Here is a 57,671-nt window from a genome sequence, read left to right as displayed (position 1 = left end):
CCACCTGGCCCGCGTTTAGGCGACCAAGTGCTTGAAGTAACTAATCTTCGTAAGAGTTTTGGCGATCGCGTTTTAATTGACGATTTAAGCTTTAGCATGCCAAAAGGTGCCATTGTAGGCATCATTGGTGCGAATGGCGCGGGTAAATCAACGCTGTTTAAAATGATCAGTGGTGAGCAAAAGCAAGACAGCGGTAGCATTACCGTTGGCGAAAGCGTACACCTTGCTACTGTTGATCAGTTCCGCGACGGTATGGATGAAAGCAAAACTGTTTTCCAAGAAATATCAGACGGTCAAGACGTACTAAAAATTGGTAACTTTGAGTTCCAAAGCCGTGCATATGTAAGTCGCTTTAACTTTAAAGGTAACGATCAGCAAAAGTTTGTTAAAGACCTATCAGGTGGTGAGCGTAACCGTTTACACCTTGCTAAGTTATTAAAAGCTGGCGGCAATGTGTTACTACTCGATGAGCCAACCAATGACTTGGACGTTGAAACACTACGCGCACTAGAGAACGCTATTTTAGAGTTCCCTGGTTGTGTAATGTGTATCTCGCATGACCGTTGGTTCCTTGACCGTATTGCTACGCACATTTTAGATTACCGCGACGAAGGTCAAATTAACTTCTTTGATGGTAACTATACTGAATACGAAGAGTGGCTTAAAAAGACACTAGGTGCAGCAGCAACTGAACCTAAACGTATTAAGTACAAAAAAATTGGTTAATATTTACTGTAACTAATTTATTACAGTAAAACTAAGCCCTGCATTTATGCGGGGCTTTTTTATGCCACCAGCATTACAGGAGCATATCCTGCTAGCATGTAGAGAATTACCCGCTATGCTTAATTTATTATAAAAACAGTAAGGCTAAATTAGGTTATGCAAAATCGTCGTCAGTTTTCTCGTGTTTTATTTTCAACCGATGCACAAGTGATTTTTAATGATCACCAATACCCATGTAAATTACTTGATGTATCTTTGCATGGCGCATTAATCACTAAATGTGATGCTTTTATTGGCAACCAAAATAGCCAAGCTATTCTGCGTTTTTCGCTGCCTCAAAGCGAAATAGAAATAAAAATGGAGGTTGTGGTGTGCCATATAGAAGCGGATCATATTGGTTTAAAATGCCACCATATTGATATAGACAGCATTACTTATTTAAAGCGTTTAATAGAGCTAAACTTAGCTGATGACGAACTATTACATCGCGAACTCGCTATGTTGATTCACGACACGCAAGAATAGACTCATTTGGATTAGTTGATTACCATAGTGCAAACTTTTTAACTTGTGCAAACATGACTTTAAATCCACATTTACCTTTGGTGTATCACCCTAACTACTCGTTTAATTTCGATCCAAAGCATCGTTTTGCAATGAGTAAGTTTGCACATTTATATCAGCATGTAGCAAAGCTGGGCTTGATTGGCGATAACCTGGTTGAGCCAATATTAGGCACGCCAGAGCCACTTGAGCTAATACACTGCGAAAATTACATACACGATTTGTGGAATAACCGCTTAGATGAAAAAGCAATGCGTCGCATTGGCCTACCTTGGTCAAAAGAGCTTATGGCACGAACATTCACAGCCCCTCAAGGGACGTTACAAACAGCCCGCTTAGCACTCAAACACGGTATAGCGTGCCACTTAGCCGGTGGTACACACCATGCGCATACCGATTTTGGCTCAGGATACTGCATGGTTAACGATTTAGCCTTTACCACGCAAACTTTAATTGAATCGGGTGAAGTAACTAACGTACTTATTTTTGATTTAGACGTGCACCAAGGTGATGGCACAGCCGCAATGTTAGAGCATCAAGCATACGCTTATACTTGTTCTATCCATTGTGAAAAAAACTTCCCCTTTAGAAAATCCGCTAGCGATTTAGATATTGGCTTAGCTGATAATATGAAAGACGACGAATACCTTGCCGTAGTTGACGACACCTTGAGTTATTTACTTAAAGAGCTAAACCCAAGCTTGGTACTTTACGATGCTGGCGTTGATATTTGGCAAGGCGATGGCTTGGGTAAATTAGATATCAGCTGGGATGGCATAGTTAAGCGCGACCATTTAGTGCTAAAACGCTGCCTTGAACACAACACACCCGTTGCTACAGTAATAGGTGGTGGCTACGATAAAGACCATCTTCGCCTCGCTAAACGCCACGCTATTGTTGTTGAGCAAGCTGCTCGCTTTTAGTTTGAAATAAAAATGTTAAATTCTCGTTCTTATTTAATATGTAAAATAAAAACGAACATATTATGAAACAACTATTTATTGCCATCGCACTAATTTTTATAAGCTTTACAAGCTATTCTCAAGAAGAAAGTACGCAAGAAACATACCCTAAGCTGCCTACATTAAATTTACAAATGGCTGATGGGTCGCCGCTCAATACTCAAGATTTATTAGGTCAACCTTACGTTTTACACTTTTGGGCAACGTGGTGTCCGTACTGTAAAAAGCTGCAGCCAGCACTTCAAAAAATTGATGATATGGGCTTAAAAGTTATTGCCGTGAGCTTTAAAGAAGATGACGATGCTACTCCCGCTAAAGCGCTTAGCGATAGAGGTTATACTTTTAAAACAGCCGTAAAAGCCGATGCAATAGCACAGCAGTTAGGTATACGAGGCACACCTACTACATTGTTTGTAAATAAAGAAGGCAATGTAATTTGGCTGACTAATACGTCAAACCCAGAGGACGCAAATCTACATTTAAAGGCACGAACATTGTTGCACTCCATCGACATGGCAACTGAGTAACTTATTGCGCTTTTAACTGATTAGGTGTTAAGCCTGTCCAGCGTTTAAAGGCGCGCCGAAAGTTAGGTATATCGTAAAAAGCTAAATGTTCAGCGACTTGTTCGTTATGTTTAGCGCACAGAGTAAGTAGGTAAATAGCTTTGTGCTTATTTTGCTCATCTATTAACGCTGAAAAGCGTACCCCATTGAGTTTAAGTCTGCGCTTAAATGTAGCTGAGCTCATAGCAAAGTGCTTTGCGGTACACTCTAAATTAGCACTTGGGTGGGAGTATAAGTATCTGCAGACGGCTTCAATAAAAGTCATGCTAACTACGCTTTTATTATGTAGCTGCGACTGCGCTTGCATAAATCGTAATTGATTCGCATGCGGGTTTTTAGCCCTTAACATGGCTTTATTTAATACCCAGCGAGTACATGGCTTATCAAAACTTACCTTTAGCCCTAAATTTTGTTCGTATTCTTGAATATGCCGAGGGCGTTTAAAAGCAAAGTCGAACTGACAATGCGGGTAACTTTCGCTCACTCGTTTAAGTAAACTATAAAATGCAGTGCTGTATATCTCTAGCACATAGTGGTAAAAGCTTTCATCAAGCCCATGTGCTGGCTGAATATAAATATAAACATTATCGTTTTTAATATACGTTTGGCTAAACAGCAAAGGCGCTAATTGCATTCTTAAAAGTGATAATTGCTTTAATACTTGAGCTAAATTATCGCTATATTTTAATGCCTGAGCTTCGGCTCGAGTGTCGTTAATAAGTTGGCTACCGAGTAAAAAACCACTGTCAGTACTTTTCATCAACAACTTAAATTGAGCTAATAAACGCACCTGCTGAGACACACTAAATGTATGCTGAAAATTAAGTAAGTCTTGTTCAAAAATACCGGTTCCGCGTAGCAGCTTATGTAAATTTATGTTTCGGCTTTGAGCAAGCTCTACAGCTGACGTAATAAGCCCTTGAGCGCTTAAATATTTATCGTCTTGGCTAACAAACATGTGCACGGTGCGCTACTTTTTGTTGATGCTTTTTTTGTTGTAATTGACTATGAAGTTGGCTTGTTAGTTTATCTGTACTGCTATGCTTATTACCTTGTATTAAGGCGGTAGTGATATATTGAAACTTTGCTTTTTTAGATGCTTCAACTTTAAATGCACAATGCTTTAGAGCTCCTTTAATTTGTGCCATCAGCTCTTTAGCTTGCTGCTCTGTGGTGGCTGGCATTAGTATCATAAAGCAATCTCCTGCGTAGCGGCACACTACATCACTTAGTCGGCAATTCATTAACAATAGCTCGCTAATTTCACGCAGTAACCGGTCGCCCTCACTAAAGCCAAACTCACTATTAAAATGCGAAAAATCACGAATATCAATAGCCCCAAGCCAGAGTGGTTGTTTGCTCGTAAGTTGCTCTTTAATTGCTGAATCTAGGTACTGCGCCTTATAGAGACCTGTAACTGAGCACACCTTATCGTGCTCACGTAAATGTGCTTCACGGCGGCGTAGCTGACGATTTAATACGTACTGCTCTTGATGCCAATAATACAAACCCACACTCGTTAACAACATGCCTAAAGGTGCTGGCAGAGATTCAATCCAACTGAGCCATTGATGCGCTGGATGCATTAGCCATTCATCAAGTAAATCTAGGGTTGCCGAGAACATAAATAGCCCAACACCTATCACTAAGTAATTGGTTACTTTACTCGGTGGTCTTGAAATTAATAACGCGGCAATCCATACAAGGGTCATTAATACAATACCGCCCTCCCCCATAATATCGAGCCACTGAATACTGGCGTAAGTTTTTAATACACCTAAGTAACTACTTAAAAACACAGCGCTAAAAAACATCGCAATAATAGCGTTTATTAATAATCGGTGGCTGATAAAGGGATTAAATCGCATGTGCAGTATCTCGTTTATAAATGAGTTTTAAAGTTAGTTCATACAAGTTTTTGTTAGCAGGGTCATATTAGCTCAGCTATATGACAACGAGATGATACCTACTTTAAAAACAGCCCTGCACGGTACATAACACCTGACTTTACGAGGAGTGATAAAAGCTCAATACGCTCTACATATTGCTCAAACACCTCTAAATACATGTATTTAAACTAAACACTGTCACATTTACGTAACCAAATATCTTTAGCTTGCTCGCCATACCAAGAAACAACCCAGTAATAACCAAGAGCAAATACAATGAAACATTTTAAAATAAAAGTACTGGTAGCCGCATTAACCTTATGTAATTTAACGGCTTATGCAGAAGATGATGCAAAAGAAACTACAAAAAAAGATATCGAAGTTTCTGACAAAATTGTTGTATATGGTGAAATTGGTTACAGAAACCGTTCTGACGAACTCGCACCAACCTTAGAATATTCACAAGAATACTTTCAACGTTTTGAACCTTTAACAGCAGGCGATGCATTAAAACGAGTACCCAGTGTTACATTTTTATCGGATGTACTTGAATCGGATGGTGCACGTATGCGGGGGTTAAGCCCTGCTTATACAAAGGTGCTTATAAACGGTGAAGAAGTACCTGGCGCTGGTGCCGATCGTTCATTTTTTGTTGACCGAATTCCGGCTGAGTTAATTGAACGCGTTGAAATAATTCGCTCATCAAGTGCTAACCGCTCAGCCGATGCTATTGCGGGCACATTAAATATTGTATTGCGCGATGGTTACAGTTTAGATGGCGGTTACTTGCGTGCTGGTGGCTTGTTTTATGATGATGGTGAATTTAAAGAAAGCTTAGCTGCAGTGTACGGTACTGAATTTGCTGGTGGGCGCTTATTACTTGGTGCAAATTTACAAGGCAGATATAACCCAAAACAAAAAACTAGTTTGCGCTACGGCGATAGCCCTGAAAACAATATAAATTTTCAAACAGAAGAATTTGATAACCGCGAAGACCAATCTGACACTCGCGATGGCGACGACACGTCACTTAACTCCAGCTACGAAATTGTTTTTGATGACGATAGTCAGTTTAATATTAGCGCTATGTGGGTTGATACAGAGCGTACTGAGGATGAACGTTCATTTGAATACAACGACCCAACTGCAACCAATAACGATATTGTAAATGGCGGTAACTTAGAAACAGATAATGCGAATGTTAAATATATTGACCAAACTAATTACAACATCAATACCGCTTATGAATTTTCACTACTAAGTGGCACAAGTAAGTTTAAATTTGGCTTTGCTAGGTTTGAAGAGTCTGTTTATGAGGAAGAAGTCGAATTAGATACCTCAGAGCTGCCTATGATATTTGAAGAAGAGCAAACGAAAAGTGAAATAGATGATAAAGAATGGACTCTACAGTGGCAACACAGCCAACCTTGGGGTGACAGCAAAGAAATTCAGTTTGGTGCATTTTTACAAAATAAAAAACGCGACAGTGAAATTTTAGAATCGCAAAACGAATTAGAACTTGCACTTACCAGTTGGGATCAATACGCAGCAACACCTTTAACGCTTGCTGCATTTAATAGCGAGTACGAAGCGGTTACTGGTGGTGTAAATACTTTAGAAGAAGATCGCTTTGACTTATTTGCCCTTGTTAAGCACAAAGATGATTTATTTGCTTGGGAGCTGGGCGTTCGCTGGGAGTCTACCGATTCTAAAATTAATGATAAAACAATTGGCGTGACCGAAAATAATAGTTACGACTTTATCCTCCCCTCGGCACACTTTCGTTATAACGTTAGCGAAAATGGGCGTATAAGTGCATCGATTGCGCGTAGTTTACGCCGCCCTGAGTTTGATCTTTTAACGCCGGCACTTATCGAAAAAGAACTTGGCGATAACGACCAACTAGGGAACCCTGAATTAAAACCAGAATCAGCTTGGGGTATGGACTTAGGCTACGAGTATCGCTTAGGAAAAAGTGGCGTTGTAGGTATTAATTTATTTTATCGCAAAGTAAATGACCTAATAGAAATAGCAAATACAGGACAAGAAGGCTCTGAGGGCGAAGGTACATTTGTACTGCAACCACGCAACACAGGCGATGGTAATGTTAAAGGCGTTGAGCTTGATTTATCTACTCCACTTGGCGCATTTAGCATGCCTAATACGGGTGTATTTTTAAACTACTCATGGCTTGATAGTGAAGTAACCGATTTTTTTGGAACTCGCAAATTTAACGACCAATCAGACTACGTTTATAACGTAGGGTTTATTCAAGACTTACCCAAACTCAAAGCTGCATTTGGCGTAACTTACCGCAAGCAAGGTGATGCCTATGGACGTATTGTAGGTGAAGAAATAACTACATCTTACAGTGCCGACTTTGAAGTGTTTTTAGAAAAACGTTGGGAAGATGTAACGCTACGCTTGGTAGGTTCAAACCTACTGGATGCAAGTAAAGACGAAACCTTTAATAAATTTGATACCGTTGAAGATCAGTTTAGTAGAAGCTTTGATGAGTACGAAATTGAATCTGAAGAAGCGGGACCAGTTTATCAACTTATGCTGCGTTACGCGTTTTAAATAAGTTTATGAGGTAGTGCTAATCACTTTATTTAGCGCTACCAAACATGGGAGAACAATAATGATAAAAAAAACATTACTGCTAATAACACTTGGCTTATGCAGTATACAAAGCGTATTGGCAAACGTAACGTACACCGATGTATTATACGAGCAACAAAAAATTGCCAACTTGACGGTGCTGCCTAAGAGCTTAAATTTTACGGTTATTGGTGATTGGGGTCATAACGGGCACTTTTATCAAAAAGACGTAGCACACCAGTTAGAAATAGCGATGTTTCAAACGGATGGTGATTTTACTATTTCAACTGGCGATAACTTTTATCCCAATGGCGTGGCAAGTGTTAACGACCCGCTTTGGCAAAGTGCCTATGAAGATATTTACCATGGCCCACATACATTCGAGCCTTGGTATATAGTACTGGGTAACCATGATTATTTAGGTAATGCGCAAGCACAACTTGATTACAGTAAAAAAAGTCAGCGCTGGAATTTACCTGCACGCTATTACAGCAAAACCTTTACTTTAAAAGGTGGCGAGCAGATATTAATGGTGTTTTTAGACACTAATACTTTAAATCCTGAATACAAAACACGCGAAAAATACAAAGCAACTCAAGGGCAAAACAGCCAAGCGCAATTAACATGGTTAAATAGCCAGCTCGAAAATAGCCAAGCACGATGGAAAATAGTGGTTGGTCATCACCCACTTTATAGCAGTGGAAAACGTTACGGACTTACTGAAGGTTTACGTAATTTACTCGAGCCCATATTTGAGCAAAATGGTGTGCAAGCATACATAGCAGGACACGAACATGACCTGCAACATAACCAAATAGATGGCAGTAAACTCGACCACTTTGTATCTGGTGGTGGTAGCGAAGCGCGTTACGTAAAACAACGTGAATTTACGCGTTTTGCAGAAGCTACTCCAGGATTTTTGATCTTTTCGATTAACAATGAAGCACTAAAAGCAACGGCTATTAACTATAAAGGCGAAGTGCGTTACAGCACTCAAAAGCGCTTTGACCAATAAAGGGTTACAACATGAACTTTAAATTAAAAACATCTATTAGCTTAATTGTAAGTAGCTTAGTGCTTAGTACATTAAGTGCGTGTAGCAATAGTAACGTGACTACAAATACGGCAGTAAAAAACACACCCGATAAAGTAGTCATTAATAGTACTAAATTTGGTCCAACAGATAACATGCAAGGCTCACAAGCGGCATGGTTAAATAATAACAATTGGTTGCTAGCAAGCGAAAGCAAAGGCTTAGTGTTAGTTGAAAGTGAAACGCAACAAAGCAGCATTATAAAAAAAGGTAACTTTGAAGCGCTTGCTGTCACTAAGCTAACAGCGCACTCATTTTTGGTTGCAACTATTGATAACAATCAAGATAACGTAGTTATATTTAAGCTTGAACACACTCAAAGTGGCTGGAATACAACTGAACTAACGCGTATTAATCCACCACAAGCACAACCCGATACAGTGTGTTTATTTGCTAATAAAGCGAGTGAATCAATATCAGCATTTGTACCTGATGTACGCGGGCTAATTACTGAAACTATTATTTTTGATACAGCGAATAATAAAGCGGTTAACGTAAATGTACGTGAATTTTCTGGCGTTAGTGAGGCGTCGGGTTGTGCTGTAAGTACAACAACAAATACCTTATATGTAAGTGAAAGCGAAGTAGGCATTTGGGCAATAAACGCGAACGCTGAATCGCAAGCAGATAAAAAACCGATTGCTTTAGTCGCCCCCTTTGGAGAGTTACACAGTGAACTAGGAGCTATTTCGGCTTCGCAAGATGGTATGGTTTGGTTTACTAGTACCAAAAACAATACTGTGTATGCTTATGATCCAATTGGCAAAGCGTTTAATAACTGGATGTTAAATGGTGACTTGAGCTTGGAATCGGTAGCGGTAAATTACACAAGTAACAACACGGCAACGGCAGTGCTGTATAACGACGAAACAGGCGCTTATATTAAAAGTACATTACCTGTAACACCTATCAAAAAATCATTAAAAACCAGCACCCAATCAATTACTCAAATAAAGGCAAGTGCACAAACTGCCCCCGTTCAAGCATTTGGTGATGCAGCAGACGATCCGGCAATTTGGGTTAACCCTAAAAATGCAGCAAACAGCTTAATTTTAGGCACCGATAAACGCCGTGGACTAATGGTATATAGCCTAAATGGCAAGCTTGAACAGTCACTTGAAGTTGGTCGTTTAAATAACGTGGACCTGCGACAAAATAGCACCATTAAAAACAGTACCAATACATTAATAACCGCCAGTAACCGAACACTTAACGGTATTAGTGTATTTACAGTACAAGCTAATAATAATGTGAAGTACATTACTGATATTCCTACCAATCTTGATGAAATTTATGGCTTATGTATGTACTCGTCAAATACGGGGAACTATGTATTTGTAAATGATAAATCGGGGCTGTATCAGCAATATAAAATCAGTGAGGATAACGAAAAAACAACAGGCAAACTTGTTCGCGAGTTTAACCTACCAAGCCAACCAGAAGGCTGTAGTGCAGATGATGAACTAGGACAATTATTTGTAGGCGAAGAAGATGCCGGTATTTGGTTTATAGGTGCAGAGCCAACGGCAGGAAGTACACCGGTTATGCTACAAGACATAAATGAGCAACTTGTTGATGATGTTGAAGGTATGGAAATTTACCACAGCGACAAAACACGTTATTTAGTTGTTTCGAGCCAAGGTGATAACAGCTACGTACTGTATAAAATAAAGAATGGTACTGCGGGCATTAAAACACCTAGCTTAGAGTTTGCAGGTAAGTTTAGTGTAATAAGTGATTTGGTTAATGGTATTGATGGCTCATCAGAAACCGACGGGTTAACAGTAACATCTAAGTCTCTTCCGGGTTATCCTGAAGGTATTTTAGTTGTACAAGATGGTTATAACCGTATGCCACAGCAGCCTCAAAACTTTAAAATAATAGATTGGCGAGAAGTAAAAAAAGCAATTAAGTAGTGCTTATTTAGTCGCTATTATTTTAATGTCGCTTTGAGATTACCTTGAAACCATCTTGAAATTGTATAAAAGGCTCACTTGAGCCTTTTATACAATCCTTTGCAGTTAAGTATTAAGTGTAATTAACTCAATGTAATATATATTTTTATACTACAATTTAAGCTCATAAATTAATTGAGATTATAATGCGCTTACTACTTACTTTATTACTAATTACTTTAAGTGGCTTTGCCGCAGCTGAAGAAGAAAAAGCAGATCTTCCACCGGTAGACCCCGCTTACAATGCTGAGCATCCTATGGCTTTGGTTAATCAAGGCTCATCTATTATTGCAATGAATTTACCCACCTATAATTTACCCAATGATGTGCAAGTTGTTTATAAAATAGGAAACCCCGATGTTCCATTTTTAGGCTTTGTTAGAAATGCCGAGTTAATCACCGTAAAGCCACAAGCGTTTAATATTCAGCATTTAATGCGTGGTGAAGAAATTACGATTATTGCCGATATTTACGAGGGTGATTATCAACAAGGTGGTAGTTTAATTTATTCAAAAAAAGAGTTGGTCTTGAGTAAGCAGCTGTATGCCAGAGAACTAAAAGATTTGAGTGAATCATCGCAATGGCAAGACTACGACATGATTACACTAAGCGGTACTGAGCGTATTTATATTCATAAAATTCAAAAAGCACCGAGCTATAACCATCTTATTTTTGTAGATTTAGTTAATGCGTGTATGCAAAAACTTCGTACCTCAAAACGTGTCCCAGCTGAAAATGAGCTTACCTATAAGTTTATTAATTGCGGCACGCTTAAACCACTTTATTACAATGCTGATGATTTTAAGAAATAAGTTACTTATATTCAGTGATTAGTTTGAGCCCTTGCTTCATTGCCTCAACTGATTGTCCTGCAAAGCCTAAGCGAACATAACTATATTGCTTAGGCATTAAACTTCTCACTGAATCAGCAAAGTAAAACTCAGATTCTGCTTGTAAATATACGCTTTTACTTTGCATTGCTTGTTTTATATTGCTCGTATTTTTATTTAAGTTAACCCACATTGCCATGCCGCCATCTGGCTTTTTATACTCTATTGGTAAACCCTGTGATTGCAGCAGCGCCAACGTGTTGTCCATTGCTTCATAACGTTGTTTATAGTGTTTAGTCATGCGTTTTAAGTGGCGCTCAAATCCACCTTCTTGCATAAAGTGCGCAGCGGCTAGCTGCATAACCACATCATTTTTATGATTCATTAACTGCTTCCATGCGGTTAACTGTGCTAATACTTCAGGAGCTGCACAAATGTAGCCAATTCTAGCGCCTGAGAACATGATTTTAGAAAATGTAGATAAGTAAATAATAATCCCAGCGGGATCGTCCCCAGCCATAGGCTGTAATGGCTGACAGCGATAATGAAACTCGTGATCGTAATCATCCTCTACAATCATTACGCCATACTCATAACATAATTGATAAATTTGCATGCGCCTTGTAGGTGAAAGCGTAACGGTAGTTGGGTATTGATGTAGCGGGGTTAAGTACAGCATTTTTATTGGATATCGTTTAAGTTGCGCTTTTAAATCATCAACACATAAACCATATTCATCTTGTTTTATATCTATTAATTGCGCGCCACAAGCAGCAAACGCTTTACGTGCTGGTGGGTAGCCTAAAGTTTCAACGGCTACGAAGTCATCTTTACTTATAAATGCCTTTGAAATCAAAAATAAAGCTTCTTGTGAGCCATTACATACAAGTAAGTCTAATACTTTTAAATTTCTAGTTTTATGTAAGTAATCACTTATCTGAGCTTTTAGCTCACTCACTCCACCTATATCACCATAATGAAGTTTACTGGTATCTAAATGATTAAATACATGGCTCATAGAGCATTTAAATTCTTTATAGGGAAAGCTATTTAAATCAGGAAGTCCACCTGCGAAATTATATACGTAGTCTTTTAAATTCATTGCTGGAACAGGCACGGCTAACTCTGTAGCAAATTTATAAGGTTTTGGTGTTAAAACTGGCGTGTGCTCACAGTTAGCACTGCTCTGAATTGGTAGCGTTTGAGTGACGCTATACCCAGAGCGTTCATGGGATTCTAGCCATCCTTCGGCTACTAATAACTGCAATGCGTTCATTATTGTATGGCGATTTAACTGATACGTTTGCGCCATAACTCGAGCAGAACTTAGTTTTGTACCAGGTGCAATATCTCCCTTTACGATAGAACCGCGCAAAGCATCTGCAACTTGTAAGTACTTAGCTTTGTTTGAGTTATTAAATTCAATATTAAGCGGTTGCATGTTATTCCTTTAAAACTGGTATAGCTAAAAAGCCAATTCTGGTTGTTTTTACCAAACCAAATAAGCGTACATTTGTTGCTCGTAAATAGCAAAGCTTAGAGGCAACATGTTTCTCAACAGATACATAAAACAAATAAGGTCATTTTAGAGCCATTAAATTATGAGCATTTAAACGGCTTATATAAAGCTGGGCAACATCCAAAAATATGGGAATGGGTATTAAGCAACTATACAAAAACACCCGAACAGTTAAAGAAATGGTTTACTACAAGTGCACAATTTAATAAAAAAGAACAAATTGTATTTGCCATAATAGACATAGCCAGCAAAGAGGTTGTAGGCACTACACGACTATTTAGATTAGATACACATAACTTAAGTGCTGAAATTGGTCATACATTTATAAGCCATCACTGGCAGCAAACTTATATTAATACTCACACTAAATATTTACAGCTTAGCTATGCTTTTGACGCGTTGAATTTAGTGCGAATAACATTTAATACTCACGAACAAAATCAAAAATCTCGAAATGCAATTACTCGACTAGGCGCCCGATTTGAAGGTATAGCCCATAAAGATAGATTGCTAAGTGATGGAAGTTACAGAAGCACTGCAAAATTTAGCATTATTGACGAGCATTGGCAGAGTATTAAGTTGCAGTTAGAGGAGAAGCTTTAATGTACCCACCAATATATTTTCAAGAACATAATATTGAACGTTTGCAGGCATTAGTTGAGCAATTCCCTCTAGCGAGTATTTTAATGCCCTGCTCGCAAAGTGACTTAAATAATATATGCCAAGTCCCTGTATTATATGAGCCCTCACGTAATGTATTTATTGCACACGTAGCAAGACATAACCCGCTAACGCAATGTGATAAACAGTCAGTGAAATTACTATTTAGTGGCGATAACTGTTATCTATCTCCCTCGTATAGTAATAATAAAACACTGCCGAGCTGGCTTTATTCATCAGTACAAGTAACTGCAAATGTGAATATTATTGAAAGCGATAATGAGAAAGACAAAATAATGCGGCAACTAACAACCTATTTTGAGCAACCCTTTAATCCAATGTGGGATATTACTGACGTGCCCAAAAGCAGTCGCCAAGTAATGTATCAACTATTAAGCTTTATAGAATTTACTCCCACTCATTGGAGTGGAAACTTTAAGCTAAGCCAAAATAAATCACCTGAGGTAAGAGCACGTATAAAACAAAGCCTAGAACTTGCCAATAAGCGCTCTATTGCACAGCTATTTTAGGCATAAAAAAAGGCTCTTTCGAGCCTTTGGATTAACTTTGGAATAGTTAAAAATTTTAAATTAGGTAAGCGTTAATAGCTGTGGAGCAACGCTATGATAATCAACAGCCATAGCAATACTTAACGCTGTAATATTAATAATTGAAAATGCGAACACTTTACGTGCCCAACTGCTCATATCAATATTACGACGATAACCACGTAGCGCCATTAGCAACCACCAAAAGCTGGTAATACAAGCAACAGCCATAAAAGCAGCACCTGTGTAGCCAGTAATTGGCAGTAACATCACAACTAATGCGTATACAGCGATGTAAAGTACGATATGGCGCTTTGCTTTATCAATACCTTGCGCCACGGGTAATACAGGAATACCTGCAGCTTGGTAATCTTTAAAGCGAAAAATAGCGATAGCATAAGAGTGCGGCATTTGCCACAAGCTAAACATAACTAGCAGTATTAATGCGCCCATATCGAACTGCCCTGTTACGGCGCAGTAACCTACTACTGGCGGTACAGCGCCAGAAAGGCTGCCTACAAAAGTGCCATATACTGAGTTACGTTTCATGTAGAGGCTATAAACCCCTACATAAATTACGTAGCCAAAGGCTGCAAAAAATACCGCGGCTTGAGTGGTATAGGCGATAAGTAAACCAAAGCCAATAACGCCCAATAAAATACCGTGGCTAAGTGCAGCAAAGGCCGACATTTCGCCAGTTACTGTTACCCGCGTACGAGTACGTGCCATGGCTACATCTATGTCTCTATCAATTACATTATTGATAGCACAGCCCGATGCAACCACTAGCGACAAGCCAATTAATGTGGCAATCATTAACCATGGATCTATATCACCGCGCGAGGCAAGTAAAAACCCGCCCGCTACGCTGATCAAATTGCCCATAATAATACCCGGCTTTGTCACTGATAAATAACGACGAAACATCTTCAACTCCTAGTACATCATCATTGCGTTAGATTCATAAATGATCCAAACAGATAACCCAACAACCATTACGATGATCAGAGCACTGAATAGGAATGAGAAAGTACTTGCACGGCCATTTTCGGTGGTAAAATTAAGGTGTAAAAAGTACTTTAAATGCACCCAAATTTGTACGATTGCAAAAGTAACAATGCTCCAAAGCGTTGTTGCTTTTGAGAAGTCACCTTCCATAACCATATAAAACGGTATAGCAGTTAAAATTACCGATAGCACAAAGCCAATTAAGTAAGTTTTAACACTGCCATGAGATTCATCATGATGATCACTTTGCGTTTGTTTTAACGCATGCGTTTCGCTGTGGCTCATTACATTGCTCCCATCAAATAAACAACGGTAAATACACAAATCCAAACAATGTCTAAGAAGTGCCAAAATAGGCTTAAGCAGCTTAAACGCGTTACGGTAGCTTTGCCTAGACCACGTTTAGCAACTTCAATCATCATTATGGTCATCCAAATTAGTCCAGCCGTTACATGTAATCCATGTAAGCCGACTAATGAGAAAAACGATGTTAAAAAGGCACTTTGTTGTGGGCCATTACCATGCACAATTAGGTGATGAAATTCGTATACTTCCATACCAATAAACACAGCACCTAAACAAAACGTAACAAATAACCAAGTCAGTGTTAGTGCCTTTTTTTGCCCTTGAGCGGCAATCATGGCAAAGCCAAAGGTAATACTACTAATAAGTAGTGCAGCAGTTTCTACTGCTACAAAGTCGAGTTCAAAAATATCTTTACCCGATACACCACCCGCTGTGTTCATAAATAACACAGCGTAAGTGGCAAAAAACGAGGCAAACAATAGGCAATCGGTCATTAGGTATAACCAAAAACCGAATATGGTGTCACCCGATGTATCGTGATGATCATGCGCGTGGGCATGGTCATCGTGCGATACTGATTCTAAATTTGCAGAAAGTGTACTCACGCTTTTAGCTCCTTAATGCCACTTGAATTATACGCAGCTTCAGTGCGTGCAATTTCATCAGGTTGAATATAGTAATCAACATCGCTGGTGTAACAACGTTTGATAAAGATGGCAATTGCGCCTACTAGCCCAACAACAGCTAACCACCAAATATGCCAAATCATTGCAAAACAGAATACTGTTAAGCTTGCTGCCATTAACACGCCAGCTGATGTGTTTTTAGGCATATGAATAGGGCTATAGTTTGCTTTATCTTGGTATGCTTGGCCTTTTTCTTTCATGTCGGTCCATGCATCAATATCATCGATGTGTGGAATTGTTGCAAAGTTATAAATTTGCGGAGGTGAACTTGTAGCCCACTCAAGTGTGTGGCCGTTCCATGGATCGCCTGTTGTATCGTCAAGCGCTTCACGGTCTCTAAAGCTCACATATAATTGAATTACTTGGCTAACAATACCAAACATAATAATTACAGCACCGCCTGCGGCAATGTATAACCAAATGTTCCAATCTGGGTTGTTAGTGTGGTTTAAACGACGTGTCATACCTAAGAAACCAAGTACGTACAACGGCATAAATGCAACGAAGAAACCGATAATCCAACACCAGAATGATGCTTTGCCCCATTTTTCGTTAAGTTTAAAGCCCATTGCTTTAGGGAACCAAAATACAAAACCAGCAAGGTAGCCAAATACAGCACCACCAATAATGGTGTTATGAAAATGTGCAATTAAGAATAAGCTGTTATGCAGTACGTAATCGGCACCAGGAATAGCAAGTAATACACCGGTCATACCGCCTACGGTAAAGGTAACCATAAAGCCAAGTGTCCAAAGTACCGGTACGCTAATACGTAAGCGACCTCGGTAAATGGTAAATAACCAGTTAAACAACTTAACCCCAGTTGGTACAGCAATAACCATGGTCATTACCCCAAAGAACGCGTTAACGTTAGCACTCGACCCCATCGTAAAGAAGTGATGTAACCAAACAATAAAGCCTAAAATTGAGATTGCACCGCTGGCGTAAACCATCGATTTGTAACCAAATAAACGTTTACCGGCAAAGGTCGAAATAATTTCAGAGAAAATACCAAACGCTGGTAATACTAATATGTATACCTCAGGATGACCCCATGCCCAAAACAGGTTGATGTACATCATGGCGTTACCGCCCAATTCATTGGTAAAGAAGTGGAAATCGAGATAACGGTCAAGCGTTAGCATTGCAAGTACAGCAGTTAAAATTGGGAATGATGCTGCAATTAAGATGTTTGCCCACGTACATGTCCATGTGAAAATTGGCATTTTCATTAGGGTCATACCTGGTGCACGCATTTTAAACACGGTTGCTAAAAAGTTTACTGCTGTTAGAAGTGTACCGAGCCCGGATATTTGCAAGGCCCAAATATAATAATCCACCCCCACCCCAGGGCTAAAGGTCAACTCCGAAAGCGGTGGATAGGCCACCCAACCTGTTTTAGCAAACTCACCAAACACTAGCGACATATTAATTAAAATGGCACCGCTGGCTGTAAACCAAAAGCTTAAGTTATTTAAAAATGGGAATGCAACATCGCGAGCACCAATTTGCAGTGGTAAAACAATGTTCATTAAACCAATCATAAATGGCATAGCCATAAATATGATCATAATTACGCCGTGGGCAGTAAATATTTGGTCGTAGTGTTCAGGTGGTAAATAACCGGGCGCACCACTGGTAGCAAGCGCTAACTGAGCACGCATCATAATGGCATCAGAAAAACCACGGAACAGCATTATTAGTGCTAAAAGAATATACATTACGCCTAAGCGTTTATGATCAACAGACGTGATCCAGTCGCGCCAAAGCACGCCCCATTTTTTATACTTTGTAATAAGCCCGGCAATAATAAGCCCAGCTATAGCAATAACCGACATCGTGAACACAAGAATTGGCTCATGAAACGGAATTGCGTCTATTGTTAGTTTACCTAATAACGACATTATTATTCCTCGCCCTGGCTGTGAGATGATGGCATTGAGTGTTCATCCATTGCTTGATGCTTCTTACTCATTTGCCCATGTTCGCCCATTGCATGTTGCTTTTTGTTCATATCGCCATGTGCCTGCATGTATTTCATAACGATGGTATGAAATAAGCCGTCATCAACTTTACCGTAATAAGCAACTGGGTTATTTTCGCTTGCTTTTGCAAGTTCAACATAATTTGCATGAGTAAGATTATTAGCGCTTGAATTCGCTTTTACATCACTCACCCACTTATCAAAACCAGCTTGAGTAGGTGTAGCAATGGCATTAAACTTCATACCAGTAAAGCCTGCACCACTGTAATTTGCCGAAAAGCCTTTAAATGTACCTGGCTCATTGGCAATTAAGTGAAGCTTGGTTTCCATACCGGCCATTGAGTATATTTGACTACCCAATTGCGGAATAAAAAATGAATTCATTGTGCTCTCTGAAGTGATTTTATATTCAACAGGTACATTAGCCGGAAACACTAATTCATTAACCGTAGCAATACCTTGCTCAGGATAAATAAATAGCCACTTCCAGTTTAATGAAACCACTTCAACAGTAAGATGCTTACCTTTACCTTCAATTGGTTTGTAAGGGTCTAGCTCTTGGGTAGACACCCAGGTAATAACACCTAAAATAATCACAATAACAATAGGGACAGCCCAAACTGCGGCTTCAATTTTATTTGAATGAGCCCATTTTGGAGCGTAAATTTCATGAGTTTGCGTGTCTCTATATTTCCATGCGAAATACAAAGTCATCACAATAACGGGAACGACTACAAGCAACATAAGCACGGTTGCGATGATGATTAAATTTTTCTCATCTATGCCTATCTGCCCTTTTGGATCGAGTATCCCGCCTTTACAGCCTGACAACGCCAGCACTGTACTAGCTAAAGCAATATTACAAAGGTTACGAATTAACAAGGGAGTATCCTACAAACCTAAAAGTTCTAATTTGCTGCTTTAAATAAAAAACAAAGCAACGATTTTTCGGTAAAAACCCAAGTTAACTGGAATTAAATTATAAAAAATAAGGGGGCTATTCAAAACCTAAAGCTCATGCCAATAATGACCTAGCAACAAACCCAGCTTTCTAAACGCATTTATATAACGTAATAAAAGTTAACTTGGGTGAGTGGTGGTTGGCTGAAATGTGTTTAAAAAACACTGAGCTACTTTGTTTTAGCTAACCTTAATTATTTACAGCAAGAACAAATAATTAAAACCAGCAACAAAATGCAGCCTTACAGACAACCTGTAAAGCTAGGTGGAGCACGACAACCGTGTGCAACTTGCACTGGCTGAAGAACTTTAGCCTCGCTAAAAGCAAAGGCTGCTTTACGGAGGATAATTCCAGCACGACGCGCTGGAAAAATATGGAACAATAGCCAGCAAAGGCCAATAAGTAACTGACTTGATATGATCGGATGAGCTAAAAATTGCACAATAGTAAGTAACAGCGGCTCTACAATAAACCCATCACTTAATAGCGCTTCAAGCTTGAAGGCATCCTCTAGTGCACCGCTTAGCAACATTACAGTATTAAACACTAATAAAGTTATAGCTACACACACGCCCTTGCCTGCTTTATTCAAGCGCTCACACGTCTGCGGCTCGCCAGAGGCAAGATCCGTATTTGTATGATGCAAAGAAAGTGTGTTCAAAAACATTAACCTACTAAAATGACTATAACAAAATTAGAGGAATACAGTTTGCAATGGAAAAATTTAAAAAACATTGCTGTTGTAAGCCCTAAAACCAGGTGCTAAATACAATCAAATCCAGCTAGCACATATTTACCTAGCGAAAATTGATCCGTATCAATCAAACTTTCAAAACTTACTGAAAGTTCGAACGTGAGTATAACAAAGAGAATTTTCTGTTCAACTAAAAATCAATTAATTTGAGTTAAGCTTTCGAAGCTATTTTGTTAATAAAAAATAACAACATAAAAAACAGCAAGTTATCTTGAATTTAAAATGATTTAAAGCAGAATATTTAATAAAACTATAGGTTTTTTTGGAAGGAATAATAATTGTGTGGCACAAATAAAAACAGCTCAAATTCAGTCACCACCGAAATTGAGCCGCCTTTCACACTGACAACATCTTCACACACAATATAAAGATTTTTGGTTTACATTACGTGGCATTGAAAGGAAATAAAAACAACTCAAACTCGTTCTTTATGGAAGTGAATCCACCGGATTTGAGTTGCCTTTCACACTGACAACATCTTCACACACAATATAAAGATTCTTGGTTTACACTGCGTGGCAATTGCAAGGAAATAAAAACAGCTCAAATTCAGTCACCACCGAAATTGAGCCGCCTTTCACACTGACAACATCTTCACACACAATATAAAGATTCTTGGTTTACATTACGTGGTATTGAAAGGAAATAAAAACAACTCAAACTCTTTTCTGTAGAAGTGAATCCACCGAATTTGAGTTGCCTTTTACACTGACAACATCTTCACACACAATATAAAGATTCTTTTAAGCGAGGCTAACTTGCCTCAAGCTTATGACGAGAGCCTTGCTCTGTGTCTATGGTTAAACTTTAGAGTGTTAGCTCCAATTTGACAAACGAGAAAAATAAACCTAATAGGTGAAAAAAACTAAACTATAGACGTTTGTCTAATACATTAAGATTGGATTACTTTAGCAGCTATCGAGTTAAGCAGTTTTACAGACACAAAAAAAGCGCTATAAAGCGCTTTTTAATATTTAAGGCGGGCTTAAATAATTTGGTTTTCTTTCCAGGCTTGCTCTTTTGCTAAACGGTTTTTGCGTTTATCACATGGATCATCGCAATCACAGGCTTTATCAATACCAACCGAACCTAAACCACCACAGCTGCTTGCCATAGATTTTTTTTGCACGATCATACCAACGGCCATAGCCGAAACTATCAAAATTAGTAAGCCAAAAGTAAGAAGAAAAAGTGACATTGCTTAGCCCCTATTGATCAGCAATTAATTAAGCTCAAACATTTTTGAGCGACTGCTATTATATACCCAAATAACGCGAAAATAAACAAGCCAGCACCATACTACAAATAAGGTTTAAATGCAGGGCTTGAATAAGTAACTAAACCCTTATTTGATTTACCTATTAAGTATACCGGTAAATCGTGCTGCTGAGCGTATGCTTGCGCTTTTTCCATACCCATCACAGTAAGTGCAGTCGCTAAACCATCTGCCGTCATAGCGCTTGGATGAAGCACAGTTACCGACACTAAGTCGTGCTTAATAGGCATGCCGGTCACGGGATCAATTAAATGAGTATAGATCTCGCCATCCATTTTATAAAAAATACGGTAATCACCTGACGTAGCAATACCGTTTGTACCTGGCGATAAAACACGGTGTACCTTTCGCTCTCCAGGTTGCGCATCTGGTTGCTCAATCGCAATTTTCCAATCCTGATTATTTGGCTTTTCACCTGCTATACGAAGCTCTCCACCAATCTCAACCATGTAATTGGTAATACTGTGGCTTTCTAATAACTGCGCTACTTTATCAATACCATAGCCTTTAGCCGTTGCCGAAAACGAAAGCTCTAACCCATTAATTGTTTTAGCCAGTCCTTGCTCATCTAAAATAAGTTTATCAATACCTATTTTTTCAACCATACTTGCAAGCTCTTCATCACTTGGGCGATTGGTTGGTTTTTTATCAGGACCAAAGCCCCATAAATCAATTAAAGGCCCCATAGTGACATCGAGTGTTTTAGTTGATTCGCCTAAGCGAATAGACTCGCTGATAACAGCCCTAAAATCTTCGCTAATTGGCATAACTTGATTTGCTGGTAATCTGTTAAATGTATTTATTTCAGAGTCTTCTATGTAAGTAGACATAGACTGATTCACATCTTTTAAAACAGCGTCTATTTGCAGCTGTAATTGTGAAGCTGATAGCTGGCCCTGCTCATCGTAATATTTAATATGATAAGTGGTGCCCATAGTCTTACCTTCTAAAAAGGTTTCCCTCGACTCTGGTTTTTCATCACACCCAGACAGTAATAAGGTCAGTGTGATTAGTAAAAAGGCCATTATGCCTTGTGAAGTACTTACTCGATTCATAACAGCTCTACTTAATAGATTGATAAAATTAAAGAATAAAAAAAGCCTCGTAACACAAGTGCTACGAGGCTGGTATTTTAACCAAAACTAAACTGTTTTGGTATTAGTGTTAACCACCGAAGTCATCTAGTAAGATATTTTCGTCTTCAACACCTAAATCTTTAAGCATAGTAATAACTGCCGCGTTCATCATTGGAGGACCACACATGTAGTACTCACAATCTTCTGGCGCTTCGTGGTCTTTAAGATAGTTCTCAAATAACACGTTATGGATAAAGCCAGTATAGCCTTCCCAGTTATCTTCAGGTTGTGGATCTGAAAGTGCTGTATGCCATACGAAATTAGGATTTTCAGCGGCTAGGCCGTCAAAATCTTCTACGTAGAACATTTCACGTTCAGAACGTGCACCATACCAAAAGCTCATCTTACGTTTAGAGTTCAAACGTTTAAGTTGGTCAAAGATATGTGAACGCATTGGCGCCATACCAGCACCACCACCAACAAAGATCATTTCTGCATCTGTGTCTTTAGCAAAGAACTCACCAAATGGACCTGAAATAGTTACCTTGTCGCCTTTTGTAAGTGACCAAATGTACGAAGACATTTTACCACATGGCAAGCTTAGGTTTCTTGGAGGCGGAGCAGCAATACGCACGTTAAGCATAATGATGCCTTCTTCTTCTGGGTAGTTAGCCATTGAGTATGCACGAATTGTTTCTTCGTCTACTTTTGACTCCAGGTCGAAGAAACCAAAATGGTTCCAATCGCCACGATATTCTTCAGGAACATCGAAATCTGCATATTTAACATGATGAGGTGGCGCTTCGATTTGGATGTAACCACCCGCACGGAAAGGCACTGACTCATCACCAGGGATTTGCAGTTTAAGTTCTTTAATGAACGTTGCTTTGTTATCGTTAGAGATAACTTCACAGTCCCACTTCTTAACACCGAAAATTGACTCTTCAAGTTCAATTTCCATGTCGTTTTTAACATTTACCTGACACGCTAAACGACAGCCTTCACGGGCTTCACCTTTAGAAATGTGATCAAGCTCAGTTGGCAGGATATCACCACCACCTTCTTTAATGTGTACACGACATTGACCACAAGAGCCACCGCCACCACAAGCAGATGATACAAATATACCTGACTCAGATAATGCACTTAAAAGCTTATTACCTGCTGATGTAGTAATGGCTTTGTCTTTATCGCCATTAATACCGATGATGATGTCACCGCTTGCAACTAACTGAGATTTAGCACCAATAATCACTAAAACTAGTAGTACAACGATAGCGATAAAAACACCAACGCCTAAGAAAATCTGATAATCCATGATTTATCCTCGCTACCCTTTACAGTGAAATACCAGAGAATGACATAAAGCCAAGTCCCATTAAACCAACAGTGATGAAGGTAATACCTAAACCACGTAAGCCATCTGGTACGTCTGAATATTTCAGTTTCTCACGGATACCTGCAAGTAATGTAATTGCAAGCGCCCAACCAACACCAGCGCCTATACCATAGACAACAGACTCGCCGAAGTCATAGTTACGCTCAACCATGAAAGATACCGCACCAAATATTGCACAGTTAACTGTGATAAGTGGCAAGAAGATACCTAATGCGTTGTATAGTGCAGGGAAAAACTTATCCAATGCCATTTCAAGAATTTGCACAAGTGCTGCAATAACACCAATGAAAGTTAAGAAACGTAAAAAGCTAAGATCCGCATCTGGATAACCTAACCAAGTAAGTGAACCTGGTGCAAGTACCGCATGGTAAACCAAGTTGTTAACAGGTACAGAAATACCCAATACAACTATAACCGCTATACCTAGGCCAATTGATGTAGTTACTTTTTTAGATACTGCTAAAAAAGTACACATGCCTAAGAAGAATGACAACGCTAAGTTCTCAATAAAAACGGCTTTTACAAATAAACTAATATAATGTTCCACTATTTGCCCCTTACGCTTTAGCTTCTACTTGGTCTTTCTTATAAGTACGAAGTACCCATATGAATAAACCAATGATGAAGAATGCACTCGGTGGTAAGATCAATAGACCCATAGGCTGATACCAACCGCCATCTTGTACTAATGGGATAATATCAACACCGAATAGTGAACCCTTACCGAATAGCTCACGAATGAAACCAACAGTAAGTAGTACTACAGAGTAACCTAAGCCATTACCAATACCGTCAAGGAAAGACATAATTGGTGGCGACTTCATCGCATATGCTTCAGCACGACCCATTACAATACAGTTAGTAATAATTAGACCAACGAATACAGAAAGCTCTTTTGCCGTAGCGTAAGAGAATGCCTGTAATACTTGGTCAACAACGATTACCAACGATGCAATAATTGTCATTTGTACGATGATACGAACAGATGATGGGATCTGGTTACGAATAAGCGAGATAAAGAAGCTCGAAAATGCAGTTACTAATGTCAATGCGATTGACATGATTAACGCATTTTTTAAGCTAGACGTTACCGCTAGCGCAGAACAAATACCAAGTACTTGTAGTGCGATTGGGTTGTTAGCTAAAACCGGACCAAATAGGACCGCCTTCATTTCTTTAGTATCAGCCATTATTTCAATGCTCCTTTACGTACTTTCGCAAGGAAAGGGCCAAAGCCATTTTCGCCAGTCCAAAAGTCAACTGCATGATCAACACCGTTAGACGTTAATGTAGCACCTGAAAGACCATCGATCTTATGCTCATCATTGCCCGCAGTACCTTTAACAATTTGAATTGGAAGTTCTTTACCTTCCCATGTAGCAGTCCACTGTGGATTTTGGATTTCGCCACCTAGACCTGGGGTTTCATTATGCTTATAAAAGATAATGCTCTTAACTGTTTCAGCGTCGCTTTCAAGCGAGATAAAACCGTACATTAAGCCCCATAAGCCGTAGCCTTGGATAGGAAGAATAATTGCATCAACTGAGCCATCTTCTTTTTTAGAGATATACACCGGCGACTCTTTAGTCACACGTTGAATACCAGCAATATCTTTAACGCCTTTCTCTTGAAGAGAAACACTTAGCGCTGCATCATATTTGCTTTTTTCAAAATCAAAAATTGTTGGGTCTGTATCTACAAACTCACCTGTAGTCATGTTTACAACGCGCGCTTCGATTTTTGCATCAAATGTTTCTAAAACATTTTCAACTTTATCGATACCCGCAGCAGCCAAGATATTGCTTTGAATATCTTTGTTTTTATTAGCTTGCTGTAAAGGACGAAGCTGTACAGAAGCAAACGATACAATGATTGCACACACTAAACATAGTGCTACAACAACTGATAACGTTTTACCGATTGATTCGTTATTACTAGACATTACGTGCCAACCTCCGCTTAATATTAGCCTGCACTACAAAGTGATCGAACAGTGGAGCGAATAAGTTAGCAAATAAGATTGCTAGCATCATACCTTCTGGGAAAGCAGGATTCACAACACGTATCATAACCACCATAAAGCCAATTAATAGACCATATGCCAATTTACCTTTGTCAGTAAATGCAGCTGATACAGGGTCAGTAGCCATAAAGAACATACCAAACGCAAAGCCACCTAGTACTAAATGCCAATACCAAGGCATTGCAAATACAGGGTTAGTTTCTGAGCCAACAGCATTTAGTAAAAATGCAGTTGCTACCATACCTAGGAATACACCTAGTACGATGCGCCAAGAAGCGATACGAACGTAAATTAAGAACAAACCACCTACTAACAATGCAAGTGTAGATGTTTCACCTACAGAACCTTGAATGAAACCGTAAAACGCATTCCACCATAATTCCATGTTTGCAAAGTCTAGTTGCCCAATGAAAGCTTGGCCTAGCATAGTTGCACCAGAGAAAGAATCTACTGCTGTCCATACTGTGTCACCCGAGATTTGAGCTGGGTATGCGAAGAATAAGAACGCACGACCGGCTAAAGCAGGGTTTAAGAAGTTACGGCCAGTACCACCAAAGATTTCTTTAGCGATTACTACACCAAACGTAATACCTAATGCAACTTGCCATAAAGGAATCGTTGCAGGCAAAATAAGTGCGAATAATACTGAAGTTACGAAGAAACCTTCGTTAATTTCGTGTTTACGAACAGAAGCAAATATTACTTCCCAAAAACCACCTACTGCAAATGTTACCGCGTAGATAGGTAGGAAGAAACATGCTCCGTAGAACATCTTAGCGCCCCAGCCTGCATCAGCGGTTAATTCACCACCGAATAACTGGAACAAACCAACTTGCCACGTGTTTGCTAGTTCAAAACCTTGTGCTAAAGCACCTGCGGCCTGATGACCGATATTGAACATACCAAAAAACATAGCTGGGAACGTCGCCATCCACACTAAAATCATCATGCGTTTTAGGTCGATGTTATCGCGTACGTGTGTCGCGCCTTTATTTACGTAGCCTGGTGTATAAAAAATAGTTGCAGCTGCTTCATACAGTGCATAAAACTTCTCATATTTACCACCGGCTTCAAAATTCGGCTCGATATCTTCTAGATATTTTTTTAAACCCATCTCTCTAGCCTTCCTTCTCGATCGTAGTTAAGCAATCGCGTAGGATAGAACCATACTCGTATTTGCCTGGACAAACGAAGGTACATAACGCTAAATCTTCTTCATCAAGTTCAAGCGCGCCCAATGAAATTGCACTGTCTAAATCGCGTGCAATTAAGTCACGTAATAATAGAGTAGGCAAAATATCTAGCGGCATTACGCGCTCGTAGCTACCAATTGGTACCATGGCACGTTTTGAACCACCTGTTGACGTTGTCATTTTAAATAAACGACTCGGCGCAAGGTGAGAAAGGAATGTACGCGTTACAGAGAATTTATCACTACCTGGTGCAATCCAGCCAAACAATTCTTTTTCGCGACCTTCAAGTAAAACAGATACTTGAACGTGGTAACGGCCTAAGAATGCATGAACACCGTTTGAAATAGAACCTGATAGAACAGAACCAGAAATAACGCGGTTATCTCCGTCTTCTAGCTCACCAGCCACTAAATCATCCAATGAAGCACCTAATTGTGTTTTCACTAAACGTGGGTTTTTAACGCGAGGACCTGCAAGCGAAATAACACGATTTGTGTAAATTTCACCAGTAAGGAATAGGTGACCATACGCAATAACGTCTTGGTAACCAATATGCCAAACTTGTTTGCTAACAGAAACTGCATCAAGATGATGGATATGAGTGCCAACGAGGCCAGCCGGATGCACACCACCAAACTCATGTACTTCTACTTGAGCTATAGATGAGCTAGGAACTTGGCTACCTGCTTTTTTACACACAAATACTTTGCCATCGGTCAAACGCGAAATAACAGCAAGACCCGCTTCAAATGCTTGCGCATTTTCGGCAATTATCACTGCAGGATCTGCAGCTAATGGGTTTGTGTCAGTTGCGGTCACGAAAATAGAACTAGGATTTGCATCCACAGCCGCTACTTTACTGAATGGGCGAACACGAAGTGCTGTCCATTGACCAGACTGGATAAGTACTTCTTTGGCTTTTTCACGCTCTAAGCTCGCAAGCTCGTCTGCTTTGAAAGAGTCAAAGGTGATTTGCTCACTGCCTGTTACTTCAATAACAACAGATTGCAGCACACGTTTAGCACCACGATTTATTTCTTTTACTGTGCCAGAAGCTGGAGCAGTAAATAGGACGCCTGGGTTCTTTTTATCTTCAAAAAGTACCTGGCCTTTTTTGACTTGGTCATCCACACGAACATGCATGGTTGGACGCATACCGATAAACTCTTCGCCAAGCACAGCTACACGTTTGACAGCAGAACCGTCATGTATAACTTGCTGTGGCGCGCCCTCTAAGGGTAAATCCAGACCTTTTTTTATATTGATCATACGCACTTGCATTACATTAAAGGAAAGAAACTGAAAAATCGTATCAACCACGTCGCCATTTGAGTTATTCCAAGTTATATCAAGGTACAAAAGAGCAGCTTGCTAGAAATATCAAACAAGCAACGTAGTAAAACTCATCACATATTGTCGAGATTTTAACATCATTTTAGATGACTATGCGAGTGTATTTATGAAAATTATACGACAGAAACACTTATTTAGTTTTGTTAAGTGATTTAAATAAAAATCAAGGTAGACCAAAGTGGTAGCCTAAGCAATTATCGTTCCTGATTTCATCGTAAATTAAACAAATCGCATAATACAAAAAAAGCCGCTATTGCGGCTTTTAATAACTAGGGCCTGTTGACCTTTCAGGATTAAAATTTGTTCAATCTAGGGGCTATTTAATCGCGGCGTGAGGTTTGTAACCTAGTGGGCTAAGTAAAAACCGAGCAACAAAGAGTAAATAGCCCCTAGGCAGAACCCTTTGGGCAGCGCCTGTTTGGCATTAATGCTACGTTATCGCCCATTTATGGGGAATAACCACACTACATAGGCTCTGCCTTGCCTAAATACCAAACAGACTGCTGCAAATTTAAACTCGAAAGATAAACAGGCCCTAAGTTCTGTTAGTCAATCATATTAGCAATTGGCTTAACTGAATCTATGTCTTGATCGTAGTCAACACCGTCTATACCAAAACCAAATAAGCGTAAAAACTCATTATGGTAACCAACATAGTCTGTTAGCTCATCAATGCTGCTTGTATCAACACTATCCCATACAGCTTGAACGCGTGCTTGCACATCGTCTTCTAGCTCTTTATAGTTTTGGAATAAATGCCCACCGTCGTCAAAGCGAGGCGATTCACCATATAGGTTTTCACTAAATAATGCGTGAATTTGCTCAATGGTGCCTTCATATGTGCCATCTGCTTTCATAACTTTAAATAAAGCAGAAATATATAACGGCATAATAGGAATAGCAGAACTTGCTTGTGTCACTACTGCATTAAGTGATGAAACATACGCCTCACCATTTAAATCTTTTGTTGATTCTTTAATAGCAGCCGTTGCACGGTCTAAATCTTCTTTAGCTTTACCAATAGTAGCGTGTCCGTATATTGGCCATGTTAGCTCTTTACCAATATAAGTATACGCTGTAGTTTTAAAGTTATCGGCTAATACATCCGCTTCTTTTAATGCGTCAATCCACATTTCCCAATCTTCACCACCCATTACTTTAATAGTGTTGTCGATATCGTCTTGATTTGCAGCTTCAACCGTAATTTCATCAATTTCACGCTTTGATGTATTTAAATTTTTAGTGGTTACTGCATTACCTATTGGCTTAAGTGTAGATGAGAACACTTCGCCTGTATTTGGATCAGTACGACGAGGAGACGCTAGGCTGTAAATAATACAATCTACTTTACCCAAATCTGCTTTAATAGTGTCGATTGCTTTTTGCTTGATTTCGTTAGAAAACGCATCGCCATTAATATTTTTAGACCAAAGACCTGCTTCGTCTGCAGCTTCTTGAAAAGCAGCGGTATTGTACCAACCAGCAGAACCTGTTTTACGATCTGTACCTTCTTTTTCAAAGAAAATACCTAATGTTTTAGCACCACCACCAAACGCAGCAGTAATGCGCGATGCCAAGCCGTAGCCTGTTGATGCGCCAATAACTAATACATTTTTTGGTGCACTTTTTAATGCGCCTTGTTGTTTTACATAGTTAATTTGTTCTTGAACATGCTCTGCACAACCAGCTGGGTGTGCATTTGTGCAGATAAATCCACGAATTTTAGGCTTAATGACCATTGATCATCCTATATCTTTTACAATAAAAATTAGCGCTAGTTTAAAGGCTAATACTAAAAACACTGATCTGATCAGTTAAACACTCATCAAATACTCTAAAACATTACTTAGCTAATTTTAGAGCCACCCATACAATTAGGTGAATCAGGCGCTTCGCCGCCCTGCTCTGCATACTCATCGGGTGTATATGTATGAATAGCGAGTGCATGAATATGATTTGCTAACTCATCTTTTAAAATTTCATTAATTTCGCGATGACGTTGTAATAAACGTTTACCCGCAAAACCTTCGCTAACCACTACTACTTTAAAGTGTGATTCAGTGCCAGCACTGTGCATATGGCTTTCGTTAATCACGTTTAAATGTTTACACGCAATGGCGTTGCTTATTTTTTCTTGGATCTGTTGCTGCATTGACATAAAAAGACCGTTTTAATTAGCTAATTTATACACTTACTATAACAATTTAACGCAGCGATTGGCTAACTAAATTGCTTTTGCTTAATGTGCTTTATAAATCGGTAAGTTAAACTTATTCGCGGATGCGCAAGCGTGGTTTGCTTAGGTATTGCATGTTGATAATCTCGTTGGCTATGTCCATTCATTATTAAACAGCTGCCACTTTGTAATTTTAAGTCGGTTACTTTATTGCTCGCCTTGTGCTTTAACTTTAAAACCCGTTCAGCTCCTAGAGAGACACACACAATTGTTGGTTTATCACCAAGCTCTATTTCATCATCACTGTGCCATCCCATCGTATCATTACCATCTCGGTAATAATTAACGAGCAATGAGTTTAGAGGCTGGTTTAAATGTGCTTCTAAACGCTTTCGCATATTAAGTAACAATTCATCCCATGGTTCTACTATTTGCTTACTACTTGAATAGCCGTATTCAATATTTAAATCACTCATGAAACATTGCAGTCGTGGAATAGGCCCCGTTTTGCCATAAACGGTTACATCGGGTTGCTGCCAACGTAGGTTTTTTTGCAAATAATAAAATAGATCGAGGCTTTTTTGTGCACTAAGTGCCCTACTTTGATAAGAAAAGCCATTTGGTAACTGTTGGGGGTTGGCGTTTTGCCGTTGCATGTTAGAATTTACCTACATTAGATTACTGATCAACGAACCATTATGACGACGCAAGCCCAGCTAGGCGATAAAACCTTTATTCTTGAACGCTTTCCATTGGATCAAAAAAACCGCAGCTTACAAGCGTGGGATTCGGCAGATGAGTACCTTATCAATTATGTTAACGAACATCACCCAGATTGTCGCTCATTGCTTATTTTAAACGATAGCTTTGGTGCACTTGCTTGTTATTTTAATAAGTTAACGGTTTGTTCAGTTAATGATTCTTATATTAGCCACCAAGCTGCGGCTTATAACTTACAAGAAAACAAGCTACCTACAGCAGAGTTTACGCAAGTAGATAGTTTATCGGCATTACCAGAGGATGTTGATTTAGTACTTATTAAAATCCCTCGTAATGTGGGTTTTTTACAGTTCCAATTAAGTGAACTTAGTGAAGTACTTGCACCTGGTACGCCAGTAATTGCCGCAGGTAAAACAAAAGAAATTCATAATTCAACAATAAAATCATTTGAGCAATTTATTGGTGAAACAACAACAAGCCTAGCAGTTAAAAAGTCTCGCCTTATATTAAGCACAGCTAAAGGCGGATATAAAGCAGCAGACTTCCCTATAACATGGGAGCTTGAAGGTACTGAGTTTAATATAACAAATCATGCAAATGTGTTTTCGCGTGATTCGTTAGATATTGGTGCGCGCTTCTTTTTTAACTACTTACCAGAAACACCTAAAGCTAAAAGCATTATTGATTTAGGCTGTGGTAACGGCGTTGTTGGATTAATGACGCTTGCTCGCTGCCCTAATGCATCAATTACCTTTGTTGATGAGTCTTACATGGCAGTAGAGTCAGCCCGGTTAAATGTAGAAATTAACCTAGGCGATAAGTTTGATAACTGTGAGTTCATCGAAAACGATTGTTTAACAGGCTTTGAAAGAGACAGTGTGGATATGGTGCTTTGTAATCCTCCATTTCACCAAGCTCAAGCTGTTACCGATCACATTGCTTGGCAAATGTTTAAACAAGCAAAAGATACTTTAAAAGAAGGCGGCGAGCTGCGTATTATTGGTAATCGTCATTTAGATTATCACGATAAATTAAACCGTATGTTCGGAAACTGTAAGTTGTTAGGCTCAAACAAAAAGTTTGTCGTTCTAAGTGCAACTAAAAATAGTGGAATGCTATAAATGAAATTAACAAACATTATAATTGGGTGTTGTGTATTACTAATACTTGGTGGCTGTGCGAATCAGCCTAGCCAAGTAATACTCAATCCTGTTTATAAAAGTGGTCAAATAAGTACTATAAATAGTAGCTTAAGCACCAGTGTAATTGATTTACGTGGCGACTCATCAACACTTAAACTTATTGAATCAGACAAAACTAAAACCTTTGCAAGCCAAGGTCTTACTGAATCTGTTAAAAGTGTTTTAGACAGCGCCCTTAGCCGCAATGGTGCCAGCATTTCTAACTTGGCAACTGTTCGCTTTGAAGTAGATATTCATGCACTGCAGGCTGTTGTGACCGAAAAACTTGTGAGCCATACCAGCGAAGCCCATATAGAGCTTGGCGTGCGCGTTATTCGCGCCTCAAGTAATTTTAGTAAAGTGTATAGAGGCAGTGCTAATTTAGAAGGTCCGTTTAGTCACGAGCGAGTAAAAATAGAAGGTCAGCTCAATAAGTTGACTGAGCAAATTATTACCCGCATTGTATCTGACCCTGAATTAATAGAATTTTTAGAAGGTTAACTATGAAACGACTTTTTTTAATCTGCTTAGGCCTATTTTTTAGTGTAAGTAGCTTGGCAGCCCAAGAAGGCCGCTTTGTTCAAAAAGACAATATTTTTCCACGCGTCGAAATCGTAACAACGATGGGCAGTATTGTTGTTGAACTGGACCGTTCAAAAGCCCCCATTACGGTCAATAACTTTTTAACTTACGTGTCAGATAAGAGCTATCAAGGCAGTGTTTTTCATCGTATTGAGCGCGATGTGGAAAATGACCGCGACTTTGTTATTCAAGGTGGTGGTTACGATAAAGATTACGACGGCTTACACGAAAACGATCCTATTTTTAATGAAAGTGGCAATGGTTTAAAAAATGATATGTACAGCATTGCTATGGCGTATCAAGACCGTGAACCTCACTCGGGAACACGCCAATTCTTTTTTAATATGGATAACAACGATCACTTAAATCCAGGGAAAGATTGGGGTTTTGCAGTATTTGGTAATGTAATGGATGGCTACGATACCCTTGATAAGATCATGGCTGTTGAAACAGGGTTTAATGAAAAGATTGGTTACGATTTTGTTCCTAAAAAACCGGTGATCATCTTAAATATTAAAATGCTTGAACAAGTTCCACTGTAATTTATTTAAGAGCAGCTTAGCTGCTCTGCATCAAAGCCAATGAAGGCCCTATGAGCAAATCTCTCTCTATTAGCGAATATTTTTCTTACTTTAAAGACAAACGCTTAATCCATATTTTTATATTTGGTATGAGTAGCGGCTTTCCGTGGGTATTAATTGGCTCTGTTATGTCGGCTTGGCTAAAGGATGAAGGGCTAAGCCGCAGCATGATTGGCCTATTCGGCATTGTATTTGGCGCTTACAGTATCAATTTTTTATGGTCACCGCTCATTGACCGTACAAAACTCCCTATTTTATATAAATGGCTAGGCCAACGTCGTAGTTGGATACTATTTTGCCAGAGCTTTATTTTTATTGGCACCTTATTATTAGCTGGGCTTGATTTAAAAGCTAATTTAGCAATTGTTGCTGCAATTTGTTTGTTAATCGCCATTGCTTCTGCAACGCAAGACATTGCTATTGATGCATTCAGAATAGACACACTTAAAGCAAACGAATCTCACAAAGCAACAGCGGCAGCCGCTATGGCAACATCTGGTTGGTGGACAGGTTATGCGCTTTTAGGTGCAATTCCATTTTATATGGCTGATATCCCCTCGCTCGACTGGCCACAAATTTATTACTTTTTAGCTGCTGTAATGCTGCTGCTAATGAGTGGAGCATTGTTTGCAAAAGAACCTGAATCAAATAGAGAAGCGGTACATGCCGAGCTTGAACGTGTGTACCTTGAAAAACTGTCCTCTACAAAACAAACCCCTCTTACAAAAACTGTTGCGTGGCTCGCGGTAACCGTTATTGATCCCTTTAGAGCTTTTTTTACTAAAAATGGCGTTAAAACGGCACTGGCATTACTTGCGTTTATTTTCTTATTTAAAATAGGCGAAGCGTTTTTAGGGCGAATGTCGATTGTTTTTTATAAAGAAATTGGTTTTAGCAATAGCGATATAGCTACATTTTCAAAGGTAGGTACTGCCGTACTTACAATCATATTTACCTTTGTTGGCAGTTTATTTAATCAAAAATATGGCATTGTTAAGGGTTTGTTTGTTAGTGGCATTGCGATGGCGGCCTCAAACTTAGCCTTTTCGTGGATTGCTTTAGTTGGCCCTGATTTAAGACTGTATGCCTTTGCTATTGTTATTGATGGGTTTACGCAAGCATGGTCGCTGGTCGCTATGGTGGCCTTTATATCGATGTTATGCGATAGAGCATTTAGTGCAACACACTATGCATTACTGGCGTCATTAGGGAATTTAGGACGAACGTTACTTTCGAGCTACAGTGGTGTAGTAATTGATGATTGGTTAATGGGAAATTGGTCGCTGTTCTTTGTTTTAACAGCCTTGATGGTTATACCTTCGCTGATATTTTTATACCTGATTAGGCATAAACTATATGAGCTTGAGAAAAATTATCATAAAAATATTTAATGCATCCCTGCATTAACATATTGCTTAGCACTATCAAGTGCCCCTTAAAGTGTACTAAGCAATGTTTGAGTTAATCTACTTTTAGCAAGCTAAGTGCTTCATGTGGATCAACTTCTAGAGCTGTACAATAACGAACAAACTCAATCACATCTAAACGGCGTTCTTGATTTTCAATCTTGCCGATAAACGAATGAGGCGTTCCCAGCACTTGTGCTAGGCTTCGCATTGTATGACCCTTTTCGTGGCGCTTACTTTTAAGCCACTTTGTTAGCTTTGCATTTTCTTCAGAAGAAACAGTTTTGCCCATCATTTTACATCTCCTACTAGATGATTTGACGTACCTATTAAAGCAGTAGTCTCTATCAATAGCTGTAGGCAAGTAAGCAGTCATACCATATTTTCAATAGCAAGCTATTGCTTAACAAAGCATGTGTTGCTACTCACTCCACCAATATAGCTAAAAAACTACGCTAATAATGTGGTAAAGATTTGTTTTTATTGAGAATGAAATTTTGCCCGTCTCATTCTTGGATACATTATATACTATTAACACTTTGGTTAAATAACTAATTACATACTCGGTACAAATATGAACACGAGTGAATATTTATAAACGCTGAATATTGACCTAAGTACTCAAAAAGTATTAATAAATTAATTTCTAGTTATAAAATATTTAAATGAATTTTTATAACAATTTTGTTCCAATTTATCGTCACATGTTTATGATTAAGCAATAATTAGCACCAAAAAGGCCGAATAATGTTCAGACTTCTTTTTTTATTACCGATTGTGTTGTGCTTGGGTTGGTACTTTTTTTTGCGCCACAACGGCGTACCAATTAAACAAGGCAAAAAAGGCTTCATATACATTTTAGCGTTTTCTGCTTTTGTACTTGGCTTTTTTGTATTGATAATGCAAATAACCGAATACGCCCCAACCGATTTGTAGGCATTAAAAAAGCCGCAAAAGCGGCTTCATTCTATTTAGCGTTTGGCTGTTAAACGCTAAAGCTTGCACCACAACCACAGGTTGTTGTTGCATTAGGATTAGATACAAAAAAGCGTGCGCCTTCTAATCCTTCAGTGTAATCAACTTCACCGTCAACCAAATATTGAATGCTCATTGGATCGATAACGAGTGTTACACCATTTTTTACAATTTCTAAATCGCCAGGATTCGCTTTTTCATCAAAAGTAAAACCATATTGAAAACCAGAACAACCACCACCTGTTACATAAACACGCAGTTTTAAATCTGGATTTTCTTCTTCGTCGATTAACTGTTTAACGCGAACAGCAGCTGCATCGCTGAACTTAATTGGTAATTCTTCAGACATTTTAAAACCCTCAATATCGCAATGGCGTGATTATCTAATACCCGAGTGTTTTAATCAAGTATAGTAAAACAACTCTTTACTCTAAGTTATACCTATAAATTAGTAAAAAAGTGGTTAAACATTAGCTCACTAAAATAATACTTAAGCAAACTAAAAGCGACCCTTGTAAACTATAAATTCATTAAAAATTTTAGTTATAAAAAATAGGTCTTAATCTTTACTGCAAATTGTTAATATAAGTTACGAAAAATTCAAAATCACAAGGACTTAACTAAACTCTTTTGCTAAAATGCTGCTGAAAAATGCGGCGAGGAAATAATGCATGTGGCTTGAGCAACTCAGGCGTCGACTGGCAAAACCTAAAACATCTGTACAATTATGCTTATTAGGCGTAGTTGCCGGATTAATTGCTGCATTTTTTATTATTTTATTTCGCTTAACTATTTTGTTTTTTCAAAGCTTATTTTTGGAAACACCTGACGACTTTACTACCCTACCGACTCTTGAACGCGTTTTAATGCCATTAATAGCCGCATTTTTAATTGCGTGCTTTGCTGCATTTACTGGCTTTAAACATTACCGTTTAGGCATTCCTTTTGTTATTCATCGTATTAAACGCCATTACGGGCAAATGCCTTTATACAATACGGTTAATCAATTTGTTGGTGGCGCACTTGCACTCATTAGCGGTTTTTCGGTTGGCCGAGAAGGGCCTTCCGTACATATGGGCGCAACAGGTGCGAGTATTTTAGCGGATAAACTACATTTACCGCATAACGCCATGCGTACTTTAAGTGGTTGCGGCGTTGCAGCAGGTATAGCCGCTTCGTTTAATACCCCACTTGCAGCCGTTATTTTTGTAATGGAAGTGGTACTTCGAGAATATAAAGTACACATATTTGTGCCAATCATGCTTGCTGCTGTTACTGGTGCACTCGCTACGCAGTTTGTTTTTGGTGAAGGCTCTGAACTTGCACTCATTACAATAGCGCCATTAAGTGGTTGGCATTACCCTTATTTAATATTATGCGGTATGGCGCTGGGCGCTATAGCATTTAGCTTTAATCAAAACTTAATGCTAATCATTAAAACATTTAAACCTTTAAGTATGTTTCCTCGTTTACTAATTGCAGGGTGTATTGCCAGCTTGATAGCTTACGCGGTGCCTCATGCTATGGGTTCTGGTATGAGTGCGATTACTATCGCGGTTGAATCGCCTGATAACGTAAAGCTGCTTACTACCATTTTAATAGCTAAACTACTTGCCACATTGTTTGCTATTGGTTTGGGTATTCCTGGTGGTTTAATTGGTCCGGTAATTGGGCTTGGTGTATTAATTGGGACATTAATGGCCTTTTTTGCTCAATATATTAGCCCGGGTACTGATATTGCGGGTACGTATGGGGTTTTAGGTATGGCTGGATTATTAGCGGCTACACTGCATGCACCGCTTGCTGCATTAACAACAGTAATGGAGCTTACATCATCACCTGAAATAATCGTTCCTGCGATGATAGTTATAACCACTGCATATGTAACTGCATTACAATTTTTTGGAAATCGCTCCATATTTTTGCAGCAATTAGATTTTCAGGGATTGCCGTACCATGTATCTCCCGCTACCGAAGCATTACAAAAAGTGGGAATAATGGATGATATGGATGAAGACTTTAAATTGCTTTACTCAGACGATAAAGAGCAAATAAAAAATACGCTTGATGCCATGGATAGCCAAACACCCTTGATTGTTTTTGACGAAGAAAATGGCTATCGTCTCGCTGAATACGATTTAACGCTAATGTCTGATGAAGCAATAAATATAAATTACATTAGCTTGCAGGGCATCAGCAGCCAAGCCACCCTAGCCGATGCATTCGATATACTAAAAGATAAAAGAAGTGGCGCGCTTTACGTTTATAACCTTTTAGATAATCAACAAATTATGGGGCTATTACGCTGGGATCAAATTCATCATATTTTAACCATTCGTAACAGCTTACTTTAAGCAATAAGGACTATTATGAGCGCATTATTGATTTATAAAACACTCCACATATTTTTTATGATTGCGTGGTTTGCTGGTATTTTTTACTTGCCTCGATTATTTGTATATCACGCAATGAGCGAAGAAAGATCATGTAACTCTATGCTTAAAGTTATGGAGCGCAGGTTACTTTATTTCGTAACCCCATTTGCTGTTTTAACGGCTGTATTTGGTGTGTTAACCATTGTTGAATATGGTCTTGATTGGTTTAAATACAGTATGTGGCTACATTACAAACTTGTACTGGTAATTATTTTATACCTATACCACGGCTACTGTTTTAAGTTATTAAGTGACTTTAAACATGACCGAAACACTAAAACAGACCGCTTTTACCGTATTTTTAATGAGCTCCCTGTTATTGCGCTGCTCATCATAGTGGCACTTGCGGTAATAAAACCTAATTTATAAGCGTTTCGGTGCATGTTAAACTGCGCTGCAATTTACAATACTTGCTATAACACGCGCGATTGCGTGCTCCATTTATGGATTATCGCGCCCATTTGATTGATTAGGAATTACCCCATGTTAAGTTTCCAAGGCGAACATATACTGTCTGTAAATCAGCTAGACAGAGACTGCATTGAACGTATTTTTGCAGTAGCTAAAAAAATGGAGCCTTATGCTAAAAAACAAAAGCAAACAACGGTGCTTAAAGGCGCTATTTTAGCTAATTTGTTTTTTGAACCAAGTACTCGCACGCGAGTTAGCTTTGGTACAGCCTTTAACTTACTAGGCGGTGGTGTACGTGAAACTACAGGTATGCAAAGCTCAGCGCTTGCAAAAGGTGAATCACTTTACGATACCGCGCGCGTTATTTCAGCTTACGCCGATGCTGTTGCTATGCGCCACCCCGATGCAGGCTCAGTAAGTGAATTTGCTGATGGCTGTACTGTGCCAGTTATTAATGGCGGCGACGGCCCAAATGAGCACCCGACTCAAGCATTACTTGATTTATTAACCATTGAGCGTGAATTACACCGTTTTGATCAAAATATTGATGGCATGCATATAGCGCTTGTGGGTGATTTAAAATATGGTCGCACAGTGCATTCTCTATCAAAGCTATTGTGCCATTATAAAAACGTAAAGTTTTCGATGGTCGCGCCTGATGGCCTACAAATGCCAACGAGCATTTTAGATGCCGTAGAAAATGCAGGACACAAAATTGAGCTAGTGAACAAGATGGAAGGTAATTTAGCCGCCGATATTGTCTACCAAACACGTATTCAAGAAGAGCGTTTTCCTTCACAAGAAGAAGCAAATAAATACCGTGGCGGTTTTAGAATTAGCCAATCTATTTACAGCGCTCATTGCAAACCTAACTCTGTATTAATGCATCCGTTACCACGTGATAGTCGCTTAGAAGCCAACGAGCTTGATAACGACTTAAACAGTAACGACAATTTAGCAATATTCCGCCAGGTACAAAATGGCGTATTAATTCGTATGGCACTGTTTGCTTTAACACTCGGCGTAGAAAATAAAGTCGATAAGTATGAAGTGGACGTACCTTGGTTTAGCCGCAAACGCGACAGCTAAACCCTCTTTAAGTGACAATTTATAGGATTTTTCATGACAATTAGCCAAGACTTATTTGAACGCGCTCAAGCCTCTATTCCAGGTGGCGTAAACTCGCCAGTTCGTGCTTTTAACGGTGTAGGCGGTACGCCGCTATTTATTACAAAAGCAGAAGGCGCGTTTACATTTGATGCCGACGGTAATCGTTACATTGATTATGTTGGCTCTTGGGGGCCTATGATCATGGGCCATAACCACCCTGCAATTAAACAAGCCGTGCACGAAGCAGTAGAAAATGGCCTTAGCTATGGCGCGCCAACTGAAGCCGAAATACTAATGGCTGAAAAAGTAAAAGAGCTGGTTCCATCAATCGAAAAAGTACGCATGGTTAGCTCAGGCACTGAAGCAACAATGAGTGCAATTCGTTTAGCACGTGGCTTTACCGGCCGCGATAAAATATTAAAATTTGAAGGTTGTTACCACGGCCATGCTGACTCGTTATTAGTTAAGGCAGGCTCTGGTGCACTAACAATGGGCGTACCTAATTCTCCTGGTATTCCTGAGGACTTTGCTAAGCATACACTTACTGTATCGTTTAATAACCTAGATGAAGTAAAAGCTATTTTTGCAAAATATGCTGACGAAATTGCCTGTATTATTGTAGAGCCAGTAGCCGGTAACATGAACTGCATTCCACCAGTGCAAGGCTTTTTAGAAGGTTTGCGTGATGTGTGTGACGAATATAAATCAGTACTTATTTTTGATGAAGTAATGACGGGTTTTCGTGTTGCACTTGGCGGCGCACAAGCGTATTACAACATTAAACCAGACCTTACGTGTTTAGGTAAAGTCATTGGCGGCGGCATGCCCGTTGGCGCGTTTGGTGGTAAAACCGAAATAATGGATTACATTGCGCCTGTGGGCCCTGTTTACCAAGCGGGTACTCTTTCTGGTAACCCTATTGCGATGGCTGCAGGTTTAAAATCACTTGAGCTATTATGTGAGCCAGGTCTACACGATAAGTTAGAAGCAACGTCTAAAGCAATTTGTGAAGGCTTTGAAGCTGGCGCTAAAAAAGCAGGCATTGCATTAACAACTAATTATGCTGGCGGCATGTATGGATTCTTTTTTACTGATGCTGAAAAAGTAACGACATACAAACAAGCTACTGAATGCGACCTAGAGCGCTTCAAACGTTTTTTCCACCTTATGCTTGAAGAGGGTGTGTACCTTGCTCCATCAGCATTTGAAGCTGGTTTTGTATGTGCTGCGCATACTGAGCAAGAAGTAAAAGAAACAATAGCGGCAGCAGAACGCTCGTTTGCTAAACTTTAAGTTAAAATTACTTTTTATATTTTATAAGCGCTTGTTTTTACAGTGTGTAATTAAGACTAAAGATTGAAAAAAGCCCGAAAGGGCTTTTTTTATTTGTAAAGTACTATAAATGAATGATAATTAAGCATAACAAGGTCTATTCACCTTTACCCTAATTACAAAAATACAAGAGAGCCTTATGTCAGGATTACGCCAATTTTCTTTTCCCGCTATCCAGCTAATGGCAAATTTAAAATACAAAACAAAAATAAGCTTAATGTTTGGAATTTTACTCGTTCCTCTTGCACTTAGTTTGTTTTTTTTAGTCTCATTATTAAGTGAAAGTATCGCTGTTTCAAAAATGCAGCAACAAGGTTTAAAAGGCTACAGGTCAATACTCTCAAATCAAATGCAGGGGGAAGCAAATCAAAATATAAAAATAGCTCGCTCACTCGGTTTTGATATAAAAGACACACAAGCAAATGATGTACTTGAACTTGTTTCTATTCAGTCTAACTTAGCATTAGATAGCCAGTTAGCTAGTGCTTATGTAAACCGCTCTTTAGTCACGCCAATTCCTGCACTTATAATGCAAATAAACTCGACAGCGCAAAGCGCAAACACTGTTTTGGCAAGTAATCGTTTTACGCCAGATACGTTTATAGCACTTTCAAATTTTAGTAAGTCACTTCCTTTATACGAAAAACAACTCGATAAAATACTCAATGTAGCCACCAATGCAGACAAGTCAGTAAATAAAGCGCTCATGCCCTCGTTAGATAATTTACACAGTGCTGTTGGCGCATTTAAAAAAGCGATAGATGAAAAACTACTTGAGCCAGACGATATTTTATTAACTCAATCAGAATTTACTAAACTAACAAACAATGTTCACAGCAGTATTAATCAACTTGTTAGTAAGAGTATTCCAACGCTTGAGAGCCTTATTGAAGCAAAACTGCAAACTCAACAGTGGACTCGAAATCTTGTTTTAGCCGCTTCATTGATTAGTTTGTTATTTGCATTTTATTTAATGATTGGTTTTTATTTTGCAGTTGTTGATACTATTAATCGCTTTGCTGATGCCGCTAACAGAGCCGCGAATGGCGACTTAAATGCCACTATCGATTCGAGTACTAATGATGAAATGGGAATTATTGCATCGCGCTACAATGCATTACTTAATGCATTTTCACATTTATTATTTGATGTTAAAGCAAGTACAGAAGAGCTATGCGGCGCAACTAAATCGCTATCACACGCGAGTAGCCAAACAAGCAATGATGTTTCAAAACAGCAAATTCGAGTAAATGCCATTTATAATGCACTCAGCGAAATGGCTCAAAACGCACTTGCTGTTGAAGAGTCAGCGCATCAAGCAACGCTTACTGCGCAAGATGCTGCTGCGCATGTAAAGCAAGGTTCAGACAATACAATGGAGCTTGCTAAATATATGCAAGATCTACAAATTGAATTTGCAGAGAGCCAACAAGCGCTCGATAAGCTAGCACAAGATAGCCAAGAAATTAGCAAAGTTAGTAAAGGTATTAGTGAGATAGCCGATCAGACAAACTTGCTTGCACTAAATGCCGCTATTGAAGCTGCACGAGCTGGCGAGCATGGTCGAGGCTTTGCCGTTGTAGCTGATGAAGTAAGAACTCTTGCTCAGCGTACACAAACACAAACCCAAGAAATTCACCAAATTATTAGCTCCTTACAACAAGCATCTGACGACACTCAGCAAAAAATGCGTTCAAGTGTTGAAAAAATGGAGCAATCGGTAAAAGCAGCCAATCAAACCAATGAAGTATTGCAAAGCGCAGAGCAAAGTATGGGCGACATTAAACATCAAGGTGAAGTTATTGCAGAGCGTGTTAAACAGCAGTCAAATGCGACAACACAAGCATTGAATGATTCGCAAGAGGTGAGTAATTTAGCAGATCAAACGCTAACATCAGCTCAATCAACGCTGCAAGATGCACAACAGCTAAGTCGCTTATCTAATGATTTAACCAAATCAATGCAGTTTTTTAAATCTTAAGCGTTAACTACAACTTACAACAAAGCCGCTAAATAAGCGGCTTTGTTGTTTAAAGTAATCTTAAATTAACGAATACATTGTGGTCTTGGCTCAAACTCACTCGCTCTAAGCGGTAGCTGAATCACCTTGCCACATCCTGGTGGTGCCTGCTTACCCGTTTGCTCATTTACAAATGCCCAGCGTATTGATGGAGGACGCGTATCAGCTATTGCTTGTGGGTTAAGTGGCTTTAAGTAACGAATATACGCTTCTAATGCGCCCACGCTGCCTGTTAAACCCGTGCTTTTGTTGTCGTCTCGACCAAGCCACGCTACCGTCACTGTATTTTGATCAAAGCCTGCAAACCAACTATCACGTAAATCGTTACTAGTGCCTGTTTTACCTGCTAGTTGGATTGATGGGAAGTGTAAATTTAAGCGTTTAGCAGTGCCGTCTTTCGTTACGCGTTTCATCGCGTATTTAGTCATATACATTGCAGATTTATCAAAACGAGGCTCTGCATTTACTTTATGCTTATAAAGTACTTTACCAACCGAGTCAGTTAATGCCGAAATTGCAGTAAGCTTTTTATATTCGCCATCTGCAGCAATTGTCGTATAAAGCTGAGCAACTTCAAAACTCGACATTTCAACAGCCCCTAAAAGCAACGATGGGTATTCGTTTATCGCCCCTTTAGCGCCTAATCCTTTTAGTGTTTTCGCGACTTTATCAACACCTACATCGAGGCCTAAATTAACCGCTGGAATATTAATACTGTTACTAAATGCTTTATAAAGAGGTATTGCACCACGGTATTGATGATCAAAATTTTCTGGTTGCCACACTTTTCCCTGCTCATTTGTAACCTGTACTGGCGAGTCATCAAGCAAAGTAGCTAAATTATAATGTGGTAATTGCAATGCGGTTAAATACACAGCAGGTTTTACCAGCGAGCCAATATTACGTTTTGTATCTAAAACACGGTTAAACCCTGAATAACGAACATCGCGCCCTGCAACAAGTGCAGATACACCGCCCTTTTCTACATTAACAGAGATCATGGCTGCTTCTAGTTTTTCGGTTCTAGGACGACTCTCCAAGTACGGTAAGCTCTTTTCAATAGACTCTTCCATTGCTGTTTGCTTTTGCAAGTCAAAATAAGTAAATACTCTTACGCCTGCATCAAGTGTTTGCTGATCTGGCAATAATTCATTTAATTCTCTGTTCACTAACTCTAAATAGCCTGGATATGATTTTTGTAAACTCGCTTTCATTGGCGCAATATCAATTGGGCGATTAAGCGATGCACGGTACTCTTTTGTGCTAAGTAGCTTGTTTTCAACCATAAGGCGAAGCACTAAGTCTCGGCGCTCCATTGTGCGCTCTTTATAGCGACGTGGGTTGTAATAAGATGGACCTTTAACCATTGCCACCAGCAAAGCAATTTGATCGTACTCAAGCTCATCTACCGGCTTTGAAAAGTAAAAGTCAGCAGCAAGCCCCATACCGTGCACACCTTGGTTGTATGACTGCCCTAGGTATACTTCATTTAAGTAAGCTTCTAATATCTGATCTTTTGAATAACGATAATCTAAAATAAGGGCAATAAAGGCCTCATTTATTTTTCGTACTAAAGAGCGCTCACGTGTTAGGTAAATATTTTTAGCTAACTGCTGAGTAAGCGTACTACCACCTTGAACGGTGCGCCCCGCTTTAATATTAGAATAAAGCGCGCGTAAAATAGAAAACACTGATACACCATGATGTTCGTAAAAATCACGGTCTTCGACTACCAATAGCGTATCTTTTAGCATTGCTGGAAACTTATCTAGTGGTACAAATTCTCTATCTTGTTTAGAGTCATTACCAATACGCGCTATTTGCACAGGCTCTAGACGAGCTGAATTTAAACGCCTACCAAACTTATCTTTAATGGTCGCAACTTTTTGCCCTGCAAAGCGAAGTTCAATAATATGTGATTCTTCAAGGCCATCATAAAATTCAAAATCACGACGATAAATCTTGATGCTATCTGCTGTTTTAACAAACTGCCCTGTGCGGCTTAATCTATTAACCGATGAATAATTTAAACGCTCTAGCTCAAACACTACTTCCTGGCTTGATAAAAATTGTCCCGGATAAAACTCCATAGAACGAGCATACACTTGCGCTGGAAGTTGCCATTTATTACCTTCAAATATACGCGTTGTTTTTGAATCTAAATAAATGAAGTACATTGCCATTGCAATAAAAACAGCCAAGCTTAGTTTCCAAAACACTGACCATGTTTTTCTCATAAAAGAGCGTTTAACAGTGGTTTGCACTGTTTTTTTACTGCCCTTTGAGGTGCTTTTTTTTGTTGTGCTTGACGATTTACTTGCACGTTTAGCTGCAGGTTTACTGGTAGGTGTTTTTTTATTGTCGGCCATTTAAGTGTAATTTATTCCAAGGGTTATTCACGAGTGTGAGCTTAGCATATTGGATATATCCTAACATCCGAAAAGTTAACCCCCCCTGAAACAAAAAAAGCCCTACCGAAGTAGGGCTTTGTGTAAACACACTATTATTTAAATAAACTATTAGCTATTTCGAACAGAAACAAACTCTGGGTAGGCTTCAATACCACAATCGTGTTGATCCATACCGTTTAGTTCTTCTTCTTCGGTTACTCGTATACCCATTGTTTTGTTAAGCACAGTCCAAACAATAAATGATGCTACAAATACAAAGGCAAGAATACATACTAGACCCGTTAACTGATTAACAAAGCTTGCGTCACCATTGGTTAGCGGTACTAACATAATACCTAATGCGCCACACGTACCATGAACAGAGATAGCACCCACTGGATCGTCAATCTTAACTTTATCAAGTGCTATGATACTAAATATAACAAGTGCACCACCAAGTAGACCAAGTAGACATGCCATTAATGGTGATGGAGATAGAGGGTCTGCTGTTATAACAACTAAGCCAGCTAATGCACCATTTAAGACCATTGTTAAATCTGATTTACCCCAAAGTACTTTACATACAAACAGTGCTGCAATAGCACCCATTGCAGCTGCTGCATTGGTGTTAAGTAATATTTGGCCTACTGCAGTTGCGTTTTCTTTATCCGAAAGTAGTAATTGAGAACCACCGTTAAAGCCAAACCAACCCATCCATAAAATAAATGTACCTAGTGTAGCAAGTGGTAAGTTTGAACCTGGAATTGGGTATATTTCACCGTTCTTACCATATTTACCTTTACGAGCACCTAGGATTAATACACCAGCTAGTGCAGCTGCTGCACCTGCGCCATGCACAATTGCAGAACCTGCAAAATCAACAAAGCCCATTTCAGATAAGAAACCACCACCCCATGTCCAGTAACCTTCAATAGGGTAAATAAAACCAGTTAGTACTACAGCAAAACCTAGGAAAGCCCACAGTTTCATACGCTCAGCAACAGCACCCGATACAATCGACATAGCGGTTGCAACAAATACTACTTGGAAGAAAAAGTCAGATTCTAAAGAATGGTCAGCATCGGCAGCTTGTGTACCAATTAAAGCGCCTATTGAAGGAATAAAACCACCTTCGGCATTGTCTACATACATAATGTTGTAGCCAACTAATAAAAACATCGTACATGCAATTGAATATAGCGCGACATTTTTAGTTAAAATTTCAGCTGTGTTTTTAGAGCGAACTAAGCCCGCCTCTAACATGGCAAAACCTGCTGCCATCCACATTACTAATATACCTGATATTAAAAAATAGAAGGTATCGAGTGAAAACTTTAGTTCTATTATTGTATTTTCCATGAGACCCCCTTAAATTGCTTCTTCGTCAAGTTCGCCAGTACGGATACGAACAATTTGATCCAAGTCGTACACGAAAATTTTACCGTCACCAATTTTACCTGTTGATGCAATTTTAGTGATTGCTTCAACAACGCGTTGACAATTTTCAGTACGAGTTGCAATTTCAAGTTTGATCTTAGGAATAAAATCTACTTGGTATTCTGCACCACGATATAACTCAGTATGACCTCGTTGACGTCCAAAACCTTTAACATCAACTACTGTCATCCCCTCAATTCCTAAATCAGCGAGTGCTTCACGCACGTCGTCTAATTTAAATGGTTTTATGATTGCACTAATCATTTTCATAGCGGCCCCCTCGGACTCTTTATTGTTATCCTATTGGGTTAAACAATCCAACCTTTGTGCCACTATTTTATATCAATTAAAAACAGCCACTTAGTAAAAAACACAAACTCAAGATCAAAAAAAACGCACCAATTAGGTGCGTTAATTTAACAAGTCAGCTACATTGGTGCGTACTATATCTCTATATATTTATCACGTATCTAGCTTTGTTTAAGAAGGGTTATACCACGCAGTTTCTGCCTTGGTTTTTAGCTTCGTATAATGCTTTGTCAGCAACACGCATTGCCTGCGTTAAGCTAGTGTCTTGAAAGTCAGCCAAGCCTATACTCGTGGTAATTTTAATTGATTTATCGCTAATAGAGAAATCGTAACTAGCCATCTTTTTCCTAAATGCTTCAAAGTATTCACGACCGCGTTCTAGCTCTATTTCAGGTAATATTATGGCAAACTCTTCCCCGCCAACCCGTGCAACCGTAAACTTTGAAAACGTAGATCGGATTAATGAACCAACCTGCTTTAAAGCCTGATCGCCGCCTTCATGGCCTAATGTATCGTTAATGTTTTTGAAAAAATCGATATCAAGCAATGCCAAAGTATTTTTCTGGTTTTTACTTTTAAGGAGCTTTTCTGCATATTGATAAAAGTAGCGTCGGTTATGAAGCCCTGTTAAGTGATCCCTATGTGCGCTTTCTTTAATATCTGAAATTAACGACAGTTGCTCCATTGTTTGAAGTACTCGACAATGAAACTCTTCATTCATAAATGGCTTTGTTAAAAAGTCATTGGCGCCGTATTTAATAAATCGTGCTGATAGGCCATGCTTTCCCGCGCCCGATAAGCCAATAATTGCTAAGTCGTCTCGGCCTCTAAAATTACGTACCGCTTTGACAAGTTCAAAGCCATCCATAGAGGGCATAGCGTAGTCGGTCATAAGTAGCTTTATATCAGGATTAGCTTTTAATATTTCGAGTGCTTGTTGTCCATCATGGGCATCTGTTACATCAAACAATTGCTTTTCTAGCATTTGCTTCATTAACGAGCGACTTAGTAATGAGTCATCTGCTATTAGTGCTTTACAGCCTTGATTTCTGAGTAATTGCGCAACGAGCTTAACGGCATAATGGTAAGAATCGCGATTATCTTTAATAACATAATCAACTACGCCCAATTCAAGCATTTGTTGGCGCTTGTACTCATCTATTTTTGAGGTTAAAACAACCGTAGGAATTTTTTTAGATAAAGTATATTTTGCAACTTCACCGTGCGGAGCATCGGGTAGAGTTAGATCAACTAACGCAAGCGTATAATCGTGCTTTTCTACATAGGTTACGCATTCTGCTAGAGACCAAGCAAAATCAATTGCTACATCAAGGTATTGTGCAGTTAAGTGGCGAAGCACCTGCTGCACTACTTTACTGTCTTCAACCACTAATACTCTTTGCATAAAGCTTCTCTTTACCTTTAATTAATTTTGTAACAAAACGACAAATACAACGCTATTACTGCAATAGCATTAGCCATAAACATCCGGTGTAGAGTGCACTTATGTGCTTGAAAGCGTAATCCATTAGATTTTTTTGGTGATAGCTTGTATATAAAATCAATACAAGTAGGCCCGCAATATACCTGAATTCTGTGATTAACTAAATAAAGAAACCAAATCCCAAATAACTATAAAAGTGGTTAGCACGCATCTCTAAGCGCATTAATACCTTACTTAACTAGTATTATCGGCCACTAGTCTCAATACTTTTGTTATTTAACTCATTAATGTCTTTAATGGTGTATCAACAATAATAAGGACACCTAATGAAGCTTAGTCGTATTATCAGTTTACCGATAACCGTTATTGCATTAATAATCAGTACAAGCACGCTTGCCGATAACCAACGTCGTATTGATGTAGACAGCAAAGTTGTTACTCAACATAAAGCTAAAATCAACGGTCAACGCTTTAATTACACCGTTGCCACAGGCACACAACCTGTATGGGATGATAAAGGCGACGCGATTGCGACATTGCAATACACTTACTACACACGCGACAAAGTTGACGACAGGACAACTCGCCCATTACTTATTTCATTTAATGGCGGGCCAGGTTCGGCTTCTGTATGGATGCACCTTGCTTATACTGGTCCTCGCGTATTAAAGATTGATGACGAAGGCTATCCAATTCAACCTTATGGCGTAAAAGACAACCCATATTCTGTACTTGATATTGCCGATATTGTTTACGTAAACCCTGTAAATACTGGCTACTCTCGCGTACTTGAAAACGAAAAAGGCGAACTTCCTTCTAAAGCAAAACAAAAAGAGCTATTTTTTGGTGTTAATGCCGATATTAAATACCTTGCAGAGTGGTTAAATACTTTTGTAAATAGAGCTGAGCGCTGGCGATCGCCTAAATTTTTAATTGGTGAAAGCTACGGTACAACACGTGTATCGGGTCTTGCTCATGAGCTTCAAAATAGTCAATGGATGTACATAAACGGTGTTGTTCTCGTATCACCCACTGATATTGGTATTAAGCGCGACGGCCCGATTAAAGCCGCTAACCGCCTACCTTACTTTGCAGCGACTGCTTGGTATCACAAAGCACTTAAAGCCGATTTACAAGCTAAAGATCTAGATGAGTTATTACCTGAAGTTGAAGAGTTTACTGTAAACGAGTTAATCCCAGCGCTTGCTAAGGGTGGCTTTATTAATGCTGAAGAAAAACGTCGAATTATTACAAAAATGGCACACTACGCTGGCTTATCAGAAAAGTTTGTTGAACAAAATAACTTGGATATTCCAACTCAATTTTTCTGGAAAGAGCTACTACGTGAACGTGGTCAAACTGTGGGTCGCTTAGATTCTCGTTATTTAGGAATAGATAAACGAGGCGCGGGTGAATCCCCAGACTACTGGGCTGAACTTACCTCTTGGTTACACTCTTTCACTCCTGCAATTAATCACTACTTACGTGAAGAGCTAAACTATAAAACAGATGTAAAATATAATTTATTTGGTAATGTTCACCCATGGGATAGAACCGGTAATAATACGGGCGAAAATCTACGTTTAGCAATGGCGCAAAACCCTTACTTAAACGTGATGATTCAATCAGGATACTTTGATGGTGCAACCAATTACTTTGACGCTAAATATACGTTATGGCAATTAGACCCAAGCGGTAAAATGAAAGACCGTTTGAGCTTTAAAGGCTACAGAAGTGGGCATATGATGTACCTTCGCCACGCTGACTTAGAAAGCTCTAATAACGATTTACGTGACTTTATACAGGACACTTTACCTAAGAAAGGGGAAGCGGCTAAATACTAAAATATTTAAAACATAAAATGGCTCTTTATGAGCCATTTTTTATGTGCGTTTTTCATATCGTAAACAATAGCTTTTAAGTTGCGTTACTACATCGTTAAAGCATACTTCAAGCTGCTGTATATATTCACCTTTAACTATTTCACTCTCTGCATGTGTTTCTATCTGCTGGCATATATTTGCCAACTCAATAGCCCCCACAGACTTTGAAGACGATTTTAATGCATGGGCCTGAAAAGCCAAATCAACATAATTTTTACTCTTAGCATACGCATTAGCTAATTTAATTTGCTCCCCTGCCGTTTGTAAAAACGCATTAAACACCATGCAGTGCACAGTAGGATCATCACCAAGCATTGCTTTTAATAACGTGATATCTAGTTGATCAAAACTATCTGAAGCTATATTTTCACCATCAGATTTTTCTGATCGCGTGTTGACCACTGTTTGAGAGTGCTCCATCAATAACGACTTTAATTTAACAAGCTCAATGGGCTTGGTTAAAAAGCCGTTCATTCCACAATCATAACAATTATCTATATTGTTTTTGGTAATGTTGGCCGTAATTGCAATTATAATAAGTTTATCAAAATGAGTGTTTTCGCGTATTTTTTTGGCTAACCCTAACCCATCGAGTAAAGGCATTTGAATGTCGGTTAGTAAAATATCGAAGTGTTTATTTTGCAGAGTTTCCCAGGCTTGTTCCCCATTACTTACAAAAGTAGAACACACTCCAAGCATGGTTAATTGCTGCCTTAATACTTGCTGATTTGTAACCTGATCCTCTGCTACTAAAACCTCAAGCGTAGGAAGAGTTACTGTATCTAAACTTTGAAGTGTTATTTGAGGAGATTGCACTTGTGCTGGCAAGTCAGTTTGCTCAAAGCTGTTAAAGTTTAGTGTAAAACAAGAACCTTTGTGCTGCTCACTTTGCGCGCTTAAAGAACCCTGCATACGCTCTACCAGCTGCTTAGTTATCACTAAACCAATACCCGTACCGTTTACTTTACTGGTTTCAGCTCCTAAACGGTCAAAAGGTTTAAATAAGCGAGAAATGTCATCAGGAGCAAATCCACATCCGGTGTCTGTTACATCTATTTCGCATTGTTTATTACTTAACACCCGGCAATTTATATTAATGCTGCCATTTGGTTTGTTGTATTTAATCGCATTTGAAAGCAAGTTAAGCATCACTTGTTTAAAGCGGCGCTGATCAATATAAATACTCAACCCTTCTAAGGACTCGAAACCTTGGGTATGCAGTGTTATTGATTGCCCTTTAACAAGCTCAGTGACAAGCTCTACTGACTCCTCTAATATGCTTTTAATAGGCACATAAGAAAAACTAAACTGCATATTACCCGACTCAATAGCGGTCAAATCAAGTACATCGTCTATAAGTAATAGTAAATGTTCTCCAGCTTGATAAATGCTCTTCGCGTTTTCTTTTTGTATTTTATTAGCACTTTCATCATATCCATACAGTTGGGCTAAGCCTAAAATTGCATTTAATGGGGTTCTTAATTCGTGGCTCATACTGGCCATAAAATCTGACTTTGCTTTACTTGCTGACTCAGCTTGAATTCGTAATACATTTAATTTTTGATGGTTATTAGCAACCTCATCAACCATGTTATTAAATGCACTTATTACACTGCCCACTTCGTTTTGTTGTTGTTTATCTATGTGGCAGTCAAAGTCACCTTTGGCTAAACGTGAAAACCCCTGTTTTAAAGTCCTTAAAGGCGACGTAACCCTGTAATCCACCAGCCAAGCTAAACCTATAAAAACGATAACTAAAATAATAAATTGTATATATATTAAGGTGTAATGAAGTTTTGAAGATTCGTTTATTTCATTCGTAAAATTAACAACCAAGCTAATATTAGCCAGCGGTTTATCTAAAAACACCACCTGCTGAGATAACAACATGTCACCGTTTTCATTTGCTCCAATCCAGTTTTCAAGCGGGTATAATTGGTTATTTGAATCCACATCAACAATTTTAATACTTTTCCAATTAGGGCGAGTTTGGAGTTGGCTGTCTATTTCTTCATACAGCTCTGCATACTGCCTAGTTAACAACGGAGTCGTTATAGAAGTCGATAACTGCGCTAAAGAACGCTGAGCAGCCTTTGAAAGCCCATCGTTTACCCAACGCGCTTGCTCAGGTAAGGCGTAAAACATAAAAAGACAGGCCATAAGCAAGCCACAAAGCAATACAACAATAAAGCTTTGTGCCCTCAGACTACGAAACCCTCTAATTTTCAACATAAAATGAGCGCAAGCCCCACTGAGTTAACTGCTGATACTCTGCTAAAGTTGCAATACTAGGTTTAATAATTGGGATACCTGCAAGTAAATGTTTATGATCTGGGCTTTGCCCAATATCTAAAATAGCTTGTTGCACTTTTAACTGTATTGCAGGGTCAACCCTTGGATGGGCTACAATTGGATGGCGACTAATTTCACGCGTTTTATAGAGAATTTTAAGCTTATTTTGTAAGCTTTCTGGTTGCTGTTTAAATGTGCCCATTACACCACCACCCGCCATTGTTGAATGCAGTGCTACATTTAAATATACCGAAGGGTGGGTTTGAACATATACAGGCTTTATTGTTAGCCCATACAACAACGCTAAGTCGGCTCTCATTAATAATGACGCACCTAATGCATTAGGTGCAGGGAATGCTATTTCGGCGCCCTCTAGTTGGCTTAAATTATCAATATTACTGTCTTTGTTTACGAGCAAAATACCTTGCAGCTTTCGCCCTGCATCTTTTATTAGTGGCAAATACCCCTGCTTCTCATATGCTACAACACTGTGCCATGGATTCATGTATGCAAAGTCGTACCCGCCATTAGCAAAGGCTTTTTCAAATACCGGAATAGACTCAACTGTAATTAGCTTTATTGATACCCCTGTTTGCTTACTTACTTGCTTTAACAAAGGTTGCCAAATAGCATTTAGCTTTTGCGGCTCATATTGCGGCACTACACCAAAAGTATATTCTTGAGCCAATAAGAGTGAGCTGTGCATCAAACATAATATAGCCACTAAATACTTCATCAATTCTCCAAATAATAGCGTGTCATTATTGCTTAAGCGTAGTTAAAGACTACTCAACACACCATAAAATTATTATATATTCGATATTTAGCACTGACCTACTTTGATTACAGGTCGTTTTGGAGTGTATTTTTATGTGTGAGCATATGATGTAAATTAATAAAGATGTTGTAAGTACTTTTTAGGCCGGCTTTATTGCTTAGCCAAGTAAGGATTGATCCATGAGGCAAAGCTGGTTGGTATTTCGCTCATCTGCACTTTTATTTCAAAAATATTATCACTGTGGCTTTGATAATACACACTTACGCCATTTTTGTTTTTATACAAATGCCATGTTGGCTCAGCGTAAGTGTTAAAACTAACTAATAAAAGAATAACGAATAAGCACTTTTGTAACTGAATTTCATTACAAAAGCGCATCATTTATTTTTGCCAGTAAGGTTCTATGTCAAATGAAGCAAGGCGACTTTGCTCCATCGCACTAACCAGATATTCAGACTTTTGTTCAAGCCATGACTGGATTTTAGCAAGCTGTTCGTCTTCTTGCCCAGCACATAACTGCTTTAAATACTCAAGCGTACTTAACTCATAAATACCATGAGAAATATCAAGCCAAGGCAATCTAAACTCTAGGCGTTCCTCTTTATCAAATAACGATCCTAAGCAGTTACCGCTCAGTAAACTATTTTCAAGTTGAGTGCGCAGGTTTAAATACGAAGCGACATCGAGTGTTTGTTCTTTAGGGAGTAATTCGTGCAGATTTTTCCAGTCTTTATTAAAAAGCCTACTCGCAATGGACGACACGTTTTGCTCAGCCGCTTGAAGCTCTATTTGCCCCCAATCTTTACGCCACTGTTTATCAATTAACCACGTAGTTAACGACAGTAATAAACGATTATAACGCGCGCTATGAAACAGTGCATTTATATCGTCAATGCTTGGCTGTAACTCTTTTAAATCACCAATGACTTGAGTAAGTGCTGGAGCAGCATTAATTTTTTTATAAAAAGCATGGCGTTTAGACGTGTACGTTTTTAATTGAATCGCGTTTTCTACCCACGCTAATTCGCTTAATAACCATTTAAGCTCTGTACGTAAATGTTCTGTACTTTCTTTGGATACTATATCGTCGTACAGCCAAAAAGTATGGCGTATTAGGCTAATGCCGTCAGTTACGCGTTTAAGCGTTTTTAAACTTGGCTTATCGAAATAGCATTGCTCATGCTTTTGCACAAAGCGAATGCCAAAGTTCATGGCTTCAACTAAAGCACGCTCTTGGGTAGTCGACTTTGGTAATTGAACAAAACCAATAGATTTGCTTGGTATTAAAGGTTTTTCATCTGCAAGGCGATAACCACGCGCGGCCTTAGAGTATAATCCTAAACGGATACAGTTCTGGCTAACCAGTACATCTGCAAACGCAAACAACTCACTACGACTGCCCTCAACAAGCTCAATTTCAAGCTCGCTAATAATTTCAATTTTACCCGAAGCCGCAATTTCACCTTTATCGAGTACAACTTCAATTTTAGCGCCACTTTCGGTTTCAATTAACCAAGTACGACGAATAAAGTTAGTACTAAATATTGGATACAAGTTTTTTGAGATTGCGCTTATTTGCATGCCATGAGGCCAAATATCAGCATCAAACGCCATTAAATTAGGGCGACTTGATTCAATTGGTAAATTGTACTCTGGACGTTGGTGTAAACCACCTACAACTTCACCTGCAAGCTTTATAGTTTGCTCGCATTCGCTGTCAGAACAGCGAGTTCTAAAGCCTATGTCAAGCGCTCTAAGCTCTCGGCTTGGCGTGTCGTAGTATGCATTTTGTAAGCTGCGTGACGGTTTATTCTTCACCGTTTTTGCAAATTGAGTAATTAACGAGGGGATCAGTGGAATAACGGCATCTGATACCAAAAATTTCAGTTCTATCTCAGTATCCATTCGGTTTGCGGATTACCTTTAAAATAAATAAGTGCTCAAAATAAACAAAGCACACTAACAATGCAAATTTTTTAGCCTTATTTTAGTGCCTGTTGACCTTTGTGGATTAAAATTCGTTCTATCTAGAGGCAATTTAATCGCGGGGCGAGGTTTGTAACCTAGTGGGCTAGGTAACTGCTACTGGGTTACAATATCAGTCTTGCTATTGAGCTATTTAATCCATACTATCTAACTACTTATGTGAAATGAAAATCACGTTCATAACGGACGCAGTTAGATCAACAAGGTAGATAAATGCTAAAACATTGTTTATTAGGGCTACTTTTAACAGCCACCACATTTATGAGTTATGCAGAAGAAGCAAAACCTGCAAATTCAACTAATGCAAACACCGCTTATATTATCGATAATTTATATACTTTTATGCGCTCTGGTGCGAGTAAGAATTATCGACTACTCGGCTCTGTAGATGCTGGAACAAAGTTAACCTTGTTATCTGCTGAAGAAAACGGCTTTATAAAAATTAAAGATGATAAAGACCGCGAAGGTTGGATAGAAACTAAGTTTGTTACCAAAACGGCAGGCTTACACCAACAGTACAAAACACTAAGTAGCGAAATGAGTACTATGCAAGAAAACCTGCGCCAAGCTCAAATAGAACTTCCGCAGCTACAAGAGCAAAACCAAACTTTAACTGATCAAAACCTGCAGTTATCGGCCCAAATTACTAAGCTTAAAACAACGCTAGAGCAAGAGCGCACCCAAAAGGAAGCTGCTAGCTCAAAAGAGAAGCGTCAGCTACTTACTTACGGTGGTGCTATTGCGTTTTTAGGCCTGTTTTTAGGTATTATATTAACGATAGTGTTGTCGCGTCGTAAGCGCTACGAAGGTTGGGCATAACCCTCCTTTCTATTGAATACAAAAAAGCCGCTTTATAGCTAACACCGATCAGTTAAGGTATTTTTGATCGGTTGACCGATCTTTTGGTTGCTTCACAATACCCTTATCATCTTTTGATTATGAGGGTATTTTTATGCTTAGTCATTGGTTACTTGATACGGATATATTCGCCACTCCTGACTCTTTATCTACATTTCAGAAACATATCCCTCTTGAGTGGATTTCTAATGTGCTCGAACAGACCGATAAAGCAAGTATTCGCAAACGTAAGTTACCTGCTGAGCTTGTCGTCTGGCTTATCATTGCAATGGGTCTTTTTCGCGACCGCTCTATTAGTGACGTTGTTGAGAAGTTAGATTTAACACTCACTGATACCCTGGGCGATACGGTTGCTCCAAGTGCTATTCCTCAAGCGAGACAGCGCCTGAGTAGCGACCCCCTCCAAGCCTTATTTCACCTATGTGCAGCCCATTGGACACAAGAAGAAGATGCTGATGATACGTGGTATGGACTCCGGTTATTTTCTGTCGATGGAACGCAATTTCGTGCACCCGATACACCAGCTCTTGCTGAGCACTTTCACTATATTAAGCACAGTAAAAACCGTCATACAGAATATCCTATTGTACGCCTATGCGCCTTAAGCTCCTTGCGTAGCCGGTTGATACACCACGTTGCCTTCGGGCCCAGTTATCAAGGTGAGGTGAACTACGCAAAGCAGTTATTTGGTCATGTAAGTGATAACAGTCTAACTATTTTTGACCGATGTTATCTCAGCGCTGAGCTACTGATTAATTGGCGTAAGCAACACCCACAGTCGCACTGGATGGTCCCGATTAAAAGCAACACGCAATACACCGTCATTGAATCTTACTCTGAGCATGACTTCAAAGTAGAGATGAGTGTATCTGCGCATGCCAGAAAACAAGACCCTTCGCTTCCTGAGTGCTGGCAGGCCAGACTGGTTCTTTATCCTGAGCCAATGGGGCCTGGAAAAATAAAAGGTCTGCTGTGCTCTTTGGATGATAAACAGGCTTTTGGTGCACAGGCCATTCTTGATGTCTATTTCGAGCGCTGGGAAATTGAAAATAGCTATGGAGAAATAAAACACCAGATGCTTGAGGATAGTATTCTTTTGCGTAGTCAGACTGTGGATGGAGTCAATCAAGAGCTATGGGGTATATTGCTAGCCTACAATTTAATTCGAGTAGAGATAAGTCGAATAGCCAAAGAGGCTAAAGTCTCCCCGCTGAGAATTAGTTTTGTCATGGCTTTGCGGGATATACAGGATGAAATACTCTGGTGTGCCATCGCTTCGCCAGGTTCAATTCCAAAGAAATTAAGGGCAATGCGAGAACGAGTGAAACGTTATATTCTTCCAGAAAAAAGAAAACGGCCCAAAAGTAGGACCGTTCGAATTTCAAAAACTCGGTACACCATTAAGTCAAAGCATGCTTAACTGAATGGTGTTA

At 39.1% G+C, this 57,671-nt stretch carries 53 protein-coding genes (1 of these 53 running past the window's edge); 23 read left to right on the top strand and 30 right to left on the bottom strand.

Going from position 1 to position 57,671, the window contains the following annotated elements; all coding sequences use genetic code 11:
- The 4 genes from ettA to GQR45_RS17005 all read left to right on the top strand — a co-directional run.
- On the top strand, positions 1-726 hold the final stretch of the coding sequence (gene ettA / locus GQR45_RS17020; RefSeq protein WP_007581203.1) for an energy-dependent translational throttle protein EttA. The gene continues 948 nt to the left of window position 1, outside the view; 726 of the gene's 1,674 nt are visible here — the last part of the coding sequence; its start codon lies off the left edge, out of view; it ends in the stop codon at positions 724-726.
- A 156-nt stretch (positions 727-882) separates the two neighbouring features.
- Positions 883-1,251: a PilZ domain-containing protein gene (locus GQR45_RS17015; RefSeq protein ID WP_165726564.1), complete on the top strand. Its 369-nt coding sequence runs from the start codon at positions 883-885 to the stop codon at positions 1,249-1,251.
- 53 nt (positions 1,252-1,304) lie between these two features.
- Positions 1,305-2,213 carry a histone deacetylase gene (locus GQR45_RS17010; RefSeq protein ID WP_165726563.1) on the top strand — a complete coding sequence of 303 codons (909 nt, stop codon included), beginning with the start codon at positions 1,305-1,307 and terminating at the stop codon, positions 2,211-2,213.
- A gap of 62 nt (positions 2,214-2,275) precedes the next feature.
- Positions 2,276-2,779 carry a TlpA disulfide reductase family protein gene (locus GQR45_RS17005; RefSeq protein WP_165726562.1) on the top strand — a complete coding sequence of 168 codons (504 nt, stop codon included), beginning with the start codon at positions 2,276-2,278 and terminating at the stop codon, positions 2,777-2,779.
- A gap of 1 nt (position 2,780) precedes the next feature.
- On the opposite strand, the gene GQR45_RS17000 is transcribed toward GQR45_RS17005, so the two are convergent.
- Positions 2,781-3,782, bottom strand: a complete 1,002-nt coding sequence (locus tag GQR45_RS17000; protein ID WP_165726561.1) for an AraC family transcriptional regulator — start codon at positions 3,780-3,782, stop codon at positions 2,781-2,783.
- A complete protein-coding gene (locus tag GQR45_RS16995) occupies positions 3,766-4,686 on the bottom strand; it encodes a GGDEF domain-containing protein (protein ID WP_165726560.1) in 921 nt (306 codons plus the stop codon). Before GQR45_RS16995 ends, GQR45_RS17000 begins: the two co-directional genes overlap by 17 nt.
- 297 nt (positions 4,687-4,983) lie before the next feature.
- Here GQR45_RS16995 and GQR45_RS16990 point away from each other — a divergent pair, with 297 nt between their 5' ends.
- From GQR45_RS16990 to GQR45_RS16975, 4 genes are all read left to right on the top strand, one after another.
- Positions 4,984-7,287 (top strand): TonB-dependent receptor, encoded by a 2,304-nt coding sequence (locus tag GQR45_RS16990; protein WP_165726559.1) that lies wholly within the window; start codon positions 4,984-4,986, stop codon positions 7,285-7,287.
- A gap of 61 nt (positions 7,288-7,348) precedes the next feature.
- A complete protein-coding gene (locus GQR45_RS16985; RefSeq protein WP_165726558.1) occupies positions 7,349-8,323 on the top strand; it encodes a metallophosphoesterase in 975 nt (324 codons plus the stop codon).
- Between the two features lie 11 nt (positions 8,324-8,334).
- Positions 8,335-10,317: a phytase gene (locus tag GQR45_RS16980; protein WP_165726557.1), complete on the top strand. Its 1,983-nt coding sequence runs from the start codon at positions 8,335-8,337 to the stop codon at positions 10,315-10,317.
- Between the two features lie 185 nt (positions 10,318-10,502).
- Positions 10,503-11,168 (top strand): hypothetical protein, encoded by a 666-nt coding sequence (locus GQR45_RS16975; protein WP_165726556.1) that lies wholly within the window; start codon positions 10,503-10,505, stop codon positions 11,166-11,168.
- A 1-nt stretch (position 11,169) separates the two neighbouring features.
- Here GQR45_RS16975 and GQR45_RS16970 read toward each other — a convergent pair whose 3' ends face one another.
- Entirely contained in the window at positions 11,170-12,627 is a 1,458-nt protein-coding gene (locus GQR45_RS16970) for a PLP-dependent aminotransferase family protein (protein ID WP_165726555.1), read from the bottom strand.
- Positions 12,628-12,747: 120 nt separating this feature from the next.
- On the opposite strand from GQR45_RS16970, the gene GQR45_RS16965 reads away from it, so the two are divergent.
- On the top strand, positions 12,748-13,308 hold the full coding sequence (locus GQR45_RS16965) for a GNAT family N-acetyltransferase (protein ID WP_165726576.1): 561 nt from the start codon (positions 12,748-12,750) through the stop codon (positions 13,306-13,308).
- Complete coding sequence (locus GQR45_RS16960; protein ID WP_165726554.1) at positions 13,308-13,895, top strand: FMN-binding negative transcriptional regulator; 588 nt, start codon at positions 13,308-13,310, stop codon at positions 13,893-13,895. The genes GQR45_RS16965 and GQR45_RS16960 overlap by 1 nt, the downstream gene beginning before the upstream one ends.
- 60 nt (positions 13,896-13,955) lie before the next feature.
- Here GQR45_RS16960 and cyoE read toward each other — a convergent pair whose 3' ends face one another.
- The 17 genes from cyoE to GQR45_RS16875 all read right to left on the bottom strand — a co-directional run bounded on the left by cyoE (position 13,956) and on the right by GQR45_RS16875 (position 30,764).
- Positions 13,956-14,840, bottom strand: a complete 885-nt coding sequence (cyoE, locus tag GQR45_RS16955) for a heme o synthase (protein ID WP_010555184.1) — start codon at positions 14,838-14,840, stop codon at positions 13,956-13,958.
- A 9-nt stretch (positions 14,841-14,849) separates the two neighbouring features.
- Positions 14,850-15,206 carry a cytochrome o ubiquinol oxidase subunit IV gene (cyoD, locus tag GQR45_RS16950; protein WP_010555185.1) on the bottom strand — a complete coding sequence of 119 codons (357 nt, stop codon included), beginning with the start codon at positions 15,204-15,206 and terminating at the stop codon, positions 14,850-14,852.
- The gene (gene cyoC, locus GQR45_RS16945; protein ID WP_007581168.1) at positions 15,206-15,832 is read right to left on the bottom strand and encodes a cytochrome o ubiquinol oxidase subunit III; all 627 of its coding nucleotides are present in this window, start codon (positions 15,830-15,832) and stop codon (positions 15,206-15,208) included. The genes cyoD and cyoC overlap by 1 nt, the downstream gene beginning before the upstream one ends.
- On the bottom strand, positions 15,829-17,817 hold the full coding sequence (gene cyoB / locus GQR45_RS16940) for a cytochrome o ubiquinol oxidase subunit I (RefSeq protein WP_007581166.1): 1,989 nt from the start codon (positions 17,815-17,817) through the stop codon (positions 15,829-15,831). The genes cyoC and cyoB overlap by 4 nt, the downstream gene beginning before the upstream one ends.
- Positions 17,818-17,819: 2 nt before the next feature.
- Positions 17,820-18,779: a ubiquinol oxidase subunit II gene (cyoA, locus tag GQR45_RS16935; protein ID WP_024608764.1), complete on the bottom strand. Its 960-nt coding sequence runs from the start codon at positions 18,777-18,779 to the stop codon at positions 17,820-17,822.
- A gap of 320 nt (positions 18,780-19,099) precedes the next feature.
- Positions 19,100-19,519, bottom strand: a complete 420-nt coding sequence (locus GQR45_RS16930) for a hypothetical protein (RefSeq protein WP_007581161.1) — start codon at positions 19,517-19,519, stop codon at positions 19,100-19,102.
- Between the two features lie 1,078 nt (positions 19,520-20,597).
- On the bottom strand, positions 20,598-20,810 hold the full coding sequence (gene nqrM / locus GQR45_RS16925; protein ID WP_007376137.1) for a (Na+)-NQR maturation NqrM: 213 nt from the start codon (positions 20,808-20,810) through the stop codon (positions 20,598-20,600).
- Positions 20,811-20,911: 101 nt separating this feature from the next.
- On the bottom strand, positions 20,912-21,943 hold the full coding sequence (locus GQR45_RS16920; RefSeq protein ID WP_165726553.1) for an FAD:protein FMN transferase: 1,032 nt from the start codon (positions 21,941-21,943) through the stop codon (positions 20,912-20,914).
- A 109-nt stretch (positions 21,944-22,052) separates the two neighbouring features.
- Positions 22,053-23,282 carry an NADH:ubiquinone reductase (Na(+)-transporting) subunit F gene (gene nqrF / locus GQR45_RS16915; protein ID WP_007584893.1) on the bottom strand — a complete coding sequence of 410 codons (1,230 nt, stop codon included), beginning with the start codon at positions 23,280-23,282 and terminating at the stop codon, positions 22,053-22,055.
- Between the two features lie 19 nt (positions 23,283-23,301).
- Positions 23,302-23,910 (bottom strand): NADH:ubiquinone reductase (Na(+)-transporting) subunit E, encoded by a 609-nt coding sequence (gene nqrE, locus GQR45_RS16910; protein ID WP_007584892.1) that lies wholly within the window; start codon positions 23,908-23,910, stop codon positions 23,302-23,304.
- 10 nt (positions 23,911-23,920) lie between these two features.
- Complete coding sequence (locus tag GQR45_RS16905) at positions 23,921-24,553, bottom strand: NADH:ubiquinone reductase (Na(+)-transporting) subunit D (RefSeq protein ID WP_007584891.1); 633 nt, start codon at positions 24,551-24,553, stop codon at positions 23,921-23,923.
- Positions 24,553-25,305: a Na(+)-translocating NADH-quinone reductase subunit C gene (locus tag GQR45_RS16900; RefSeq protein WP_007584890.1), complete on the bottom strand. Its 753-nt coding sequence runs from the start codon at positions 25,303-25,305 to the stop codon at positions 24,553-24,555. The genes GQR45_RS16905 and GQR45_RS16900 overlap by 1 nt, the downstream gene beginning before the upstream one ends.
- Positions 25,298-26,500: an NADH:ubiquinone reductase (Na(+)-transporting) subunit B gene (locus GQR45_RS16895; RefSeq protein WP_007584889.1), complete on the bottom strand. Its 1,203-nt coding sequence runs from the start codon at positions 26,498-26,500 to the stop codon at positions 25,298-25,300. Before GQR45_RS16895 ends, GQR45_RS16900 begins: the two co-directional genes overlap by 8 nt.
- Before the next feature lie 4 nt (positions 26,501-26,504).
- Complete coding sequence (locus GQR45_RS16890; protein ID WP_165721278.1) at positions 26,505-27,848, bottom strand: Na(+)-translocating NADH-quinone reductase subunit A; 1,344 nt, start codon at positions 27,846-27,848, stop codon at positions 26,505-26,507.
- 629 nt (positions 27,849-28,477) lie between these two features.
- Positions 28,478-29,671 carry an enoyl-ACP reductase FabV gene (gene fabV, locus GQR45_RS16885; RefSeq protein ID WP_165726552.1) on the bottom strand — a complete coding sequence of 398 codons (1,194 nt, stop codon included), beginning with the start codon at positions 29,669-29,671 and terminating at the stop codon, positions 28,478-28,480.
- Between the two features lie 107 nt (positions 29,672-29,778).
- Positions 29,779-30,090, bottom strand: a complete 312-nt coding sequence (locus GQR45_RS16880) for a BolA/IbaG family iron-sulfur metabolism protein (protein ID WP_007584885.1) — start codon at positions 30,088-30,090, stop codon at positions 29,779-29,781.
- Between the two features lie 62 nt (positions 30,091-30,152).
- The gene (locus GQR45_RS16875; protein WP_165726551.1) at positions 30,153-30,764 is read right to left on the bottom strand and encodes an alpha-ketoglutarate-dependent dioxygenase AlkB; all 612 of its coding nucleotides are present in this window, start codon (positions 30,762-30,764) and stop codon (positions 30,153-30,155) included.
- A 42-nt stretch (positions 30,765-30,806) separates the two neighbouring features.
- Between GQR45_RS16875 and GQR45_RS16870 the strand changes: the two genes are divergently transcribed.
- The 4 genes from GQR45_RS16870 to GQR45_RS16855 are packed head-to-tail and all read left to right on the top strand — an operon-like array spanning position 30,807 to position 34,563.
- Entirely contained in the window at positions 30,807-31,949 is a 1,143-nt protein-coding gene (locus GQR45_RS16870) for a methyltransferase (protein WP_165726550.1), read from the top strand.
- Positions 31,950-32,510, top strand: coding sequence for a YajG family lipoprotein (locus GQR45_RS16865; protein ID WP_024608761.1), 561 nt, complete (start codon positions 31,950-31,952; stop codon positions 32,508-32,510). It abuts the gene before it with no gap.
- Between the two features lie 2 nt (positions 32,511-32,512).
- Positions 32,513-33,133 (top strand): peptidylprolyl isomerase, encoded by a 621-nt coding sequence (locus GQR45_RS16860; protein ID WP_010555196.1) that lies wholly within the window; start codon positions 32,513-32,515, stop codon positions 33,131-33,133.
- Between the two features lie 50 nt (positions 33,134-33,183).
- Positions 33,184-34,563, top strand: a complete 1,380-nt coding sequence (locus GQR45_RS16855; protein ID WP_007584875.1) for an MFS transporter — start codon at positions 33,184-33,186, stop codon at positions 34,561-34,563.
- 70 nt (positions 34,564-34,633) lie between these two features.
- Here GQR45_RS16855 and GQR45_RS16850 read toward each other — a convergent pair whose 3' ends face one another.
- Positions 34,634-34,873 carry a helix-turn-helix transcriptional regulator gene (locus GQR45_RS16850; RefSeq protein ID WP_007584874.1) on the bottom strand — a complete coding sequence of 80 codons (240 nt, stop codon included), beginning with the start codon at positions 34,871-34,873 and terminating at the stop codon, positions 34,634-34,636.
- A 452-nt stretch (positions 34,874-35,325) separates the two neighbouring features.
- Here GQR45_RS16850 and GQR45_RS16845 point away from each other — a divergent pair, with 452 nt between their 5' ends.
- Positions 35,326-35,514 (top strand): hypothetical protein, encoded by a 189-nt coding sequence (locus tag GQR45_RS16845; protein ID WP_010555198.1) that lies wholly within the window; start codon positions 35,326-35,328, stop codon positions 35,512-35,514.
- 49 nt (positions 35,515-35,563) lie between these two features.
- Here GQR45_RS16845 and erpA read toward each other — a convergent pair whose 3' ends face one another.
- On the bottom strand, positions 35,564-35,902 hold the full coding sequence (gene erpA / locus GQR45_RS16840) for an iron-sulfur cluster insertion protein ErpA (RefSeq protein WP_002958911.1): 339 nt from the start codon (positions 35,900-35,902) through the stop codon (positions 35,564-35,566).
- A gap of 322 nt (positions 35,903-36,224) precedes the next feature.
- On the opposite strand from erpA, the gene GQR45_RS16835 reads away from it, so the two are divergent.
- The 5 genes from GQR45_RS16835 (at position 36,225) to GQR45_RS16815 (ending at position 42,822) form a co-directional block, all read left to right on the top strand.
- Positions 36,225-37,907 (top strand): chloride channel protein, encoded by a 1,683-nt coding sequence (locus GQR45_RS16835; RefSeq protein ID WP_007584866.1) that lies wholly within the window; start codon positions 36,225-36,227, stop codon positions 37,905-37,907.
- Between the two features lie 15 nt (positions 37,908-37,922).
- Positions 37,923-38,357 carry a CopD family protein gene (locus GQR45_RS16830; protein ID WP_165726549.1) on the top strand — a complete coding sequence of 145 codons (435 nt, stop codon included), beginning with the start codon at positions 37,923-37,925 and terminating at the stop codon, positions 38,355-38,357.
- A gap of 114 nt (positions 38,358-38,471) precedes the next feature.
- Positions 38,472-39,488 carry an aspartate carbamoyltransferase gene (locus GQR45_RS16825; protein ID WP_007584862.1) on the top strand — a complete coding sequence of 339 codons (1,017 nt, stop codon included), beginning with the start codon at positions 38,472-38,474 and terminating at the stop codon, positions 39,486-39,488.
- 33 nt (positions 39,489-39,521) lie between these two features.
- Positions 39,522-40,802: a glutamate-1-semialdehyde 2,1-aminomutase gene (hemL, locus tag GQR45_RS16820; RefSeq protein WP_010555199.1), complete on the top strand. Its 1,281-nt coding sequence runs from the start codon at positions 39,522-39,524 to the stop codon at positions 40,800-40,802.
- Positions 40,803-40,980: 178 nt separating this feature from the next.
- Positions 40,981-42,822: a methyl-accepting chemotaxis protein gene (locus GQR45_RS16815; RefSeq protein WP_165726548.1), complete on the top strand. Its 1,842-nt coding sequence runs from the start codon at positions 40,981-40,983 to the stop codon at positions 42,820-42,822.
- Positions 42,823-42,887: 65 nt separating this feature from the next.
- Here the strand turns inward: GQR45_RS16815 and mrcB are convergent, their stop codons facing one another.
- The 4 genes from mrcB to GQR45_RS16795 all read right to left on the bottom strand — a co-directional run bounded on the left by mrcB (position 42,888) and on the right by GQR45_RS16795 (position 48,402).
- The gene (mrcB, locus tag GQR45_RS16810; protein WP_165726547.1) at positions 42,888-45,230 is read right to left on the bottom strand and encodes a penicillin-binding protein 1B; all 2,343 of its coding nucleotides are present in this window, start codon (positions 45,228-45,230) and stop codon (positions 42,888-42,890) included.
- 150 nt (positions 45,231-45,380) lie between these two features.
- Positions 45,381-46,610 (bottom strand): ammonium transporter, encoded by a 1,230-nt coding sequence (locus GQR45_RS16805; RefSeq protein ID WP_010555509.1) that lies wholly within the window; start codon positions 46,608-46,610, stop codon positions 45,381-45,383.
- A 9-nt stretch (positions 46,611-46,619) separates the two neighbouring features.
- Positions 46,620-46,958, bottom strand: coding sequence for a P-II family nitrogen regulator (locus GQR45_RS16800; RefSeq protein ID WP_004587162.1), 339 nt, complete (start codon positions 46,956-46,958; stop codon positions 46,620-46,622).
- Positions 46,959-47,178: 220 nt separating this feature from the next.
- Entirely contained in the window at positions 47,179-48,402 is a 1,224-nt protein-coding gene (locus GQR45_RS16795) for a response regulator (protein ID WP_010555508.1), read from the bottom strand.
- A gap of 365 nt (positions 48,403-48,767) precedes the next feature.
- On the opposite strand from GQR45_RS16795, the gene GQR45_RS16790 reads away from it, so the two are divergent.
- The gene (locus GQR45_RS16790) at positions 48,768-50,285 is read left to right on the top strand and encodes a carboxypeptidase (protein WP_165726546.1); all 1,518 of its coding nucleotides are present in this window, start codon (positions 48,768-48,770) and stop codon (positions 50,283-50,285) included.
- Positions 50,286-50,324: 39 nt separating this feature from the next.
- On the opposite strand, the gene GQR45_RS16785 is transcribed toward GQR45_RS16790, so the two are convergent.
- The 4 genes from GQR45_RS16785 to GQR45_RS16770 all read right to left on the bottom strand — a co-directional run bounded on the left by GQR45_RS16785 (position 50,325) and on the right by GQR45_RS16770 (position 55,299).
- Positions 50,325-52,556, bottom strand: coding sequence for an ATP-binding protein (locus GQR45_RS16785; RefSeq protein ID WP_165726545.1), 2,232 nt, complete (start codon positions 52,554-52,556; stop codon positions 50,325-50,327).
- The gene (locus GQR45_RS16780; RefSeq protein WP_165726544.1) at positions 52,543-53,352 is read right to left on the bottom strand and encodes a phosphate/phosphite/phosphonate ABC transporter substrate-binding protein; all 810 of its coding nucleotides are present in this window, start codon (positions 53,350-53,352) and stop codon (positions 52,543-52,545) included. Before GQR45_RS16780 ends, GQR45_RS16785 begins: the two co-directional genes overlap by 14 nt.
- Positions 53,353-53,544: 192 nt before the next feature.
- Positions 53,545-53,775, bottom strand: coding sequence for a hypothetical protein (locus GQR45_RS16775; RefSeq protein ID WP_240920263.1), 231 nt, complete (start codon positions 53,773-53,775; stop codon positions 53,545-53,547).
- Positions 53,776-55,299 (bottom strand): CYTH and CHAD domain-containing protein, encoded by a 1,524-nt coding sequence (locus tag GQR45_RS16770; protein ID WP_165726543.1) that lies wholly within the window; start codon positions 55,297-55,299, stop codon positions 53,776-53,778. It abuts the gene before it with no gap.
- Between the two features lie 294 nt (positions 55,300-55,593).
- Between GQR45_RS16770 and GQR45_RS16765 the strand changes: the two genes are divergently transcribed.
- Both GQR45_RS16765 and GQR45_RS16760 read left to right on the top strand, forming a co-directional pair.
- Positions 55,594-56,199 carry a TIGR04211 family SH3 domain-containing protein gene (locus tag GQR45_RS16765; protein WP_007584830.1) on the top strand — a complete coding sequence of 202 codons (606 nt, stop codon included), beginning with the start codon at positions 55,594-55,596 and terminating at the stop codon, positions 56,197-56,199.
- Between the two features lie 133 nt (positions 56,200-56,332).
- The gene (locus GQR45_RS16760) at positions 56,333-57,658 is read left to right on the top strand and encodes an IS4 family transposase (protein ID WP_165725782.1); all 1,326 of its coding nucleotides are present in this window, start codon (positions 56,333-56,335) and stop codon (positions 57,656-57,658) included.
- The last annotated feature ends 13 nt before the right edge of the window (positions 57,659-57,671 follow it).

The sequence above is a fragment of the Pseudoalteromonas sp. SA25 genome, from assembly GCF_011378705.1.
In the GTDB taxonomy this organism is placed as follows: domain Bacteria; phylum Pseudomonadota; class Gammaproteobacteria; order Enterobacterales; family Alteromonadaceae; genus Pseudoalteromonas; species Pseudoalteromonas arctica.
This window is presented reverse-complemented; position numbering and strand designations above follow the sequence as displayed.

Bases quoted from the DNA above. Each gene is read 5' to 3' on its own strand.
- GQR45_RS16860 (WP_010555196.1), top strand. From the start codon at position 32,513: ATGAAACGACTTTTTTTAATCTGCTTAGGCCTATTTTTTAGTGTAAGT.
- mrcB (WP_165726547.1), bottom strand. From the start codon at position 45,230: ATGGCCGACAATAAAAAAACACCTACCAGTAAACCTGCAGCTAAACGT.
- GQR45_RS16765 (WP_007584830.1), top strand. From the start codon at position 55,594: ATGCTAAAACATTGTTTATTAGGGCTACTTTTAACAGCCACCACATTT.
- cyoB (WP_007581166.1), bottom strand. From the start codon at position 17,817: ATGTCGTTATTAGGTAAACTAACAATAGACGCAATTCCGTTTCATGAG.
- GQR45_RS16905 (WP_007584891.1), bottom strand. From the start codon at position 24,553: ATGGCTGATACTAAAGAAATGAAGGCGGTCCTATTTGGTCCGGTTTTA.
- GQR45_RS16850 (WP_007584874.1), bottom strand. From the start codon at position 34,873: ATGATGGGCAAAACTGTTTCTTCTGAAGAAAATGCAAAGCTAACAAAG.
- GQR45_RS16920 (WP_165726553.1), bottom strand. From the start codon at position 21,943: ATGAATCGAGTAAGTACTTCACAAGGCATAATGGCCTTTTTACTAATC.
- GQR45_RS16760 (WP_165725782.1), top strand. From the start codon at position 56,333: ATGCTTAGTCATTGGTTACTTGATACGGATATATTCGCCACTCCTGAC.
- cyoE (WP_010555184.1), bottom strand. From the start codon at position 14,840: ATGTTTCGTCGTTATTTATCAGTGACAAAGCCGGGTATTATTATGGGC.
- GQR45_RS16900 (WP_007584890.1), bottom strand. From the start codon at position 25,305: ATGTCTAGTAATAACGAATCAATCGGTAAAACGTTATCAGTTGTTGTA.
- GQR45_RS16870 (WP_165726550.1), top strand. From the start codon at position 30,807: ATGACGACGCAAGCCCAGCTAGGCGATAAAACCTTTATTCTTGAACGC.
- GQR45_RS16780 (WP_165726544.1), bottom strand. From the start codon at position 53,352: ATGAAGTATTTAGTGGCTATATTATGTTTGATGCACAGCTCACTCTTA.
- GQR45_RS16855 (WP_007584875.1), top strand. From the start codon at position 33,184: ATGAGCAAATCTCTCTCTATTAGCGAATATTTTTCTTACTTTAAAGAC.
- GQR45_RS16845 (WP_010555198.1), top strand. From the start codon at position 35,326: ATGTTCAGACTTCTTTTTTTATTACCGATTGTGTTGTGCTTGGGTTGG.
- GQR45_RS16805 (WP_010555509.1), bottom strand. From the start codon at position 46,610: ATGGAAAATACAATAATAGAACTAAAGTTTTCACTCGATACCTTCTAT.
- GQR45_RS16960 (WP_165726554.1), top strand. From the start codon at position 13,308: ATGTACCCACCAATATATTTTCAAGAACATAATATTGAACGTTTGCAG.
- GQR45_RS16800 (WP_004587162.1), bottom strand. From the start codon at position 46,958: ATGAAAATGATTAGTGCAATCATAAAACCATTTAAATTAGACGACGTG.
- GQR45_RS16975 (WP_165726556.1), top strand. From the start codon at position 10,503: ATGCGCTTACTACTTACTTTATTACTAATTACTTTAAGTGGCTTTGCC.
- GQR45_RS16970 (WP_165726555.1), bottom strand. From the start codon at position 12,627: ATGCAACCGCTTAATATTGAATTTAATAACTCAAACAAAGCTAAGTAC.
- GQR45_RS16985 (WP_165726558.1), top strand. From the start codon at position 7,349: ATGATAAAAAAAACATTACTGCTAATAACACTTGGCTTATGCAGTATA.
- GQR45_RS16775 (WP_240920263.1), bottom strand. From the start codon at position 53,775: ATGATGCGCTTTTGTAATGAAATTCAGTTACAAAAGTGCTTATTCGTT.
- GQR45_RS17010 (WP_165726563.1), top strand. From the start codon at position 1,305: ATGACTTTAAATCCACATTTACCTTTGGTGTATCACCCTAACTACTCG.
- GQR45_RS16875 (WP_165726551.1), bottom strand. From the start codon at position 30,764: ATGCAACGGCAAAACGCCAACCCCCAACAGTTACCAAATGGCTTTTCT.
- GQR45_RS16795 (WP_010555508.1), bottom strand. From the start codon at position 48,402: ATGCAAAGAGTATTAGTGGTTGAAGACAGTAAAGTAGTGCAGCAGGTG.
- GQR45_RS16835 (WP_007584866.1), top strand. From the start codon at position 36,225: ATGTGGCTTGAGCAACTCAGGCGTCGACTGGCAAAACCTAAAACATCT.
- GQR45_RS16980 (WP_165726557.1), top strand. From the start codon at position 8,335: ATGAACTTTAAATTAAAAACATCTATTAGCTTAATTGTAAGTAGCTTA.
- GQR45_RS16770 (WP_165726543.1), bottom strand. From the start codon at position 55,299: ATGGATACTGAGATAGAACTGAAATTTTTGGTATCAGATGCCGTTATT.
- GQR45_RS16880 (WP_007584885.1), bottom strand. From the start codon at position 30,090: ATGTCAATGCAGCAACAGATCCAAGAAAAAATAAGCAACGCCATTGCG.
- GQR45_RS16790 (WP_165726546.1), top strand. From the start codon at position 48,768: ATGAAGCTTAGTCGTATTATCAGTTTACCGATAACCGTTATTGCATTA.
- GQR45_RS16830 (WP_165726549.1), top strand. From the start codon at position 37,923: ATGAGCGCATTATTGATTTATAAAACACTCCACATATTTTTTATGATT.
- GQR45_RS16865 (WP_024608761.1), top strand. From the start codon at position 31,950: ATGAAATTAACAAACATTATAATTGGGTGTTGTGTATTACTAATACTT.
- GQR45_RS16895 (WP_007584889.1), bottom strand. From the start codon at position 26,500: ATGGGTTTAAAAAAATATCTAGAAGATATCGAGCCGAATTTTGAAGCC.
- hemL (WP_010555199.1), top strand. From the start codon at position 39,522: ATGACAATTAGCCAAGACTTATTTGAACGCGCTCAAGCCTCTATTCCA.
- nqrM (WP_007376137.1), bottom strand. From the start codon at position 20,810: ATGTCACTTTTTCTTCTTACTTTTGGCTTACTAATTTTGATAGTTTCG.
- GQR45_RS16825 (WP_007584862.1), top strand. From the start codon at position 38,472: ATGTTAAGTTTCCAAGGCGAACATATACTGTCTGTAAATCAGCTAGAC.
- cyoD (WP_010555185.1), bottom strand. From the start codon at position 15,206: ATGAGCCACAGCGAAACGCATGCGTTAAAACAAACGCAAAGTGATCAT.
- fabV (WP_165726552.1), bottom strand. From the start codon at position 29,671: ATGGTCATTAAGCCTAAAATTCGTGGATTTATCTGCACAAATGCACAC.
- erpA (WP_002958911.1), bottom strand. From the start codon at position 35,902: ATGTCTGAAGAATTACCAATTAAGTTCAGCGATGCAGCTGCTGTTCGC.
- GQR45_RS16785 (WP_165726545.1), bottom strand. From the start codon at position 52,556: ATGTTGAAAATTAGAGGGTTTCGTAGTCTGAGGGCACAAAGCTTTATT.
- GQR45_RS16990 (WP_165726559.1), top strand. From the start codon at position 4,984: ATGAAACATTTTAAAATAAAAGTACTGGTAGCCGCATTAACCTTATGT.
- GQR45_RS17015 (WP_165726564.1), top strand. From the start codon at position 883: ATGCAAAATCGTCGTCAGTTTTCTCGTGTTTTATTTTCAACCGATGCA.
- GQR45_RS16815 (WP_165726548.1), top strand. From the start codon at position 40,981: ATGTCAGGATTACGCCAATTTTCTTTTCCCGCTATCCAGCTAATGGCA.
- GQR45_RS16995 (WP_165726560.1), bottom strand. From the start codon at position 4,686: ATGCGATTTAATCCCTTTATCAGCCACCGATTATTAATAAACGCTATT.
- GQR45_RS17005 (WP_165726562.1), top strand. From the start codon at position 2,276: ATGAAACAACTATTTATTGCCATCGCACTAATTTTTATAAGCTTTACA.
- nqrF (WP_007584893.1), bottom strand. From the start codon at position 23,282: ATGGATTATCAGATTTTCTTAGGCGTTGGTGTTTTTATCGCTATCGTT.
- GQR45_RS16890 (WP_165721278.1), bottom strand. From the start codon at position 27,848: ATGATCAATATAAAAAAAGGTCTGGATTTACCCTTAGAGGGCGCGCCA.